35 protein-coding genes (2 of these 35 only partly in view) are annotated in these 57,671 nt (G+C 68.8%); 11 read left to right on the plus strand and 24 right to left on the minus strand.

The genetic code is table 11. From position 1 onward, the window contains the following. Positions 1–63 carry the end of a VOC family protein gene (locus ABQJ54_RS16440; protein ID WP_367855407.1) on the plus strand. Its footprint begins 315 nt before the window's first position, so the window shows 63 of its 378 coding nt (coding positions 316–378); the start codon falls outside the window, past its left edge; it ends in the stop codon at positions 61–63. 168 nt (positions 64–231) lie between these two features. On the opposite strand, the gene ilvD is transcribed toward ABQJ54_RS16440, so the two are convergent. The 11 genes from ilvD to ABQJ54_RS16495 all read right to left on the minus strand — a co-directional run bounded on the left by ilvD (position 232) and on the right by ABQJ54_RS16495 (position 13,645). Continuing rightward, the gene (gene ilvD / locus ABQJ54_RS16445) at positions 232–2,106 is read right to left on the minus strand and encodes a dihydroxy-acid dehydratase (protein WP_367855408.1); all 1,875 of its coding nucleotides are present in this window, start codon (positions 2,104–2,106) and stop codon (positions 232–234) included. 43 nt (positions 2,107–2,149) lie between these two features. After that, positions 2,150–3,718, minus strand: coding sequence for a threonine ammonia-lyase, biosynthetic (ilvA, locus tag ABQJ54_RS16450; RefSeq protein ID WP_367855409.1), 1,569 nt, complete (start codon positions 3,716–3,718; stop codon positions 2,150–2,152). Next, the gene (ilvN, locus tag ABQJ54_RS16455; protein WP_367855410.1) at positions 3,715–3,993 is read right to left on the minus strand and encodes an acetolactate synthase small subunit; all 279 of its coding nucleotides are present in this window, start codon (positions 3,991–3,993) and stop codon (positions 3,715–3,717) included. Before ilvN ends, ilvA begins: the two co-directional genes overlap by 4 nt. 143 nt (positions 3,994–4,136) lie before the next feature. Then, a complete protein-coding gene (gene ilvB, locus ABQJ54_RS16460) occupies positions 4,137–5,936 on the minus strand; it encodes a biosynthetic-type acetolactate synthase large subunit (RefSeq protein WP_367855674.1) in 1,800 nt (599 codons plus the stop codon). 148 nt (positions 5,937–6,084) lie between these two features. Next, a complete protein-coding gene (locus tag ABQJ54_RS16465; protein ID WP_367855411.1) occupies positions 6,085–6,426 on the minus strand; it encodes a VOC family protein in 342 nt (113 codons plus the stop codon). Between the two features lie 74 nt (positions 6,427–6,500). Next, positions 6,501–7,535: a ketol-acid reductoisomerase gene (gene ilvC, locus ABQJ54_RS16470; protein WP_367855412.1), complete on the minus strand. Its 1,035-nt coding sequence runs from the start codon at positions 7,533–7,535 to the stop codon at positions 6,501–6,503. A gap of 229 nt (positions 7,536–7,764) precedes the next feature. Next, positions 7,765–8,862: a 3-isopropylmalate dehydrogenase gene (leuB, locus tag ABQJ54_RS16475; protein WP_367855413.1), complete on the minus strand. Its 1,098-nt coding sequence runs from the start codon at positions 8,860–8,862 to the stop codon at positions 7,765–7,767. After that, positions 8,859–9,440 (minus strand): 3-isopropylmalate dehydratase small subunit, encoded by a 582-nt coding sequence (gene leuD, locus ABQJ54_RS16480; protein WP_367855414.1) that lies wholly within the window; start codon positions 9,438–9,440, stop codon positions 8,859–8,861. Before leuD ends, leuB begins: the two co-directional genes overlap by 4 nt. Positions 9,441–9,624: 184 nt before the next feature. Further along, a complete protein-coding gene (gene leuC / locus ABQJ54_RS16485; protein WP_367855415.1) occupies positions 9,625–11,040 on the minus strand; it encodes a 3-isopropylmalate dehydratase large subunit in 1,416 nt (471 codons plus the stop codon). Next, complete coding sequence (locus tag ABQJ54_RS16490; protein ID WP_367855416.1) at positions 11,037–12,041, minus strand: branched-chain amino acid transaminase; 1,005 nt, start codon at positions 12,039–12,041, stop codon at positions 11,037–11,039. The genes leuC and ABQJ54_RS16490 overlap by 4 nt, the downstream gene beginning before the upstream one ends. Before the next feature lie 14 nt (positions 12,042–12,055). Next, entirely contained in the window at positions 12,056–13,645 is a 1,590-nt protein-coding gene (locus tag ABQJ54_RS16495) for a 2-isopropylmalate synthase (protein ID WP_367855417.1), read from the minus strand. Positions 13,646–14,442: 797 nt separating this feature from the next. Here ABQJ54_RS16495 and ABQJ54_RS16500 point away from each other — a divergent pair. From ABQJ54_RS16500 to ABQJ54_RS16545, 10 genes are all read left to right on the plus strand, one after another. Then, complete coding sequence (locus ABQJ54_RS16500) at positions 14,443–17,487, plus strand: TonB-dependent receptor (protein WP_367855418.1); 3,045 nt, start codon at positions 14,443–14,445, stop codon at positions 17,485–17,487. A gap of 78 nt (positions 17,488–17,565) precedes the next feature. Continuing rightward, on the plus strand, positions 17,566–19,074 hold the full coding sequence (locus ABQJ54_RS16505; RefSeq protein WP_367855419.1) for a glucoamylase family protein: 1,509 nt from the start codon (positions 17,566–17,568) through the stop codon (positions 19,072–19,074). Between the two features lie 4 nt (positions 19,075–19,078). After that, positions 19,079–20,680 (plus strand): GH39 family glycosyl hydrolase, encoded by a 1,602-nt coding sequence (locus tag ABQJ54_RS16510; RefSeq protein ID WP_367855420.1) that lies wholly within the window; start codon positions 19,079–19,081, stop codon positions 20,678–20,680. A gap of 105 nt (positions 20,681–20,785) precedes the next feature. After that, positions 20,786–21,484: a GNAT family N-acetyltransferase gene (locus ABQJ54_RS16515; RefSeq protein WP_367855421.1), complete on the plus strand. Its 699-nt coding sequence runs from the start codon at positions 20,786–20,788 to the stop codon at positions 21,482–21,484. A gap of 277 nt (positions 21,485–21,761) precedes the next feature. Beyond that, positions 21,762–22,385 carry an XrtA/PEP-CTERM system exopolysaccharide export protein gene (locus ABQJ54_RS16520; protein WP_367855422.1) on the plus strand — a complete coding sequence of 208 codons (624 nt, stop codon included), beginning with the start codon at positions 21,762–21,764 and terminating at the stop codon, positions 22,383–22,385. 38 nt (positions 22,386–22,423) lie between these two features. Next, positions 22,424–23,968: an XrtA system polysaccharide chain length determinant gene (locus ABQJ54_RS16525; RefSeq protein WP_367855423.1), complete on the plus strand. Its 1,545-nt coding sequence runs from the start codon at positions 22,424–22,426 to the stop codon at positions 23,966–23,968. Beyond that, entirely contained in the window at positions 23,965–24,741 is a 777-nt protein-coding gene (locus tag ABQJ54_RS16530; RefSeq protein WP_367855424.1) for a P-loop NTPase family protein, read from the plus strand. The genes ABQJ54_RS16525 and ABQJ54_RS16530 overlap by 4 nt, the downstream gene beginning before the upstream one ends. A gap of 66 nt (positions 24,742–24,807) precedes the next feature. Next, positions 24,808–26,121: an outer membrane beta-barrel protein gene (locus ABQJ54_RS16535; RefSeq protein WP_367855425.1), complete on the plus strand. Its 1,314-nt coding sequence runs from the start codon at positions 24,808–24,810 to the stop codon at positions 26,119–26,121. 44 nt (positions 26,122–26,165) lie between these two features. After that, the gene (locus ABQJ54_RS16540; RefSeq protein ID WP_367855426.1) at positions 26,166–26,891 is read left to right on the plus strand and encodes an alpha/beta fold hydrolase; all 726 of its coding nucleotides are present in this window, start codon (positions 26,166–26,168) and stop codon (positions 26,889–26,891) included. Then, complete coding sequence (locus ABQJ54_RS16545) at positions 26,888–27,721, plus strand: alpha/beta fold hydrolase (protein WP_367855427.1); 834 nt, start codon at positions 26,888–26,890, stop codon at positions 27,719–27,721. Before ABQJ54_RS16540 ends, ABQJ54_RS16545 begins: the two co-directional genes overlap by 4 nt. 1 nt (position 27,722) lies before the next feature. On the opposite strand, the gene ABQJ54_RS16550 is transcribed toward ABQJ54_RS16545, so the two are convergent. From ABQJ54_RS16550 to ABQJ54_RS16610, 13 genes are all read right to left on the minus strand, one after another. Beyond that, positions 27,723–28,925, minus strand: a complete 1,203-nt coding sequence (locus ABQJ54_RS16550; RefSeq protein WP_367855428.1) for a hypothetical protein — start codon at positions 28,923–28,925, stop codon at positions 27,723–27,725. Continuing rightward, a complete protein-coding gene (locus ABQJ54_RS16555; protein WP_367855429.1) occupies positions 28,922–30,091 on the minus strand; it encodes a glycosyltransferase family 4 protein in 1,170 nt (389 codons plus the stop codon). The genes ABQJ54_RS16550 and ABQJ54_RS16555 overlap by 4 nt, the downstream gene beginning before the upstream one ends. Further along, a complete protein-coding gene (locus ABQJ54_RS16560; RefSeq protein ID WP_367855430.1) occupies positions 30,088–30,729 on the minus strand; it encodes a polysaccharide deacetylase family protein in 642 nt (213 codons plus the stop codon). Before ABQJ54_RS16560 ends, ABQJ54_RS16555 begins: the two co-directional genes overlap by 4 nt. Further along, positions 30,726–31,898 carry a glycosyltransferase family 4 protein gene (locus tag ABQJ54_RS16565; RefSeq protein WP_367855431.1) on the minus strand — a complete coding sequence of 391 codons (1,173 nt, stop codon included), beginning with the start codon at positions 31,896–31,898 and terminating at the stop codon, positions 30,726–30,728. The genes ABQJ54_RS16560 and ABQJ54_RS16565 overlap by 4 nt, the downstream gene beginning before the upstream one ends. Next, a complete protein-coding gene (locus ABQJ54_RS16570; RefSeq protein WP_367855432.1) occupies positions 31,895–33,010 on the minus strand; it encodes a glycosyltransferase in 1,116 nt (371 codons plus the stop codon). The genes ABQJ54_RS16565 and ABQJ54_RS16570 overlap by 4 nt, the downstream gene beginning before the upstream one ends. A gap of 8 nt (positions 33,011–33,018) precedes the next feature. Continuing rightward, on the minus strand, positions 33,019–34,374 hold the full coding sequence (locus tag ABQJ54_RS16575; protein WP_367855433.1) for a phenylacetate--CoA ligase family protein: 1,356 nt from the start codon (positions 34,372–34,374) through the stop codon (positions 33,019–33,021). Next, positions 34,371–35,921 carry an oligosaccharide flippase family protein gene (locus ABQJ54_RS16580; RefSeq protein WP_367855434.1) on the minus strand — a complete coding sequence of 517 codons (1,551 nt, stop codon included), beginning with the start codon at positions 35,919–35,921 and terminating at the stop codon, positions 34,371–34,373. The genes ABQJ54_RS16575 and ABQJ54_RS16580 overlap by 4 nt, the downstream gene beginning before the upstream one ends. Beyond that, positions 35,918–37,351 (minus strand): O-antigen ligase family protein, encoded by a 1,434-nt coding sequence (locus ABQJ54_RS16585; RefSeq protein ID WP_367855435.1) that lies wholly within the window; start codon positions 37,349–37,351, stop codon positions 35,918–35,920. The genes ABQJ54_RS16580 and ABQJ54_RS16585 overlap by 4 nt, the downstream gene beginning before the upstream one ends. Positions 37,352–37,427: 76 nt before the next feature. After that, positions 37,428–38,546, minus strand: coding sequence for a glycosyltransferase family 2 protein (locus tag ABQJ54_RS16590; RefSeq protein WP_367855675.1), 1,119 nt, complete (start codon positions 38,544–38,546; stop codon positions 37,428–37,430). Between the two features lie 42 nt (positions 38,547–38,588). Next, the gene (locus ABQJ54_RS16595) at positions 38,589–43,643 is read right to left on the minus strand and encodes a non-ribosomal peptide synthetase (protein ID WP_367855436.1); all 5,055 of its coding nucleotides are present in this window, start codon (positions 43,641–43,643) and stop codon (positions 38,589–38,591) included. Positions 43,644–43,920: 277 nt separating this feature from the next. After that, the gene (locus ABQJ54_RS16600) at positions 43,921–50,328 is read right to left on the minus strand and encodes a non-ribosomal peptide synthetase (protein WP_367855437.1); all 6,408 of its coding nucleotides are present in this window, start codon (positions 50,326–50,328) and stop codon (positions 43,921–43,923) included. Further along, positions 50,325–57,518 (minus strand): hybrid non-ribosomal peptide synthetase/type I polyketide synthase, encoded by a 7,194-nt coding sequence (locus ABQJ54_RS16605; RefSeq protein ID WP_367855438.1) that lies wholly within the window; start codon positions 57,516–57,518, stop codon positions 50,325–50,327. Before ABQJ54_RS16605 ends, ABQJ54_RS16600 begins: the two co-directional genes overlap by 4 nt. 64 nt (positions 57,519–57,582) lie before the next feature. Beyond that, positions 57,583–57,671: the end of a cupin-like domain-containing protein gene (locus ABQJ54_RS16610; protein ID WP_367855439.1), read on the minus strand. Its footprint extends 985 nt past the window's final position; only the last 89 of its 1,074 coding nucleotides appear in the window; its start codon lies beyond the right edge, outside the window — the gene reads right to left on this strand; the stop codon is at positions 57,583–57,585.

The raw sequence follows: 57,671 nt of genomic DNA on the forward strand, positions 1-57,671 counted from the left end.
AACCATGTGTTCGAACTTGACGGCGGCGGCTCGATGGATGAGGGGTTGGCGGAGCGGACGTAAGGGGAAACCGGGGTCGGAGCGCACTTTCACGGCGGCCATGACCTGACGGGGTACCGGCATGCAGTATGCGGCAGGTAGTCGGCACCCCGGCTGCGGTAGTGGAGCAAGTGGGTACTCCACCCGTCGCGGCCCCGTCCAGTGGCAAGGGCCGCGACGACCGCAGGCCGCTCAGTCGGCCGTTGCGGCGGAATGCGCCGCACCGAGCCGGCCCAAGTCGCGCACCGCGCCGTTGGCAGCGTTCGAGGCCAATGCCGCATAGGCCTGCAGCGCGACTGAAACCGGGCGTACGCGGCCTTGCGGTTTCCACGCATCGCGGCCGCGCGCTTCCATCGCGTCGCGGCGTGCAGCAAGCAGCTCGTCGGGCAGGTCGAGCTGGATGCGGCGGTTCGGGATGTCGATGGCGATGGGGTCGCCGTCCTCGACCAGGGCGATCAGACCGCCTTCGGCCGCCTCGGGCGAGACGTGGCCGATGGACAGGCCTGCCGTGCCGCCGGAGAAACGGCCATCGGTGATCAGCGCGCAAACCTTGCCCAAGCCCTTCGACTTCAGGTAGCTGGTGGGGTAGAGCATCTCCTGCATGCCGGGGCCGCCGCGCGGGCCTTCGTAGCGGATCACCACCACGTCGCCGGGCTTCACCTTGTTGCCGAGGATGCCGCTCACCGCCGCTTCCTGGCTTTCGTAGACCTTGGCGGTGCCGTGGAAGACGAGGATGGAATCGTCCACGCCCGCGGTCTTCACGATGCAGCCTTCCGGCGCGAGGTTGCCGAACAGCACGGCGAGGCCGCCGTCGTGGCTGTAGGGCGTCTTGGCCGAGCGGATCACGCCGTGCTCGCGGTCGGTGTCCAGGCTCTTGAAGCGCGAGGACTGGCTGAAGGCGACCTGCGTGGGCACGCCGCCGGGCGCGGCGCGGTAGAAGGTGTGCACCGCCTCGTCGTTGCTGCGCCGGATGTCCCATTGCGCCAGCGCGTCGTCCAGCGTGGGCGCATGCACGGTGGGACGGCTGGCGTCGATCAGGCCGGCGCGGTCGAGCTCGCCGAGGATGGCCATGATGCCGCCGGCGCGGTGCACGTCCTCCAGGTGCACGTCGGCCTTCGACGGCGCCACCTTGCACAGGCAGGGCACGCGACGGGAGAGGCGGTCGATGTCGGCCATGGTGAAATCCACGCCGCCCTCGCGCGCCGCCGCCAGCAGGTGCAGCACGGTGTTGGTGGAGCCGCCCATCGAGATGTCCAGGCTCATCGCGTTCTCGAACGAGGCGCGGTTGGCGATGGTGCGCGGCAGCGCGCTGGCGTCGTCGCGTTCGTACCAGCGGCGGGCCAGCTCGACGATGCGGCAGCCGGCCTGGCGGAACAGCTGCTCGCGGTCGGCGTGCGTGGCCAGCACCGAGCCGTTGCCGGGCAGCGCCAGGCCCAGCGCCTCGGTGAGGCAGTTCATCGAATTGGCGGTGAACATGCCCGAGCAGGAGCCGCAGGTGGGGCAGGCCGAGCGTTCCAGCGTCGCCACCTCGGCATCGCTGTAGCTGTCGTCGGCGGCGGCCACCATGGCGTCGATCAGGTCCAGCGAGCGGTCCACGCCCTTCATCTGCGTCTTGCCGGATTCCATCGGACCGCCGGAGACGAACACGGCGGGGATGTTGAGGCGCATCGCCGCCATCAGCATGCCGGGGGTGATCTTGTCGCAGTTGGAGATGCACACCAGCGCGTCGGCGCAGTGCGCGTTGGCCATGTATTCCACGCTGTCGGCGATCAGCTCGCGCGAGGGCAGCGAATACAGCATGCCGCCGTGGCCCATCGCGATGCCGTCGTCCACCGCGATGGTGTTGAATTCCTTGGCCACGCCACCGGCGGCCTCGATCTCGCGCGCCACCAGCTGGCCGAGGTCCTTCAGGTGCACGTGGCCCGGCACGAACTGGGTGAAGCTGTTGGCCACCGCGATGATCGGCTTGCCGAAGTCGCCGTCCTTCATGCCGGTGGCGCGCCACAGGCTGCGGGCACCGGCCATGTTGCGGCCGTGGGTGCTGGTGCGGGAACGATAGGCAGGCATGTGTTTCAGGCTCCGGGGACAGGGGTGTGGATGGTCGTCGGGGTCAGCTGCGCAGCAGCAGCCGGTAGGCGGCGTTGTCGCTCTCGTCGCAGTGCGGGTAGCCCAGCGTGGCGAGGAAGCGGCGCAGCGTGGGATGCTCGTCGGCCGGCGCCTGGATGCCGACCAGGATGCGGCCGTGGTCGGCGCCGTGGTTGCGGTAGTGGAACAGGCTGATGTTCCAGTCCGGGTGCAGGCGGGCGAGGAAGTCGGGCAGCGCGCCGGGGCGCTCGGGGAAGTCGAAGCGGTACAGCCGCTCGTCCTGCGCCAGCGGCGAGCGGCCGCCCACCATGTGGCGCAGGTGCAGCTTGGCCAGCTCGTCGTCGGTGAGGTCGAGCACGGCGAAGCCTTGCGCACGGAATGCCGCAGCCAGCGCCGCGCGCTCGTCGCGGCTGGCGGTCTGCACGCCGACGAAGATGTGCGCCTGGCGCGCGTCGCCGATGCGGTAGTTGAACTCGGTGATGTTGTGCCGGCCCAGCGCGGCGCAGAAGCGGCGGAAGCTGCCGCGTTCTTCGGGAATGGTCACCGCGAACAGCGCTTCGCGCTGCTCGCCGGCCTCGGCGCGCTCGGCCACGAAGCGCAGGCGTTCGAAGTTCATGTTCGCGCCGGAAATGATCGCGGCGAGCGTCTTGCCCTGCAGCTTGTGGGTGGCGGCGTACTGCTTCAGCCCCGCCAGCGCCAGCGCGCCGGAGGGCTCGGGCACGCTGCGGGTTTCCTGGTAGACGTCGCGGATCGCGGCGCACAGCGCGTCGCCGTCCACGCGCAGCATCTCGTCCACGTGGCGGCGGCACAGCGCGTAGGTGAGTGCACCCACCTGCTTCACCGCGGTGCCGTCGGCGAACAGGCCCACCTCGTCGAGTGCCACGCGCGTACCGTCTTCCAGCGAGCGCGCCATCGCGTCAGAATCGTCCGCCTGCACGCCGATCACCCTGGTCTGCGGCGACAGCGTCTTGATGCAGCTGGCGACGCCGGCAAGCAGGCCGCCGCCGCCCACCGGCACGAACACCGCGTCCAGCGGCGTGGACGACTGGCGCAGCAGTTCCATACCCACGGTGGCCTGGCCGGCGATCACGTCGAGATCGTCGAAGGGATGCACGAACACCAGGTCGCGCTCGGCCTGCAGGCGCGCGGCGGCGGCCTGGGCGTCGCTGTAGGAGTCGCCGGCCAGCAACACTTCCACGAAATCGCCGCCGAAGCGGCGCACCGCGTCCACCTTCACCTGCGGCGCGGTCACTGGCATCACGATCACCGCGCGGATGCCGAGCTTCGCCGCCGCCAGCGCCACGCCCTGCGCGTGGTTGCCGGCCGAGGCGGCGATCACGCCGTTCGCCCGTTCGGCAGTGCCCAGCGCGGCCATGCGGTTATAGGCGCCGCGCAGCTTGAACGAGAACACCGGCTGCAGATCCTCGCGCTTCAGCAGCACGCGGTTGCCGAGGCGCGTGGACAGCAGCCCGGCGGGTTCCAGCGGCGTCTCGCGCGCCACCTCGTACACGCGCGCGGCCAGCGTGCGGCGCAGCAGGTCCAGGTCGGACGGTGCTTCGTCTACTTCCGCATGTGCGGCGAGCCGTGCGTTCATGCCGGCGTGGCGGCGAGCCGGCTGCCGTCGCGGCTGCCCACCAGCGACAGGCTGCTCGCATCCAGCACGTCCACCAGCTTGCGCAGCTGGCGCAGGATCTGTTCCAGCGTGCCCTCGTCGCCGTGCATCACCAGGGTGAGCTGCGACATCGCCGGGTCGTGGGTGGTCGCCACGGTGAGCGCGTCGATGTTGACGTGGCGCGCGGCGAACAGCCCGGCCACGCGCACCAGCGCGCCGGATTCGTTCTGCAGCAGGATGGACAGGGTGTGTCTCATGGCATGGCTCCGCAAACCTTTCATGGTTGGAACTTGCCGTTCGCCCTGAGCGTAGGCCCGGAGGGCCGAAGTCGAAGGGCCGCCGCGGGCGGCGCTTCGACTTCGCTTGCTGGCGCAAGCTACGCTCAGCGCGAACGGAGTTTTCAGAACATCGAGGTGGGTGGAACCTCGTTCATTTCGGTGGGCGTGGCATGGCGCGAGGCGATGAACTCCCCGGTGATCATCTGCGCGTAGGTCGCGCCCGGCCCCACCATCGGATACACGCCGGCGTCGGGGTCGATCACCACTTCCAGGAAAGCCGGGCCGTCGAAAGCGAGGAAATCGGCGATGGCGGATTCCAGTTGCGCCTTGTCGTCCAGCCGCCGTGCCCATTCGAAGCCGTCGGCCTGCGCGGCAAGCACGAAGTCCTTCTTGTGCAGGCTCTTGTCGGAGGCGGCGAAGCGCCGGCCGAAGTACAGCTTCTGCCATTGCCGCACCATGCCGTCGCCGCTGTTGTTGAGCACGACGACCTTCAGCGGCAGGCCGTAGGTGGTGACGGTTTCCAGCTCGCCGAGGTTCATGCGGATGCTGGCGTCGCCGTCGATGTCGATCACCAGCGCGTCGGGCCGCGCGAATTGCGCGCCGACCGCCGCGGGCAGGCCGAAGCCCATCGTGCCCATCGAGCCGGAGGTGAGCCATTGCCGCGGCGCGCGGAAGTCGAAGTACTGCGCCGCCCACATCTGGTGCTGGCCCACGCCGGTGCTGACGACGGCGCGGCCCTTGGCGTGGCGGTTGATCGCCTCGATCACCGCCTGTGGCTGGATCAGCGCGTTCGCGCGGTCGTAGCCCATCGCGTGCCTGTGCTTCAGGGCGGTGACATGGGCGTGCCAGTCGTCCAGCGCGGGGCGGATGCCGTGGCCCTGGCCGTAGCGGGTCAGGCGTTCCAGCGCGAGACGCAGTGGGCCCACGTGGTGCCAGTCCACCGGCTTCACCTTGCCGATCTCGGCGGGGTCGATGTCGATCTGCGCGATGAACTTCGCGCGCGGCGCGAACTTGCCGGGCACGCCGGCCACGCGGTCGTCGAAGCGCGCGCCCAGCGCGAACACGAAGTCGCAGTCCTCCACCGCGTAGTTCGCGTAGGCGGTGCCGTGCATGCCCAGCATGTGCAGCGCCAGCGGGTCGGTGCTGTCGTACGCGCCCAGGCCCATCAGGGTGGTGGTGACCGGCAGGCCGAACGCGTCGGCGAACACGCGCAGCGCCACCGCCGCCTCCGCCGCGATCACGCCGCCGCCGGCGTAGATCAGCGGACGCCTGGCCTGCGCCAGCGCGGCGAAGAACGCGGCGCAAGCCTCGTCGTCCAGCCGCGCGTCCTCCACGGCGCGCAGGCGCGCGCGGTAGCCGGGGATGGCCAGGCGGCAGGCGCCGTCGAAACGCAGCGTGGCGTTCTGCACGTCCTTCGGCACGTCCACCACCACCGGGCCGGGGCGGCCGCTGCGCGCGATCTCGAACGCGGTGCGCAGCGTGGCCTCCAGTTGCGCGGCGTCGGTGACGAGGAACACATGCTTGGCGCAGGCCCCCATGATGTTGCTGACCGGCGCCTCCTGGAACGCGTCGCTGCCCAGCGACGAGGTGGGCACCTGGCCGCAGATCACCACCAGCGGAATCGAATCGGCCATCGCGTCGCGCACCGGCGTCACCATGTTGGTGGCCCCGGGGCCGGAGGTGACGATGGCCACGCCCACCTGGCCCGAGGCGCGCGCGTAGCCCGCGGCCATGAAGCCCGCGCCCTGCTCGTTGGCGGGCACCACCAGCGGCATCGGTTCGCGGCCTTCGGCCGATGCGTGATCCGCGTTGTAGCGGAACACGGCGTCGTACACCGGCAGGATCGCGCCGCCGGAATAGCCGAACAGCACGCTGCTGCCCTCGTCGGCCAGTACCTGCACGATCGCCTCGGCGCCGGTCATCGCGTGGCCGGCAAGCGGGTGCAGGTGGGTGGCGGGGGCGGGCTGTGCCGTCTGCGCTGAAGTCGTCACGTTGGGTTCCTGGTGGATGGGGTGCGTGATGTTCTTTGTCGTCATTCCGGCCTGCGCCGGGATGACGGGCTGGCGCCCGTCAGTTGCGGATCAGGTCGCGTTCGACGGCCGGGTGCACCGGCACGCCGAAGGTGGCGATGATCTGCAGGTCCTGCTCCAGCGTGGAGAAGCGCTCCCACGCGATGCCGTTCACGTCGGTGGCGCTGGTGAAACCCTGCGCGTCGTCGTCCTCGAAGCCGAGCTGGCAGACCCGGCCGGCCTTTTCGGGTTGCTGGCGGATCGAGAAGTTGAGGCTGTCGGTACGCCACATCGCGTAGATGCCGTAGACCAGGGCCTGCGGCGGCTGGCCCAGGCGCTTGCTGTAGTCGGCGATGGAAGCGTCCAGGTCGGCGACGGCCAGGGCGATATGGAAGCGTTTCATGGCTTACCTCGTTCTGCTCTCGATGCGTGGTGGAACGGGCCGCGCGACACCTTGCGCGCGGCCCGGCGTCGGCCTCAGCCGACCTTCTTCAGCGGTTCGGCGGCCGGCTTGGGCGCATTGGCCTGCAGCCACGGCATGCGGGCGCGCAGCTTCGCGCCCACCTGCTCGATCGGATGCTCCAGGTCCGCCTGCTTGAACTTCTTGTAGTTCGGCAGGCCGGCGTTGTACTCGGCGGTCCAGTTGCGCGCGAAGGTGCCGTCCTGGATGTCCTTCAGCACGCCTTGCATGCGCTGCTTCACCCCGGCGTCGATCACGCGCGGGCCGCTGACGTAGTCGCCGTACTGCGCCGTCTCGGAGACGAACTCCAGCATCCGGGTGATGCCGCCCTCGTAGAACAGGTCGACGATCAGCTTCAGCTCGTGCAGCACTTCGTAGTAGGCGATCTCCGGCTGGTAGCCGGCTTCCACCAGGGTCTCGAAGCCGGCCTGCACCAGCGAGCTGGCGCCGCCGCACAGCACGGCCTGTTCGCCGAACAGGTCGGTCTCGGTCTCTTCCTTGAAGTCGGTCTTGATCAGCATGGCGCGGCCGCCGCCGATGCCGTCGGCATAGGCGTGCGCCTTCGCCTCGGCGTGGCCCGACACGTCCTGGTGCACTGCCCAGATGCAGGGCACGCCGCGGCCGCGCTCGTATTCGGTGCGCACCAGCGCACCGGGACCCTTGGGCGCCACCAGGATCACGTCGATGTCCTTGCGCGGATCGATCTGCTGGAAGTGCACGTTGAAGCCGTGCGCGAACAGCAGCGCCGCGCCGGGCTTGATGTTCGGCTCGATGCTTTCCTTGTACAGCCTGGGCTGGACCATGTCCGGCGTGAGCACGGCGACCAGGTCGGCACCCTTCACCGCCTCGCCCGGCTCGGCCACGGCGAAGCCTTCGGCGCGCGCCTTCTCCCACGAGGGACCACCCTTGCGCAGGCCGACCACGACGTCGAGACCGGAGTCGCGCAGGTTGAGGGCGTGGGCGCGGCCCTGGCTGCCGAAGCCGAGGACGGCGATGCGGGCCTTGGCCAGCGTGTCGTTGGTGGTGTGCGTGCTGTTTGAGGTCGGGCTCATGCGGTGACTCCTTCGTTGACGGTGACGTGGGTGCGTGTGGTGGTGTGCGATCGGGTGCGATGGGTGCGGGTTGCCTCCCCTGCGCGCGCCAGGACGCCGGACAGGGGGCAGCGACGGAACCACGCTGGGGAGTGGACGTGCGTCGCCGAAGGCGCCGCGAGCGGCGCGCAGGGGAGGGCAGCAGTGGCGAAGGCGCGGTCGCCTTCGCCGTGACGGTGCGGGCGCGTGCTCAACCGCATGAGCGTGCCCCGCTGAAGAAGGCGTGCTCGTTGCCGGCGTGCTCTTCCAGCGCCGCCAGCACGGCATCGCGCACGTCGGCGGTGCTGGCGTGGCCGCCGAGGTCGCGGGTGCGCGGGCCGTGCTGCAGCACGTGGTCGACGGCCGCCTCCACGGCCTGCGCCTCGGCCTCCAGCTGCAGCGAGTGGCGCAGCAGCAGCGCGGTCGACAGCATCGCGCCGACGGGATTGGCCACGCCCTTGCCGGCGATGTCGGGTGCCGAGCCGTGGATCGGCTCGTACAGGCCGTTGCTGCCTTCGCCCAGGGAGGCGGAGGGCAGCAGGCCCAGCGATCCGGCCAGCGCGGCGGCTTCATCGGTGAGGATGTCGCCAAACAGGTTCTCGGTGACCACCACGTCGTAGCTGCCGGGGCGGGTCAGCAGCAGCATCGCCATCGAATCGACCAGCTGGTGCTCCAGCGTGACGTCGGGATAGTCGGCCGCCACGCGCGCGACGGTGCGGTGCCACAGTCGCGAGGTCTCCAGCACGTTGGCCTTGTCCACCGAGGTGACGTGCCGGCGGCGGCCGCGCGCCAGCTCGAAGGCGCGGCGGGTGACGCGCTCGATCTCGGCCTCGGTGTACCTGCACTCGTCGGTGGCGTAGTCGACGCCCCTGGTCTTCGCGCCGAAGTACGCACCGCCGGTCAGCTCGCGCACGAACAGCACGTCGACGTCCTTCAGCTTCTCGTCCTTCAGCGGCGACAGCGCGGCCAGCGCGGGATGCACGGTGAGCGGACGCAGGTTGGCGTACACGCCCAGGCCGGCGCGCAGGGCCAGCAGGCCCTGCTCGGGGCGCACCTTCGCGTTCGGGTCGGACCACTTCGGGCCACCCACCGCGCCCAGCAGCACCGCGTCGGCGGCCTGGCACGCAGTCAGCGTGGCGGCGGGCAGCGGCTCGCCGGTGGCGTCGATCGCGGCGCCGCCAGCCAGGTGCTGGTCGAACGAAAACGCATGTTCGTAGTGCGTGGCCACGGCCTGCAGCACGGCAACCGCCGCTGCAGTGACCTCGGGACCGACGCCGTCGCCGGGCAGGGTGACGATGCGTGCCTTCATGCGGCTTGCTCCTGTTGTTCGTAATGGGCGATCGACTTCTCGTTCTGCAGCAGGTAGCCCAGCTGGTCGACGCCGTGCAGCAGGCAATGGCGTGCGAACGGTTCCAGTTCGAAACCGATGCGGCCGCCGTCGGGCAGCGCGATGTACTGGCCCTGCAAGTCGATACTCAGCTCGACGCCCGGGTTCGCCAGCAGCCAGCGGTGCTCGGCGGGCGAGATCACGATGGCGAGCAGGCCGTTCTTCAGCGCGTTGTTGCGGAAGATGTCCGCGATCTCGCTGCACAGCACCGCGCGGATGCCGTAGTCCAGCAGCGCCCACGGCGCGTGCTCGCGCGAGGAGCCGCAGCCGAAGTTGCGACCGGCCACCACGATGGCGCAGCCCTTCGCTTCCGGCCGGTTGAGCGGAAAGGCCGGGTTGTCGCCGCCGTCCGGCAGGTAACGCCAGTCGTTGAAGCACAGCCTGCCCAGGCCTTCGCGCGTGGTGGTGGTGAGGAAGCGCGCCGGGATGATGCGGTCGGTGTCGATGTTCTCGTCCGGCAGCACGGCGGTGCGGGAGTGGATGCGGGTGACGGGCTGCATCAGAAAACCTCCGAAGGACAGATTCCCTTCTCCCCGCCGGGGAGAAGGTGCCCCGAAGGGGCGGATGAGGGGCGGGTGCTCGCGACGACGTCGATCGAAGCGCGCTTCGATGCCGGTTTTTCGCAAGAGCGGCCCCTCACCCCGGCCCTCTCCCCGGAGGGGAGAGGGAGAAAGTCCCAGGCGTTCATGCGGCCACCTCCGTCAGGTACTCGCGCGGATCGGCGATGGCGCCCGCCACGGCGGAAGCCGCGGCGGTGGCGGGGCTGGCCAGCACGGTGCGCGCGCCCTTGCCCTGGCGGCCCTCGAAGTTGCGGTTGGAGGTGGAGACGACGAGCTGGCCCGGCTGGGCCAGGTCGCCGTTCATCGCGATGCACATCGAGCAGCCGGGCACGCGCCACTCGGCGCCGGCGGCGCGGAACACCTCATGCAGGCCTTCCGCTTCGGCATCGCGGCGCACCGCCTCGGAACCGGGCACCACCAGCATGCGCACGCCGGCGGCGACGCGGCGGCCGCGCAGCACGTGCGCAGCCTCGCGCAGGTCGGACAGGCGCGAGTTGGTGCAGCTGCCCACGAACACCACGTCCACCCGGGTGCCCTGCATGGGCTGGCCGGCGCGGCTCTGCATGTAGTCCAGCGCGCGCTGCTCCATCGCATTGCGCGCGGCGGGTACCGGCGCGTCCATCGCGATCGCCATGCCGGGATGGGTGCCGTAGGTGACGGTGGGCTTCACCGCGCCGGCGTCGATGCGCACCTCGCGGTCGTACCGCGCGCCCGCGTCGGTCTTCAGCGTGCGCCAGTGCGCCACCGCGCGCTCCCATGCTTCACCCTGCGGCACGCGCGGGCGACCCTTCAACCATGCGAACGTGGTTTCGTCCGGTGCGATCAGGCCCGCGCGCGCGCCGGCTTCGATCGACATGTTGCACACGGTCATGCGCTCTTCGATCGACAGCTTCTCTATGGCCGCGCCGCGGTATTCGATGACGTGGCCGGTGCCGTCGTCCACGCCGATGTGGCCGATGATGTGCAGGATCAGGTCCTTCGCACCCACGCCTTGCGGCAGTTCGCCGTCGACGTGGATCGCCAGCGTCTTCGGCTTGCGCTGCAGCAGGCACTGCGTGGCCATCACGTGGCCCACTTCGGTGGTGCCGATGCCGAAGGCCAATGCGCCGAATGCACCGTGGGTGGAGGTGTGGCTGTCGCCGCAGACGATGGTGTTGCCCGGCTGTGTGGCGCCCAGCTCGGGGCCGATCACGTGCACGATGCCGCGCTCGGCGCTGTCCCAGCCGTGCAGTTCGACGCCGAACTCGCGGCAGTTGGTCTCCAGCTGCGCCACCTGCGCCTGCGCCTCGGCATTCGCGTAGGGGCGCGTGCCGTCGGCGTTCGCCGGCAGGGTGGGCGTGGAGTGGTCCAGCGTGGCCAGTGTACGCTCGGGGCGGCGCAGCTTCAGGCCGCGCGCACGCAGCTCGTCGAAGGCCTGCGGCGAGGTGACCTCGTGCACCAGGTGCAGGTCGATGTACAGGATCGCCGGGGTGTCGGCGGTCTCGGCCGCGACGACGTGCGCGTCCCAGATCTTTTCGAACAGTGTGCGTGCAGCCGTCATGCCGGGATCTCCATGGAAGCAGGCCTTTCTTGGTGAGTGCAGGCATGGATGCCCGCTTTTTGACTTTCGCGGTCAGGGACGGCCGTATTGACCATGCCCAACCACCCCCATTTATCCTCGGTGCGGCCGTCGAACAGGCCGAAGAAGGTGTCGCGCAGCGCGCGCGTCACCGGGCCGGGCTTGCCACTGCCGATCGGCTTGCGGTCCACCGAGCGCACCGGGGTGATCTCGGCGGCGGTGCCGGTCATGAACATCTCGTCCGCCGTGTAGAGGGCCTCGCGTGGCAGGTCGCGTTCTTCCACCTGGATGCCCAGCTCGGCGGCCAGCGTGAGCACGCTGTCGCGGGTGATGCCGGCGAGGATGCCGGCGCTGGATGGCGGGGTGAGCAGCTTGCCGCGCTTCACCAGGAACAGGTTCTCGCCCGCGCCCTCGCTGAGCAGGCCGTTGTGGCCCAGCGCGATGCCCTCGTCGTAGCCGCCGCGGCGCGCCTCCAGGCCGATCAGCTGGCTGGACAGGTAATTGCCGCCGGCCTTGGCCCAGCTGGGGATGGTGTTCGGCGCGGGACGGTGCCACGAGGACACGCAGACGTCGGCGCCGCGTTCGGCGGCGTCGCCCAGGTAGGCGCCCCATTCCAGCGCCATGATCGCCACGTCCACCGGCGAGCCGCTCCTGGGCAGCACGCCCAGGCCGCCGGCGCCGCGGAACACGATGGGGCGCACGTAGGCGGATTTCATTCCGTTGGCGCGGATCAGCTCGTGGCAGGCGGCGTCGATCTCGGCCTCGCTGTAGCCGATCTCGATCTCGTACACCTTGGCCGATTCGAACAGGCGCCGCGTGTGGTCGGCGAGGCGGAAGTAGGCGGGGCCGCCCGGCGTGGCATACACGCGTTCGCCCTCGAACACCGAGGAACCGTAGTGCAGCGCGTGCGCGCTGACGTGGGCGTTGGCTTCGGCCCAGGGCTTGATGCGTCCGTTGTGCCAGAGGAAGGGTGTGTGGCTCATGGGGGTTTCCGTGGTTACAGGCGGGCGGTCGCTGCCGGCGCGGTCGCCGGTGCCTGCCGTTCGATGCGGTTGACGATGGCCAGCGCGGCCTGCGCGGTGGCTTCGACGATGTCGGTGCTGACGCCGTGGCCGCGCCAGTCGCGTGCGGCATGGCGCGCCACCAGCTGGGCCTGGCCCTGGGCGTCGCCGCCCTCGCTGACCGCACGCACCTGGAATTCGGTGACGTCCAGCGTGCTGCCGGTCGCGCGTTCGATCGCACGCAACACCGCGTCCACCGGGCCGTCGCCGATCGCCGCTTCGCCGGCCTCGCGGCCGTCGTCGTGGCGCAGCTTCACCGAGGCCGAGGCGCTGCCGCCCAGGTGCGTGCTGGTGTTCAGTTGCACCAGCCGCCACGGGCCCAGCGCCTCGGGGTCCTGGCCCAGCGCGAGCGCCTCCAGATCCTCGTCGTGAACCTCACGCTTCTTGTCGGCCAGTGCCTTGAAGCGCGCGAAGATGTCGTCCATCGCGGCCTCGTCCGGCACGTGGCCCAGCGCCTGCAGGCGCTGGCGCAGCGCGGCGCGGCCCGAATGCTTGCCCAGCACCAGCTTCGTCTCGGCGATGCCCACGTCCTGCGGTCGCATGATTTCGTAGGTGCCGCGGTGCTTCAGCATGCCGTGCTGGTGGATGCCCGACTCGTGCGCGAACGCGTTGTCGCCCACGATCGCCTTGTTGCGCTGCACCGGCTGGCCGGTGAGCTGGGAGAGCAGGCGCGAGGCCGGGTGCAGCTTGCGCGTGTCGATGCGGGTGTCCGTGCCGAAGTAGGCGCCGCGTACCTTCAGCGCCATCACGATCTCTTCCAGCGCGGCGTTGCCGGCGCGTTCACCGATGCCGTTGATCGTGCATTCCACCTGGCGCGCGCCTGCACCCACGGCGGCCAGGCTGTTCGCCACCGCCAGGCCCAGATCGTTGTGGCAGTGGCTGGAGAACACCACGCGCTCGGCATCCTTCACGTTGGCGCGCAGCCAGGTGAAGCGCTCGGCGATCTCGGCGGGTGTCATGTAGCCCACCGTGTCTGGCGCATTCAGTGTGCCGGCGCCGGCGGCCAGCGCAGCGCTGAACACCTCGGCCAGGAACTCCGGCTCGGTGCGCATCGCGTCCTCGGCGGAGAACTCCACTTCGTGGCACAGGCCGCGCGCGCGTTCCACCGCGGCCACCGCGGCGTCCAGCACCTGCTGCCTGCTCATGCCCAGCTTGTGCTCGCGGTGCAGCGGGCTGGTGGAGATGAACACATGGATGCGCGAGCGCCGGGCCTGCTCCAGTGCGCGACCAGCGCTGTCGATGTCGCCGTTCTGGCAGCGCGCCAGCGCGCAGACGGTGGCGTCGCGCAGCGTGGAGGCGATCTGTGCGACTGCAGCAAAGTCGTCGGGCGAGGCCTGCGGGAAGCCGGCCTCGAGCACGTCCACACCCAGTGTTTCGAGCATCTGCGCCATGCGCAGCTTGGCGCGCCGGTCCATCGAGAAGCCGGGCGTCTGCTCGCCGTCGCGCAAGGTGGTGTCGAAGATGCGCACGCGTTCGGCGGCTACGTCGCCGATGTCGCTCTGCTGGTCGTTCTGCTGGGTTTCCATCGCTGGCTCCGCTGTGTGGATGCGGTGCCGAGGGCAACAAAAAACCCCGCGCCATTTCTGGTGCGGGGTTCTTCGGGTGTTTTCAGGTTCGTTTTCTAGCTACCTGGACACATGCCCTCAGCCCGCACCTCCGTTGGTAATAAGGAGTACGAGTACAAGGGCAAGAAGGAGCGTGCCGCGAAGCTGCAGCAGGCCGGCGACCGTCGTGAGACGGGTCGTTCCGGCGATGCGGCGGTGGCTGTTGCGCTGCGGCATGTCGTCGACCCTACGGCAACCGGTCGGGGCATGTCAACCGTTTTCTTATGAAAATTTTTTCGTCCTTTCGAAAGCGCGATACGGACGGCTGGACGTCCGAACGGGAGACCGGTTCCTTCACGCGGTTCGCGGCCTCGGCCGGCAGGCCGTGGATTGTCGTGCGTGACGCGGCTCTGACTGCGGTCCGGGCAAGACATGCGGCGATGTGCGGGCCTTCCGGCATCACCCGTCATTCGAATTCGGCAAGTCGGGCCGTGGCGCTGCGCCGGGGCAGTCGGGTACCTCGAGGCCTGGCGACCGGCCTGGCGCCGCGTGCACATCGCCTGCACGCGGCGGATAGCACCCTGATCGACGCCGCGCGGACCGGAAGCCTGTCCGTGCGACGACAGGGGCGCGCAACGCTACATCGGGAGCAGAAGGTCCTGGACGACGTGAGGAGGCCAGGTGACCGCGGCTGTCTCCCTGCACCGGAGACCATGCGGCGACGGCATGGATTCCGGCCTGGTACCTCACGGTAGCGAGGTACTCAGGGAGCCCGTCCCATGAACACGATACTGAACCGGAAGCCGCGCCGGCGCCTGCTTTCCGGGCTGGTCTATGCATCGATCATCGCCATGGCAGCGATGCCGGAACTGCTCATGGCGCAGACCGCGGACGCCACCCTGCGGGGTCATGGCCCGGCCAACGCGATCGTCACCGCGCGCCAGCTGTCCACCGGTGCCGTGCGTCGCACCCGCACCGACAAGAACGGCAGTTATGCGCTGGTCGGCCTGCCGCCAGGTACCTACCAGGTGGATGCCGGCCCCGGCACGGGAAGAACCGTCACCTTGTCGGTGGCCTCGGTCGGCACGCTCGACCTGGGTGCCACTGCACCGGCTGTCTCGGCTGCTGCCGCCCCGTCCAACGCCAAGGCGCTGGGTGGCGTGACGGTATCCGCCACGACCTTGCCTGACGTGACAACTTCCGAGGTCGGCAACATCGTCTCGCTGCGGGACATCGACGCCCTGCCGGCAGCCTCGCGCAACTTCCTGGAATTCGCCGACATCGTGCCGGGCATGGTGTTCACCCGCAGCGCCAACGGCGACACCAGTCTGCGCGCCGGCGCCCAGGCCAGCAGCAACATCAACGTGTACATCGACGGCGTCGGCCAGAAGAACTATGTGCTGCCAGGCGGCGTCACCGGCCAGAACAACAGCCAGGGCAATCCCTTTCCGCAGCTGGCAATCGGCGAATACAAGGTCATCACTTCCAACTACAAGGCGGAGTACGACCAGATCTCCAGCGCCGCGGTGACCGCCGAGACCAAGTCCGGCACCAACGAATTCCACGGCGACGTGTTCGGCAGCTTCACCAACACCCGCATGCGCGCGATGACGCCAGCGGAGGAGGCGTCGCACGACAAGACCCAGTCGCACGAGAAGGACTACGGCTTCGACTTCGGCGGCCCGATCGTAAAGGACATGGCGCACTTCTACGTCGCCTACGAAGGCAAGGAATTCGACAGCCCGACCACCGTCGTGCCCGGCGCCACCGGTTACACCGGCTACCTGCCCGCAGGCGTGCAGTCGCAGCTGGGGCCGGCGAGCCTGCCGTTCAGGGAGAACGACTGGTTCGGCAAGATCGACTTCGAGCCGACCGATCACGACCGCTTCGAGGTGAGCGGCAAGTACCGCGACGAAACCGCCATCAGCGGTTTGGGCGGCGTCGATACCACCACGGCGGGACTCAACACGCTCAACACCGACAAGCGCTTCGACATACGCTGGGATCACAGCGCCTACAGCTGGTTCAACCGCCTGCAGATGACCTACGAGGACGCGTTCTACACGCCCACGCCGATCGTGCTCGGTGATGGCGATGCGTACACGCTCACCGGCGCGCAACTGCATACCACCATCGTGCAGACCGGCAACTCGCCGCTGGCCCAGCAGAACAAGGGGCAGAAGGGGCCGGCGATCCAGGACGACCTGACCTTCAACGACCTGGAGTGGAACGGCGACCATGTCATCAAGATGGGCTTCAAGTACAAGGCCGTGAAACTCACCGCGCAGGATGCGGGTGATTCCAACGCGCTCTACAACTATGCGGTGACGAGCGCAGGCACGGAAGCGATTCCGTATCAGGTGCAATTCGGCTCGCCCACGCCCGGCATGAACCCGGTGGCCACCAGTTCGGACAAGCAGTTCGGCGTCTACGTCCAGGACGATTGGGCGGTGGACGACCACCTGACGCTGAACATCGGCGTGCGCTGGGATTACGAGAAGACGCCCTCCTACCTCAACTACGTGACCCCCGCGGACGTGGTGGCGGCATTCGGCATGCAGGACCCGAACGCACCGGCCGGGCAGACCTACGCGCAGACGCTGGCGCTGGGCGGCGTGAACGTCAACGACTACATCAGCACCGGCCACAACCGCCACGCGCAGACGAACGAGTGGCAGCCGCGCTTCGGCTTCTCCTACGACATCAATGGCGACCAGAAGCACGTGGTCTTCGGCGGCATCGGCCGCTCCTACGACCGCGACCTGTACGAGTCGCTGCAGGTGGAGCAGACCAAGCAGTCGCTGTCGCAGCCCACGCTGCTCTTCAACACGCCCGACGTGCCCTGCACGGTCGGCGTGAACAACTGCTATGCCTGGAATCCGGCCTACCTCAACATCGCGACCCTGCAAGGCCTGGTGGCCGGCAGCAATGCCGGCAAGGAAGTCGACCTGGTCACCGACAACCTCAAGGCGCCGTATTCCGACCAGCTCAGCGTCGGCATGCGCAACCAGGTAGGTGACTGGAACACCAGCGCGACACTGGCCTACATCGCCAGCCACAACGGCCTGGTGTACACGCTGGGCAACCGCTACCCCGACGGCTCGTTCTGGCAGAACGGCGACCAGCCCTGGAACAACGGCATCCCCGGCTTCGGCAACCTGATCATCGGCAACAACGGGCTGGAGACGCGCACCACGCAATTCCTGCTGTCGGCGGACAAGCCGTACACGAAGGAATCGCACTGGGGCGCGACGATCGCCTACACCTATTCGCACACCCGGCAGAACAACGACAACAACGACCCGACCGACCAGTACGCGTTCGACTATGAGTCGATTGGCGACTATCCGTTCACTTCGTCCGGCGTGGCCAAGCATCGCCTGGTGATGACTGGCACGATGGATGGTCCATGGGGCTTCGTGCTCGGCGCCAAGCTGACCCTGTCCACGCCGATCCCCGATCTCAATCTCGCGTGCTTCGGGGCGACGCCCACCAATGTGGACAGCGGCGGCATCGCCGGCAGCGGCTGCCGTTCGGTGGCGATCGTGCCGCCGGGCAATGGGCGCTTCCTGATCGGCGGCAAGATCTTCGGTTACCGCGACCTGGATTTCCAGGCCACGAAGAACTTCAAGATCTACGGCAACTTGAACGCCTACGTGCGCTTCGACCTGATCAATGCGTTCAACTGGAACAACTACATCGATTACCTGGAAACCTGGGGATCGAACGGCGTGATGAGCAGCCGGCCGGTGATCTACAACCCCACCGGCGACATCACGGGCTATCCGCGCACGGTCAAGCTCACGATGGGCGTGAGCTTCTGATGCTCGTTCACGTCGAAACGCGGGGCGCGAGCGGCTCCGCGTCCCACTTCGCTCATGCGCACACGAGCTCCTGACCGCATGACTTCGGGCTGGCGGCGCGGCTTGCGCGTCGTCGCGGCCATTGCCCTGCTGGCGCTGTTCGCCGGTGGGCCGCTGCCAGCCGGCGCGAAGCAGGCGGCCGGGAGTTACGCCGGCCTGACGCCCGCGCAGAAGGCGATGGTCGACGATCTCGAACGCCGCACCTTCGACTGGTTCTGGCAGGGTACGGATCCGCGCACGGGACTGGTGCCGGACTCCTGGCCCAACCATTCCTTCTCCTCGATCGCCGCGACCGGCTTCGGACTGACCGCCTACGGCATCGGTGTCGAGCGGGGCTACATCACCCGGACACAGGCCGTGCAGCGCACGCTGGTCACGCTGCGCTTCTTCGCGGATGCGCCGCAGAACGACAGCGAGGATGATGCCAGCGGCTATCACGGATTCTTCTATCACTTCCTCGACATGCGCACCGGCCGGCGCGCGGCGCGCTACGTGGAAGTGTCCAGCGTGGACACCACGCTGTTGCTGGGCGGCGTGCTGTTCGCGCAGTCCTACTACGACCGTGACACCGCGCCGGAGCGCGAGATCCGCCGGCTCGCCGACCTGATCTACCGCCGCGTGGACTGGCCGTGGATGCAGCCCCGCAAGCCGCTGATAGGCATGGGCTGGACGCCGGGCGGCAAGTTCATCCCGTCCGACTGGAAGGGCTACAACGAAGGCATGCTGGTCTACATCCTCGCGCTGGGCTCGCCAACCCATCCGGTGGCTCCCGCGGCGTGGCGGGCCTGGTTGTCCACCAATCACCTCGAATGGGGTACGTTCGAGGGCCTGACCTTCCTCAATTTCGCACCCCTGTTCGGCCACCAGTACAGCGAGAGCTGGGTCGACTTCCGCGGTATCCGCGACGCATGGAGCCGCCAGCACGGACTGGACTACTTCGAGAACAGCCGGCTCGCGACCGATGCGCAGCGCCGCTATGCGATGGCCAACCCCGGCGGCTGGACCGGCTATGGCGCCGACGTGTGGGGGCTTACCGCCTGCGACGGCCCCGGCGACTACGTGGTGGGCGCGCGCCACTATCACGGCTACACCGCACGCGGTGCGGGCCTTGCGGATACCGTCGACGACGGCACCATCGCGCCGACCGCTGCGGGAGGTTCGATCGCATTCGCACCGCGGATCGTGGTGCCTGCACTGGCGGCGATGAAGCAGCGCTACGGCAAGTACATCTACGATCGCTACGGCTTCGTCGACGCGTTCAATCCGAGTTTCCACGACCAGCAGGCCAGGTTGCACAACGGCCGGCTGGTGTCCGGACTGGGCTGGGTCGACACCGTGCACCTGGGTATCGACCAGGGGCCGATCCTGCTGATGATCGAGAATTGGCGCAGTGGTCTGGTATGGCGGGTAATGCGCCGGAACGCCTACATCCGCACCGGGCTGCAGCGGGCAGGTTTCCGTGGTGGTTGGCTGGATACGAAGGCGGCCAGGCCTGAGCGTGGTGCGCTTGGCGCCGGGCGATTCCCGGCCAAGGCTCTTGCAAGGTGACCGCATGAACGACGAATCCGCGAAGCATCGCTTCATCCGTGGCCTGCTGCTGTGCGCTGCCCTGCTGCTGGTGCCGTGCGCAGCCATGTCCGCATCCACCGGCGACATCGTGCGCATCCGGGTCGACGCCAGGGCCAGGGGCACCCCGTTCCCGCACTTCTGGGAGCAGATGTTCGGCTCCGGCCGCGCCACGCTGGCGCTGCGCGACGACTATCGCAAGGACCTCGTGACGGTGAAGCAGGCCACCGGCTTCGGCTACGTGCGTTTCCACGGCATCCTCGACGACGACGTGGGCCTGTTCCAGCTGGGCAGGAACGGCCAGCCGTTCTACAACGCCGCCGACAAACCGGACAAGGGCGGCCAGCCGGTCTACAACTTCTCCTACGTGGACCAGATCTACGATGGCCTGCTGGCGCGCGGCGTGCGCCCGTTCGTGGAGCTGGGCTTCATGCCGAAGGACCTGTCGTCCGATCCCGCGGCGCTGCAGGATTTCTGGTACCACCCCAACGTCGCGCCGCCGAAGGACTACGCGCTGTGGGACGGCATGATCCGCGCCTTCGCGCGGCACCTGGTCGCGCGCTACGGCATCGACGAAGTGTCGAAGTGGTACTTCGAGGTGTGGAACGAGCCGAACATCGGGTTCTGGGCCGGCAACCCCAAGATGCCGACCTACTACACGCTGTATGACCATACCGCGCGTGCGCTGAAGTCGGTCAGCCCGCGCCTGCGTGTGGGCGGCCCGGCCACGGCGCAGGCCGCGCAGGTCGCCGGATTCCTCAAGCACGTGCACGATGCCAGCGTGCCGGTGGATTTCGTCAGCACCCACGTCTACGGCGACGACACCGCGGACAACGTGTTCCACACCAGCGGGAACATCCCGCGCAAGGACATGGTATGCCGTGCGGTGGACAAGGTGCACAAGGAGGTCCTGGCCTCGCCGTACCCGAAACTGCCGTTCATCATGAGCGAGTTCAACGCTTCCTACGCCAACCTGCCCAACGTCACCGACACGGTGTACATGGGCCCGTGGCTCGCCAACACCATCCGCGCCTGCACGGGCAAGGTGGAAGCGATGAGCTACTGGACGTTCTCCGACGTGTTCGAGGAAGGCGGCGTGGTGCGCTCGCCGTTCTACGGCGGCTTCGGCCTGATCGCCGAGGACGACATCCCCAAGCCGGCCTTCAATGCCTTCGCGATGCTGCACCGGCTGGGCGATGTGCAGCTGCCGGTGTCCTCCGATTCCGCGCTCGTCACCCGTCGCGCCGACGGGACGCTGGTGCTGGCCCTGTGGAATTACGCGCCCCCGGTGGGCGATACCGCCAGCTACACCGTCGGCAAGCCGAAGGGCGACATCAAGCACTTCGATGTCGATCTGTCCTCGCTGCCGGCGAGCGCCGCGGCGACGGTGTGGCGCCTGGACGAAACGCACGGCAACGTCATTGCCACGTTCGACCGGATGGGGCGCCCGGCCTTCCCTTCGCGCGAGCAGATCCAGCAACTGCGCTCCGCCGGCCGGATGGCCGCTCCCGAGCAACTGGCACTGCATGACGGCAAGCTCGTCCTCGACATTCCGCCACAGGGCCTGGCGGTGGTCGAGGTGCATTGAGTGTTCATGCTTCGAGCACCTCTCCCGCTTGCGGGCACGCGGGGAGGTGCCATGGATGGCGCCGGCCTTGAGGAGCGGGGAGGGGTTGGGGAGAGGGCAGAACGCATGGGAGAACATGTGGAACCACTGGACCGTCCCGTCTGGGCCAGTCTGACCAGCCTGCATGCAGCGCTGGCGCAAGGCGATGCGCTGGCGAAGCGCTACCTGCCGGAGATCAACCGCTTCGCCTCCGCGCGCGACGACAGCGATGAGGCGCTCGCGGCGCTGGCCGCGCTGGTGCAGCCGGCTGATCCGGTGTTCGTACTGCAGGTGCCGGAGATACGCATTCCGCCGGGGTTGGTGGCGAGCAAGACCGCCAAGGGCGTGCAGATGGTTGCCGCCGCACTGATCAATGCGGAGACCGGCCCGGACGAGGTGATCCCGCTGGGCGATGCGGATGCGCAGGAGATGCTGGCGCTGGCCACGCTCACCGAGCCCGGGCCGTTCCTGCGGCGGACCCATCGCATGGGCCGCTTCGTCGGCATCCGCATCGGTGGACGGCTTGCCGCCATGGCCGGCGAACGCTTCAGCTTTCCCGGCTGCACCGAAGTCAGCGGCGTGTGCACGCATCCCGATTTCCGCGGACGCGGGTTGGCGCGGCGCCTGTCCCGGCATGTCGCCGCCGGCATCGCCGAACATGGCGACATGGCCTTCCTGCATGCGTGGAGGACCAACGCGGCGGCCATTCGCCTCTACGAGTCGCTGGGCTTCCGCTTGCGCTGCGAGGTGAACGTGGCGGTGCTCGAGCGGCAGGCGCGTCCGTAGGCCCGGTACCCGGGGCTGGACATGGCACGACAGGGTGTCGCCATGCCGGCGGGACTTCCGGCCATGCGTGAGATGGTGCCTGCATTGTTTAGAGGGGGCACTCGGGTACCTTGGGCCTGCACGTCAGGGCTTTCCGGGCACGCGAGTCATCCCAGGGCGATGCGTACTGTCGGTTTGTACCGATGGCGACCAGCGGAAATGGGTGATTTCACACTGATTTACGTCTTGCTGGTTTACAATATGCTAACGTCAAGGTCACAGATTCAGGGGGATGACCATGAAGTGCTTCATCGTGTCCGTTGTACTGCTGCTGACGCTTGTAGTAAGCGGCTGCGCCGCAGTGACACCATCGACCCAGCCACCGAAAGTGAACGCCGACGCCATGGCGGTCAGCGATTACCGCATTGGCGTGGACGACCAACTGCAAGTCACCGTGTGGCACAACCCCGATCTCAGCGTGTCCGTGCCGGTGCGGCCGGACGGCAAGATCACCGTGCCGCTGATCGGCGACGTGCAGGCCGGCGGCCAGACGCCGGAGGACGTGGCCGCCGTCATCCGCGACAAGCTCAAGGCCTACGTGCGCGACCCGCAGGTGGCGGTGATCCTGACCCAGCTGCGCAGCCACGAATACCTTGCCCGCGTGCGCGTCACCGGTGCCGTGCGCACGCCCGTCTCGCTGCCCTATCGCCCGGGCATGACCGTGCTCGATGTGGTGCTCGCCGCCGGCGGCGTCACCGAGTTCGCCTCGCCGGACCGTACCGAGCTCTACCGCCATGCCGGCAAGGGGGACAGCCAGGCCTATGCCGTGCGCCTGGGCAAGATCCTCAACGACGGTGACCTGGGCACCAACTATCCGCTGCAGCCAGGTGACGTGGTCACGGTGCCGCAGCGCACTTTCTGAAAAGACGCCAAGGGGGGCCTCAGGAAGAGGCGAGCGCCATGAACGAACAACCGATATCGCTCCAGGCACTGCTGCCTGTGCTGCTGGAGGAGGGCCGTCGCCGCCGCGTCGTGCTGGGGCTGGTCTTCGCCGCGATCACGCTGGCGGCGCTGGTCGTCGGCATGCTGTGGCCGAAGAAGTACGAAGCCTCCACCACCATCCTGGTGCAGGAGAGCAGCATCATCGCGCCGCTGATGAAGGGGGCCGCCACGCCCACCGCCAACGTCAACCGCGCCGACATCGCGCGTGCGGTGATCCTGAGCCACAAGGTGCTGGACAAGGTGCTGGCCGATGGCGGCTGGCTGGCCAGCCACCCCAGTCCGGTGGAGCTGGACCGCATCACCAATGGCATCAAGACGCGCACCTCGGTGAAGTTCTCGCGCGACAACCTGCTGACCATCAGCTACTACGATTCCGATCCGGTGCGCACCTACAAGGTCACGCGCCTGTTCGGCCAGCTGTTCATCAGCGAAAGCCTGGCCTCCAAGCAGCGCGAGAGCCGCGATGCGTTCGACTTCATCAACGGCCAGGTCGAGGCCTACCGGAGCAAGCTCACCAGCGCCGAGGACAAGCTCAAGACCTACCGCGAGAGCAATGTCGATGCGCGCCCGGGCAGCGAGGACGCCACCGCCGCGCGTATCAACGACCTGCGCACGCAGGTGGAGAACGCGCGCATGGACCTGATGGAGAAGCGCTCGCAGGAAGCCTCGCTGGTGGCGCAGCTGTCCGGCGAATCGGAAGTCTCCGCCGTGCAGACCACGGCGGGCCTGTACCAGGCCCAGCTGGCCGACCTGCAGGCGCAGCTGGACAAGCTGCTGCTCACCTACACCGACGACTACCCCGACGTGGTGCGCGTGCGCCACCAGATGCAGGATCTGCGGCAGCAGCTGGCGCAGGCCGAGCGGAGCAGGCAGGATCCGAACGGCAAGCCGACGGCGCTGGGGGGCAATGCGCAGTTCAATCCGCTGTACCAGCAGATCAAGAGCCAGCTGACCGATCTGCGCGGCCAGATCGCCGCGACCACGGCGCGGATGAATGCCAGCCAGGCGATGCTGGATTCCGAACTCGACCGCAGCAAGCGCATCGCCGGCTCCGAAAACGCCACCGCCGAACTCACGCGCGACTACGACGTCAATCGCGATGTCTACCAGGACCTGCTGAAGCGGCGCGAGAACGCGCGCGTGTCGATGGATCTGGATGACACGCAGCAGGGCCTGACCTTCGCCGTGCAGAACCCGGCGATCATGCCGCTGATCCCCACCGGCCTGCGCTTCATGCACTTCGCCATGGCCGGCATCCTGCTGGGCCTGGCGCTGCCGCTGGGCCTGCTGTTCGGCATCGCGCGTTTCGACCCGCGCGTGCGTTCGGTCGAGCAGCTGGAGCTGCTCACCGGATTGCCCGTGCTGGCCACGGTGCCCTTCTATGCCACGCCGCGGGACCGCCGCCGCGAGCACCTGCGGAATCTGGTGCTGGTGCTGATCCTGGCGGTGGTGGCCGTGTCCTACCTCACCTTGTTCCTGCTCAAGCTCAAGGGGGCGGCATGAAACCCGACAAATCGATTTCCGGCACCGTGCTGCAGGCCGGCGAGACCGGGATGGCGGAGATCGACCACCTGCCGCAGCCGGCGTCCGAGCATTCCATCGCCCTCATGGCCGAGCCACGTGCGCTGGCGCCGCACCAGCTGGAGGAGCGCCGGCTGATCCACCGCGAGGCTTCGTCGCGGGCGGAGTCGGACATTTTCCGCGAGATCCGCACGCGCCTGCTCGGCATGGCCGGCACCAGCAATTTCATCACCCTGGTGGTTGCGGTCAGCCCGCGCTCGGGGGCCAGCTTCGTGGCGCGCAACCTGGCCGCCGCGTTCGCTTTCGACGAGGCGCGCACCAGCCTGCTGATCGACTGCAATCTGCGCTACCCCGAGCAGCATCGTGCGCTGGGCGTCGATCCGGCCAACGGCGGCCTGATCGATTTCCTCGAGCATCCCGCGCAGGGCATCGCGTCGAGGATCTATGCCACCGGCGTGCCGCGCCTGCGCCTGATACCGGTGGGCGAGGCGCGCGAGGACAGCGGCGAGTATTTCTCCTCGTTCCGGATGCATGCGCTGCTCGACTCGATGCGTCATCGCTATCCGGACCGCTACCTGTTCCTGGACGGCCCCACCATCAAGGGCTCGCCGGACGCGCGCATCCTTTCCGACCTTGCCGACTTCGTGGTGGTGGTGGCCGGCTACGGCCGCGACACGCCCGCCGCGATCAGCCAGGCGGTAGCCCATTTCGAGCCGGAGAAGGTAGCCGGCGTGGTGTTCAACCAGGCGCCTTGAGGCCCCGCGGCGGCCTGCCGTTGCAGTCAGGGGCCATGGCCGCGCAACAGATTGCTGGAGGCATCCATGTCCTCATCCACCCGGCTCGCCCGCGCCGTCTCGCTGGCGCTCGCGCTTGTAGCCACCCCGGTAGTCGCCGGCCAGTTCGACTACTCGTTGTACGGCGGCGTCGAGCACAGCAACAACATCGGCCTCAGCGATACGGGGGCGGTGAGCCAGTGGCTGCTGATCCCCGGCTTCGGCTTCGACTACGCCCAGCAGGGCGCCACGCTGCAGGCGCACGTGACCGGCGGGGCGGAATATCGCGACTATCTGGGCGGCAGCTATGCAAACCAGAAGTTCGGCGAACTGGCCGGTCTGGTGAACTGGAGCGTGCTGCCGCAGCGGCTGGATTTCGTGGCGCAGGACTACGCCAGCGTGCAACCGATTTCCACGCTGTCCAGCAACGGACCCGACAACCAGCAGCAGACCAACGTGCTCGAGGTGGGCCCCACCCTGTACTTCAACCTGGGCAGCGCGCTGCACGGACAGGCGGAGCTGCGCTACATCAACAGCCGCGCCTCGCGTACCACCGAATTCGATTCCTCGCGCGGCGACGGCGCGCTGCGGCTGATCCGCGACGTCTCGCCGACCAGCCAGCTTTCGTTCAACGTGGAAACCCAGCAGGTCGACTTCGACGACAGCGACGAGGTGAACTACAGCCGTGACGGGGCGTTTGTCCGTTACGTGGACAAGCTGGCGCACATGGACCTGGACGTGGCGGCGGGCTGGTCGCACATCAGCTTCGACAGCGGCGGCTACGGTACGGCCTCCACGCCGCTGGTGAACGCCAGCATCAAGTGGCATGCGAGCGCCCGCAACACCTTCGGGGTCTCCTACACGCGCGATTATTCGGATGCCGCGCAGGATCTCATCAACCTGACCGAGTCGACGGAAGACGCCACGCCGATGACTCCTCCGCTGAGCATCCAGACCGGCGGTGCGGTGATCGGCAGCGGGGTCTATCTGGAGCAGCTTCTGCAGGGTCATTACGACTACGCCGGCGACCGCCTCACCGTCAGCCTGTCGCCGTGGTACCGCAAGCTGCATTACCTCGAGGGCCTCCAGCCCGACGAGACCGGACGCGGCGGCGAACTCGGCGTGGATTACCGTCTCAACCCGCGACTGACGCTCTCGGGGTTCGCCAACATCGAGCGGGAGGATTACACGACACTGCTGCGCCGCGACACCACGACCAACGTCGGCGTCGCCCTGCGCCAGTTCATGAACAGCCATTGGAGCTGGCGTGTGTCAGTGATCGATCAACATCGCACCAGCACCGCTCCGGGCCAGGGTTATCAAGAGACGGAAGTCTATTTCGGGGTTGTCTACCAGCGATGACGCCGGCATCGGAGCCCTGCCAGTTCGGTCGCGACGGAGCGCTGATGGGGGTGTACCACGGTGTTGCCGGCCATGCGCCGCTGGGCATGCTGCTGTGCCCGCCGCTGGGCCAGGCGCTGATGCGCACGCACCGGATCTATCGCCAGCTGGCCACCAGCCTGGCCGCGCGCGGCATCTGCGTGTTGCGCTTCGATTACCGCGGCAGCGGTGACTCGGCCGGCGACAGCCGGGCGCTGGACTGGCAGCACTGCCTGGCCGACATCCGCAGTGCGGCGGCCGAGCTGCGCGTGCGCAGCGGATGCGCGGCGGTGATCGGCTTCGGCGCGCAGCTGGGCGGAGGCCTCGCGCTGGCGGCGGCCCCGGCGGTGGGTTTCGCGCAGCTGATCCTGTGGGATCCGGTGCTGGATGGTGCGCAACACGTGGCCGAGCTCGACGCCTGGCAGGAGGGATTGCGCCACGACCCGCAGCACTATGTCCGTCCGCGTACCGCGCAGGAGGCGGCCGGGCAATGGCTGGGTTTCCCGGTCAGCCCGCACTGGCGTGCGCAGGTGGCTGCCTGGCGCGCCGAGCCGGCGCGGGTACCGACCCTGGTCGTCGATTCGCTGCTCCAGCCGGCGGCAAGCGGTTGGTCGCCGCTGGTCGAGGCCGGCGCGCGGGTGGTTGCCATGCGGCCGGGCGTCCACTGGGGCGATCTGCATCGGCTGGAACACGCCATCCTCGCGCCGGACCTGCTGCGCCTGGTGAACGAGGCCGTGGAGCAGGCCGCATGATGCCCGAGCGCGCCTTCCGCTTCGGCCGTGCCCGGCACCTGGTGGGCACGGCCGGGCTGCCGTCCGGCGTGCACGGCACGGTCGGCGTGATCGTGCTCAACACAGGCCTGATGCACCGCGTCGGCCCGTTCCGCCTGCACGTGGATCTGACCCGCCGGCTCAACGCGCTTGGTTACCCCACCTTGCGCTTCGACCTGTCCACCATGGGCGACAGTGGCGCCAGCGCGGAAGCCGGTTCCCGCGAACAGCAGATCCGCGCCGACGTGGGCGATGCCATTGCACTGCTCGGGAGCCAGGCCGGCTGCACGCGCTTCGTGCTCGTCGGCCTGTGCCGCGGTGCGCAGAGCGCGCACACCGCCGCCTGCACCGAGGCGGGCGTGGCCGGCGCGATCTTCCTGGACGGCTACATCTACCGTACGACCGGCTTCAAGCTGCGTCACTACCTGCCGCGGCTGCTCAGTCCCTCGCGCTGGCAGGGCTTCTTCGCGCGCAAGCTGCGCCGGGTGACGGCAGCGGAGGAAACCTCCTTCGGCAGCGTCTATCCGCCGCGGGGACAGGTGCGCGGCGAGCTGGTCGCGATGCTGGCGCGCGGGTTGAAGCTCTACTTCGTCTACAGCGGCGGCATCGGCGAGCAGTTCAACCACCCGCGCCAGTTCCGCGAATGCTACGGCCGCGAGGTGGCGGAACATCCGGCGCTGCGCATGGACCTGCTCGACGGCACCGACCATACCTACACCCTGATCTGCGACCGCGAGCGCCTGTTCGACCATGTCGAAGGCTGGCTGCAGGAGCATTTCCCGCCGGCACCGAAGGCGGCGCCGGCAGGCTGAGCTACTCCGGCGCCTCGCGTGCGACGGTTGCCGATCCGCTGTGCGAGCGGTGCGGCGGTGGCGGCAGCTCGAAGTCGCGCCAGTCGTCCGGGTTGCCCGCCTTGCCGGCCTCGGCCGCCTTGATGATGTTGTACATCTCGCGCGCGGTGACGTAGTGCAGCACGTGGTTCGTGCCGTCGTTGTACGCGCGCTCCAGGTGTGCATGCATGCGCTCGGCCGCCTCACCCAGCAAGGTATCCATGTCGCGCTCCTGGGTGCCGTGCGTATGCACCTTGACGAAGATCCACTCGGGCCGGCCTTCGACATGGATGCCGGTGCGCACCCAGTGGTCCACCCGCGCCGGCGTGGGCGGGCAGCCGCGGCGAACGTCGGAGTTCTCGATGCGCGGCACCAGGCCAAGCCGGCGCTCGCGCCAGTTCAGGCCCAGCGGTCCCTGCACGATCATCAGATCGCCGCTGGGCATGCCGCCCGTGCGCACCGGCACGCCGGTGTCGTGCGATTTCGGGCGATCCGGGTCGTCGGTGGCGTAGTAGATGCTGTTGACCATCCGCGTCTGCGTGTCGCTGGGCGCGGAAGGCAGGGTGAAGTCGGCGTAGCAGCCCAGTTCGCGCAGCAGGATCAGCTCGTTGTTGAGGCCGCACCAGCGGCCGTCGGCACGCGAATTGTCCAGGCACCAGTTGCCGTGGATGAAACCGAAGCGCAGCTGGCCGGTCTGCGGATCGCGCGGCAACGCACCGTGGCGCTCGTGCAGCAGCTGGTTGAAGCGGGCCATGGTGGCGATGAAGTTCGCCGGTGTGTCGTTGTCGTGGTGCAGGTGGATCTCGATCTCGCCGTAGCCCTCGGCGCAGAGCGCGGCGAGCTTGTCCAGATGCTCCTCGACGTATTCCTCCTCCGGGTAGAAGAAGCTGTGCTGTGGCGGGCGGCCGTCGGCATCGCGGTGGCGATCGGCGAGGGCACGGTAGTCGCGGCACCAGCGGTCGACGCGGGCGCGCTGGGTGGCCAGGTCGACGCGGCCCCAGTTCGGTTCGAAGTGGTCGACGAAGCAGAACATCACGTGCACCGGCCCGTGGGCCGGGCGCGGCGGCGGCCGCCGGCGCAGGTAGCTGCCCAGCCAGATCTGCATGTTGCGCGAGCGGATCGCCAGCGCCACCGCAACGACGGCGAGCAGCACCAGCACGGCGAGAACGGTAAGCACGGCGATCATGGCTGCGCCTCCGGCAGCAGGCCGAGCAGTTGCTCGGCGTTGTTGCGCCACTGGCGCTCGCGCACGATGTACTCGCGCGCAGCCGTGCCGACACGCCCGCGTTCCGCAGGTTGCGCGGCCAGTTCCAGCACACGCTGCACGCAGGCCTGCAGCTGGCGCTGCGGAAACAGCCAGCCGGTGCGGCCGTCGTCGACCACCTCGGCCACCGGTGCGTAGTCGGGCGCGACCATGGCCACGCCCATCGCCATGAACTCGAACAGCTTCACCGGCGAGCCGTAGTGGTTGGAGTCGGGCAGCACCGCGTAATCCATGCAGGCGATCCAGGAAGGTATCTCCGAGTGTGGCACGCGTCCGGGCAGCAGGATGCGGTCGGTCAGACCGCGCGTCTGCACCAGTGCGCGCACCTCGGGCAGGCTGCGGCCGTCGCCGACCAGCAGCAGCACCAGCCCAGGCGCCTCGGCCAGCCGCGCGGCGATCGCCTCGACGAAGCCGTTGACGCCGTGCCAGTGCACGAACGCGCCGACGTAGCCGCACACCACGCGCCCCGCCACGCCGCGTTCAGCGCGCAGCCGCTCGCGATCGTGCCGCACCGGATCGAAGCGGGCGAGGTCGGCCGCATTGGGCGAGACCACCGAAGGGGCGATGTCGCCGTAGGCCGCCGTGGCCTGTTGCTGGAAGTAGCTGGAAATGAACACCAGCCCGGTCGCGCGGCGCAGGCACCAGCGCTCGATGCGCCGCGCCAGCGACTTCAGCCACAGCGGGCGCACCCGCTCGACCAGCGCCGAGTCGTTGATTTCCAGGATCACCGGAATGCCGCGTCGCCGCGCCAGCCACACGGTGGCGAACAGGAACAGCGAATAGCGCTCGTAGACCAGTTGCGGTTCGAATCGCGCGAATGCGCGGCGCATGCGCACCAGGGTGACCAGGTTGTAGCTCAGCTCCAGCGCCTCGAACAGCACGCCCGGCATGCGCGAAACCAGTGCGCCGATACGGCCGCGGCCCCTGGACCGCGCCACGCCGTGGACCTGCTCCTGTTCCGGGTCCGCGCCCGGGAAGGACATCACGCTGACCTCATGGCCCAGCGCGCGCAAGGCGCCGACCACGCCACGGATGTGCACGCCCTCGACGTCGCGCCCGCGCGTGCGGTGGTGGTAGAGGATCCTCATGCCGTCACCGCCGGCAGCGCCCGCAGCTGCCGCCCGGCGGCGCGCCAGCCGGGCAGCATCCGCGCCAGCACCTGCGCCGCGCAGCCGCTGTCGTCGTGCATCAGCAGCACGTCGCCATCGGCAGGCGGCCGTTGCTCCAGTCGTGCGGCCAGTTCCGCGGGAGGGTGCGGCTGGTAATCCAGGCTGTCATAGGACCAGTAGGCCAGGTTGCGGCCGCGTCGCGCAAAGGCCAGCAGCAGCAGCAGCGACACGTCGCCGCGCGGCGGGCGGAAGCGGTGCGGGCCGGCGTGATCGAAGCCTTCCAGCAGGCGATCGGTGCGTTCCACCTCGTCCAACTGTTCGCGCAGGCCGAGCCGGTGGAACAGCGGGTGACTGTACGAATGATTGCCCAGGGCATGGCCCTCCGCCACGATGCGCTCGACCAGCGCGGGATGCTGCTCGATCCGCTGGCCGACCAGGAAGAAACTGGCCCGCGCACCATGCCTGGCCAGCAGGTCCAGCAGCCGGGGCGTGTGCTCCGGATGCGGGCCGTCATCGAAGCTGAGATAGAGTGCCCCCGGCTCGCGCGGGCCGTGCACCAGCACCAGGCGCTCGGGCAGCAGGCCCAGCAACTGCTGCCGCGTGGGTCTGATCCTCATCGCAGCACCTCCGCGCCGGCCCCGGCACGCGCCGCCTGCTGCAGGATGGCGTCGAGTTGGTCGATGTTGGCCTCCCAGCTGAAGCCGCGCGCGTGTTCCGCGATGGCTGCATGATCCCATGCCTGTGCCGATGCCTCGGTCAGCGCGCCGGCCAGCGCGGCCCGGTTGCCCAGCGGCACCAGTCGGCCGGCGTGCGCTGGCACCACCTCGGGAATGCCGCCCACTCGCGTGGCCACTACCGGCGTGCCGCAGGCCATCGCTTCCAGTACCACGTTGGGCACGCCTTCGTTGTGGCTGGGCAGGCACAGCAGGTCGGCGGCGCGGAACCAGTCGGGCAGCGATTCGTGCGGCATCGCGCCGGCCAGGCGCACGCGCGCCTCGATGCCAAGCGCGCGGGCGCGCGCCATCAGTGCCCCGCGACACGCACCTTCGCCCACGTAGACCAGGCGTGCCTGCGGCTGCGCAGCGGCCATCACCGCGAAGGCCTCCAGCAGGTCGAGGCAGCCCTTGCTCTCCTTGAGATTGCCCACGTAGAGCAGCAGCGGTCCAGTGGCGTCCTGCAGACCGAGCCGTGCGCGCGCCGCGGCCTGGTCGCCGGGGGCGAATCGTTTGCCGTCGACGCCGTTGTAGAGCGTATGCACGCGCGATGCGTCGACGCCCAGCGCGACGGCCTTGGTGGCCAGCGCCCGACTCACCGCCACCACCGCGGTGGCGGCGCGCAGGCTCGCCCCGATCTGCGGCCGGCGCAGGACGTGGGTGGCCTGCACGTTGAGGTCGCTGCCGTGCACCTTCACCACGTACGGGATGCCGAGCAGGCGCGCCAGCCAGCCGGCCGCCACGGCGTCGGGATAGGCCCAGCTGGCCAGGATGCAGTCGTAACCGGCCGCGCGCAGCCGCCGGCCGCGCTGCAGCAGCAGCGACAGCAACCAGCATGCCGCATGCAGCGCGCGCCCCAGTCGAGGCGGATAGACGAACACGAAATGATCGATGCCGAGTCCCGGCACTTGCACCTCGCCACGCCGGCCGCGCAGTCGCTCGCGGAAATCCACCGCGGTCAGCACGTCCAGCGCATGACGCCGGCCCAGCCGCTCGAACTGCTGCCGGTTGAACGCGCCACGCAGCGGATCCCAGGGCGTGGGGAACAGGTTGGTCAGCACCAGCACTTTCATGCGCCTGGCTTCCGCGGGTCGTAGAGCGCGGCATAACGCACCGCCATCGCCTCCAGCGAGCCGCCGGCCTCCATCATCGCGCGGGCAGCCGCGCCGTACCTGGCGGCGCGATTCGGCTCGCGCAGCAGGAGCAGGATCGCCTCCGCCAGTGCATCGGCATCGCGTGCCGGCACCATGTAGCCGGTGCTGCCGTCGCGCACGATCTCGCGATTGCCGCCGACGTCGGTGGCCACGATCGGCAATGCGGTGGCGGAGGCTTCCAGCAGGGCCATCGAATAACCCTCGCTCACCGAGGACAGCACAAACACATCCAGCCCCTGCAGCAGATCGCGCGCATCGCTGCGGTCGCCGAGGAAATGCACCGCGCCGGCCACGCCCTCGTCGCGTGCGCAGGCCTCCAGTTCGGGCCGCAGGTTGCCGTCGCCGATCAGCACCAGGGCACTGTCCGGCAACTGCCCGTGCACGCGGCGGAAGGCGCGGATCAGGCCGGCCTGGTCCTTGGCCCAGTTGAGTCGTCCCACCGTGCCGACCAGGCGTGTCTGCGGCGACAGCCCAAGCGCCTGGCGCAGGTGTTCGCGTGCGGCCGGCGAAGCGACGGTGAACTCCTGCACGCGCAGGCCGTTGGGCACCACCCGCAGCTTGCGGCGTGGCACCAGGCCATGCTCGATGGCGCCATCGCATGCCGCTTCGCAGACCATCGCCACCGCATCGGTACGCACGAGGCTGGCGCGATAAAGCATCTCGGCGCGGTTCCAGCGCTGCATGCCGCCCATGCCGTGGCGGGTGTTGATGACCCTGCCCACGCCCAGCCCGAGGCTGGCCAGCACCGCCAGGTAATGTGCCACCGCGTTGTGGCTGTGCAGCACCTCGGTGCGGTGGGCGCGGATCAGTTGGCGCACGCGCGACAGTGCCTTGAAATCGAAGCCCTTGCGCTTCTCGCAGGCATGTACCGGGATGCCTGCGGCATCCAGTTCGTACGCCAGCGCGCCACGCTCGAACAGGCATATCACCTGGCAATGGTGGCCTTGTTGCTGCTGCAGCTTGACCAGATCGAGCACGACACGCTCCAGCCCTCCGCGATTGAGGTTTTCCACGACGTGGGTGATGTTCATCGATGCGTTCAGGCTGGCGGTGTGGTGAGGGCGGAAACGGTGACGCGCAGCTTGCCGCTGGACGTCAGGGGAATGTCGTCGACGATGCGGCAGTCGAGCGCGACGCTGTCGCCAAGCACCTTGGCCAGTTCGCGGCGGATGTATGTCATCGAAGCGTCATCGAAGCGCCCGTCGCAGACCAGCGCCAGTTCGAGCCGGTCGAGCTGGCGCTGGACGAGCTGGAAACGGCGCAGGCCCGGCACATCCTTGAGCATGTGCGGGAAGAACTCGCCGGGCAGCAGGTGGCCGGCAGGCGTGCGGATCGCGTCCAGCTTGCGGCCGTCCACGTGCGCCAGCAGCGGCAGGCCGCGCCCGCACGGGCAGGTTCCGGCGCTGGCGGTGGCCAGGTCGCCGTTGGCGTAGCGCAACAGCGGCATGCCGTAGTTGGAGAGGTCGGTGAGCAGCACCTCGCCGCTGGCGCCGCTCGTCGCCGCGCCGTGCAGTTCCACCACCAGATGGTCGGCGTTGACGTGCAGGCCGTGCCGCTGTTCGCACTCGGACGCGATCAGCATGACCTCGCGGCAGCCGTAGGTGTTGTAGGCCGGACAGCCGAAGGCGCGCTCGATCAGCTCGCGCTGGAAATCAGGCAGTGCCTCGGCTGCGCCGAGCACCGAGACGGGCCGCGCCACCTGCCGTCGGTGCTCCAGCAGCCATTGCGCGAGGCGCACCAGCGGGCCGACGTAGCCCACGATCACCTCCGGCCGGTACGCGTCGATGGCATCGGCATACTCGCCGAGGTTGGCGTCGGTCATGTGGAAGCTGTTGAGCATGCGGCGTGCGAACGCGGCGTGGTAGAGCCGTTCCTTCAGCTGCTGCAGCGGGCGCGGCTGGCCTACCGCGCCGCCCCATACGAACAGGGTGCGCCGGCCCATGCGCGCGCCGGCCCAGTCGTAGCCGCGCCACATCACGGCGGTGCGCCGCTCGTTGCTCTCGCGGGTGTAGCCGAAGCGCATCGGCTGGCCGGTGGAGCCGCCGGTGGCCTTGTACAGCAGGCGGTCGTGCCAGCCGTCGGCCTTGAACTCGTCGAAGTGCGCGCGGATCTCGTCCTTGCCCAGCACCGGCAGGCGCGCGTAGTCGTCCAGGCTGCGGATGTCCGCTGCGGCGATACCCAGCTCGCGCCAGCGCCGGCGGTACCAGGGCACGTGTTGTTCGCAGTGCTGCAGCAGGCGCTGCAGCCGTTCCCACTGCAGGACGCGGATCTGCTCGGGTGCCAGCCACTGGTCGCGCTCGTAGCCGGCGAGCCAACCCAGGGTGCGGCGCCGGCGCAGGCCGGTTTCGTAGGCCGGGTAGAGCACGTGGCGGAACAACCGCTCATAGGCACTCATGGCTGCTGTCCCGCACGCGCGCCCGACCAGTCCAGCAGTCGCCCCAGCAGCAGCGGGCGTCCCGCCGCGAAGCGCCGGTGCAGTTCCTTCAGTTGCTCGATGTCCGCGAGTGTCCAGCAGCGCAGCCACAGGGTGAGCAGCGCATAGGCGCCGACCAGCAGCGGCCCGCCCAGCACCAGCGTCGCCAGTGGCGGCAGGTGCAGCAGCAGCACCAGCGAGGCGGCCGCGCCGGCCAGCACGGCGGCCAGCACGATGCGCGCGAGCCGGCGCCACTCCAGTGGCAGGCCGCCGACACGCATGCCCAGCAGCAGATAGGCGGAGGAGCTGACCAGCGCGGCGATGACGATCGCCGCCATCGCACCGTGCAGTCCGAAGTGGCGGATCAGGGTCACGTCCATGGCGATCTTGAACACGCCGAACAGCAGGGTCAGGGACAGGATCACGTGCTGGCGGTCGGCGCTCACCAGCAGGCTGGTCGCGCCCTGCGCCGAGGTGTTCAGCGCGCTGGCCAGCATGCACAGCGCGAATACCGGCGCAGCGGCGGCATAGGCCGTGCCGTACAGCAGCCCGATCACCGCGGCGGCGAAGCAGGTGCCGAACGCCACCACCGGCGCGCCGAGCAGGGCCAGGTAAGAGGTCACCGCCACGAAACGGCGACCACCCTCCGTACGTCCCTCGCTCAGTGCCTTCGCCATCATCGGCAGCAGCACCGCGCTGAACACGCCGGGCACCAGCAGCATGATGCCGCTGGCCAGCTGGTAGGCCACCTTGAAGTAGCCCGCGGCGGTGGCGCTGGCGAACATGTTGAGGAACAGGATCTCCACGTCGCTGGCGATCAGGAAGCTCACGATGATGGTCAGCGAGACGATGCGCAGGTGCCGGCGAATGCGTTGCAGCAGCTCCGCCGGCAGGCTGCCGATGCGCGGCAGCGGCGCCAGCAGCCGGTGCACCTGGTACTGCGAGGCAAGCAGGAATACCGCACTGGAAATCGCGTACATCACCACGAACCAGAGGATGTCGCCATGCAGCAGCATCGCGGTGACCACCAGAACCAGGTTGGTCGGTGCGGCCACCAGGGTGATCCGGGCGGTCGCGTCGAAGGCCTCGAAACCCTTGGCGATCGCCACGTTGAACATGTACGGCGCGCGCATGCCCACCGCGGCCGCGAGCAGCACGAATTCCAGCGTGTCCAGCTCGGCGGCGTAGCGGTGCCCGAGCAGTACGAACAGGCCCAGGCCGATGCCCAGCACCACCAGCAGGTGCCAGCGCTGCACCCGGCGCATATAGGCGAGCATCGGCCGGATCAGTTCCGGCTGCCGGCTGCCGCGCAGCTCCGCGACGAACTTGATCACGCCGGTGGTGATGCCCGAATTGGTCACCACGATGCCGATCGCCGCGAACCAGATGAACAGGCCGTAGATACCGTAGTGACGCGGCCCCAGATGGCGCGCGATCAGCACTGCGCAGACCATGCCGAGGAAGTACTCGACATAGATCCCCAGCGAGGAGAACAGCGTGTTGCGCAGGGTGAGGGAGCGCGGGGTCATGACATTCGCAACAAGACGGCCACCAGCACATAGAGCGCTGCCACGACCACCAGCGCGATCGGCAGCCAGCGCCAGCCGCTGACCGAGAGGGTGAAACGCGGCAGCACGTCGTGGCGTTTACGCATGCTGGAATAGTGGCCCACCACGATCGCGGCCAGCGTGTAGAGCATGATGTTGTAGCTGCGGCTGAGGAAGAACGCGGCCATGAAGAAACCGCACAGCGCGCAGAACAGGGTCAGCGACAGCGCTTGCTCGGCCCGGGCCTGGCGATCCTCCGCCGCGGCGGTCGCGCGGTCCGCCACGGTTCCCGAACCACTCGCCGCGGCGATCTGCCCGCGCGCCACAACAGGCCGGCGTTCCTCCACGCCGGCACCGGCGGGCAGTGCCGGCAGCAGCGCCAGGCGTGCCGTCGGCCGCGCCGTCGCCACTGCCCGCGCCGATGCCTGCACTGCCCTGGCCAGTCCGGACTGCAGGCGCAGCAGGCGCCACATCATCCAGAAGCAGTAGCCGACGAAGGCCAGCCAGATCACGAAACCCAGGAAACCTGTCTCGGCCAGCACCAGCACGAAGGAATTGTGCGCGGTCAGCTCGTTGTAGTCGGTGAAATTGCCGAAGCCCACGCCGAACAGCGGATGCGTCTTGAACATGTCCAGTCCCTCGTACCACGCGTCCACGCGGCCGAAGGCGGACGCTTCGTCGGGGTCCAGATCGTTCATGCGCGTGGATGGCATCAGCATCAGTCCGACCAGGCCGACGAAGCCGAGCGATCCGGCGGTCAGCAGACCCCGCTTCTGCCACAGCCAGACGCCGCCCATCAGCAGCACCGCCAGCTGGGTGCCGCGCGACTTGGTCAGGTAGACGCCGGCCAGCAACAGCAGCGCGCCGGCACGCCAGAACCAGCGGCCGAGGAAGCTGGCGCGCGAGGCGAGGCAGAGCACCATCGGCAGGGCCATCACGAACAGCAGGCCGAGATCGTTGGGGTCGTTGAAGATGCCCACGTAGCGGATGCGCCCATCCTCGCCCAGGGTCATGCCGGTCCAGCCCACGCCGTGCTCGGCCTGTTGCACGCTGTGCAAGGCCAGCACCATTGCGCACAGCCCGATCACCGCGAACGTGGTGGCGGTGCGGCGCGGGTCGTCGATGGCGCTGGCCAGCACGAAGAACACGATCAGCGACGGCCCCATCTGTTCGAGCACGTATTCCATGCCGCCGGACCAGCCAGTGACCACTTCCGAGGCCATCGCGATCAGGATGAACACCGGCAGAAGCAGGAACTGCGGCGCGCCGGGCGTGCGTGCGCCGCGCAGCAGCCAGCCGACGAAGGCCAGCAGCAGGGTGACCGACATCACCGGCAGGCCCGCCATGCCCGGCAGGAAGTCCTGCGGACGGACGATCGCGAAACCCAGGTACACGAGGATCAGCAGGAACATGAGTACCACCTGCAGGATGCCCCTGCCGCCGGACTGCGGCCCGGCGCCACCGGATCGATCCGGCTGCATCGATTGTTCACCACAGGTGCAGCCTCCGATTGCGCGCGAACGCCAGCAGCGCCTGTGCGGCGAACAGGTTGAGATAGCAGAAGGCGGTCAGCAGCCGTACCGGCAGGCGTCCGCCCAGCGCCGGCAGCAGGCGTCCCGCCACCACCGCGGCCAGCCCCGCGGCCAGCCCCAGCGCGGTTACCGCGAACAGCGCATGGCGCGTCGCCAGCAGCGCCGCCGAGAGTCCGAGCGCCAGCAGCAGCCACGGCGCCAGCAGGCGCAGCAGCTTGTGGCTGATGAAGCGGAACCATAGCGGATTGCGCCATGGCAGCAGCAACCAAGGCGCCAGTTGGACCAGCTGGTAGTTGCCGGCCAGTGTGCGGATCTTGCGCCGTTGCTCCTCGCACGGCTGTTGGGACGGACGATCCCACGCCAGCGCCAACGGCTCGAACACCACGCGTTGCCCTTGCGCCGCAACGCACATGGGCACTAGCAAGTCATCGAGCACGGTGGCCACCGGCAGTGGCTGAAACAGGCCGCGGCGCATGGCATACAACGCACCACTGACGCCAATGGTCGAGCCAGAGCCGCTTTCGTTTTGGCGGATCAATTTCTCGTAACGCCAGTACGCATCCACACCACGTGCAAAACCCGTGTATACGTCCTCGAACAACAGCTCGCCACTGACCGCGCCCACAGTGTCATCGGCGAGATTCGCCACCAGTTCGCGTAATGCCTCCGGCGCCAGCCGCTGGCGCACGTCGGTCAGCAGCAACACTTCACCCTTGGCCACGGCAATACCGTCATTGAGGCAGGCAGCCTTGCCGCGACGTTCAGCAAATTCCAGTATCTGCACCCGCGGGTCGCCAAATTGCCGGCACTGTTCGGCGCTGTCATCCCGACAGCCATCGCAGACGATGACGATATCGACAAGCTGGCGTGGGTAATCGAGTGTCTCGATGTTGGCCAGTTTGGCTGCTATCTGCGCCGCACCATCGTGCACGGCAATCACCACGCTCACCGTTGGCGCTATTGCCTTCTTGCATATCGGCCGCGGCATCCAGCGCGCCAGCAGCCACACGCTCGCCGGATAGCCGGCAAACACATGCACCAGCAGCAAAGCGCTGGCCCAGAACACGATCTCCATCACACCTGTCACGACATCCGCCCCCTTGCAGTCGTGTGTACCTCAACCAAGTCCGAAGAACCTGCGCAGGCGTGCTCCCAGCGAGACGTTCTGCCGGCTTGGTGCGGCCCCCATTTCGGGCAACTCCAACGCCAGCGAAGCAAGTGTGCTGGCAGCCACGTCAAGCAGATTGATCCGTACCCCGGTCTCGCGCTGCACACGGGTGACAAACTCCACCGCAAGCAGGGAATGCCCACCGACATCGAAGAAATTGTCGCTGCTGCGAACGTCCCTGGCGCCAACGAGGTCACGCCAGATTTCCGCTAGATAAGCTTCGCGCTGGTTGGAAAATGGCGATGCCGGCGTTTCCACTTGGCCGGCATGCGCCATGAAATCGACTGCGGACGGCTCAGGCAATGCCTTGCGATCGATCTTGCCATTGGGCGTCTTGGGCAAGGCATCCAGCAGCTCGATGTGCTGGGGCAGCATGTAGGCGGGCAAGCGCGTGCGCAAATGCTCGCGCAGAGACCGCGCCATATTCGCCCGATCGCCGCCGACCACGGCATACAGCACCAGGCGCAAGTCATTGTCGCCAAAGCGATGTGCTATCACGACGCATTCGCGCACGGAAGGGTAGCCGTCCGTGGCGGCCTCGATGTCGCCCGGCTCGATGCGGTAGCCGCGGATCTTGATCTGATTGTCGGCACGCCCGTGGAAATGCAGTACGCCATCGCGCCAGGTGCCCAGGTCGCCGGTGCGATACATGCGCGCAGCGCCACCGACGAACGGGTCAGGAAGAAAACGCTCGGCGGTCAGGTCGGGGCGATGCAGGTAGCCGTCGGCCACGCCATCGCCGCCGATCCAGATCTCGCCGATCAGACCCGGCAGTACCGGTTGGCCATGCGGGTCGAGCACGTAGATGCGGGTATTGGCGATCGGCTTGCCCAGTGGCGCTACCGTTATCCCGGGTTCGATGCGCGCCACTGTCGACCAGATCGTGGTTTCGGTGGGACCGTACAGATTCCAGAATTCGCGGCAGCGTCCGGCGAGACTGTTCGCCACTTCCAGCGGCAGGGCCTCGCCACCCACGAAGAGGCGCAGGTCGCGCACCGCATCGTCGCGCCCGGTATCCATCAGCAGTCGTAGTAGCGAGGGGGTCGTCTGCAGCACGTTGCAGCCGCCGCGCTCCATCAGATCCCACAACAACTGCGGTTCGTGGCGCTCTTCCTCGGTGGCAATCACCAGTCGCGCGCCCACGACCAGGGGCAGGTACAGCTCCATCCCGGCAATGTCGAACGACAGCGTAGTCACCGCGCACAGCACGTCGTCGGGGCCAAAGCCCGGCTCTCGACTCATGCCGAGCAGGAAGTTAACCAGGTTGCGATGGGTGATGCCCACGCCCTTGGGCTGGCCGGTGGAGCCGGAGGTGTACAGCACATAGGCCAGGTCATCGCCCCGCACCAGCGGCAACTCCACCCCATCCGCAGGCTCGGCGACCAGCGTATTCACGTCCAGCAGGGTGCGACCCATGGCCACCGCCGGCAGCAGCAGCTCGGCGCTGGTCACCAGCACATGCCGCAGGCCCGAATGTTCGGCCATATGCTGCAAGCGCTCGGCCGGAAACTCCGGGTCCAGCGGTACGTAGGCCGCGCCGCTGCGCAGTACGCCAAGCACGGCAATCAACATCTCCAGGCTGCGCGGCACGCACACGCCGACCAGCTCGCCACGACCGATGCCGCGTCGGCCCAGCGCTGCGGCCAGCGCATGCGTGGCCTGATCCAGCGCGGCGCAATCCATTGCCCTCCCGCCACATTCGACGGCAATGCGTTGTGGTGCTCGTCGCATTTGCGCCTCGATCAGTGCCGTTACGCCCTGCTCGCGGTCGTACGGCATGGCGGTCGCGTTCCATGCTTGCAGCACCTCGGCGCGCCCGCTGGCACCCAACAGATCGATGTCAGCCACCGTGCCACTGATCGCGGCAGGGGTGTCGCCCAGCCCGGTGATATCGTGGAGCAGAGCTTCGTAGAACCCGATCCAGCGGCGCACGGTCGACGCGTCATAGCGCGCAGTGGCGTAATGCAGGGACAGCGCAAGCGTCTCGCCGGTATCGCTGAAGTTGAAAGACATATCCCAATCCAATGCGGCGCGCGGGCACTCGCGCAACGCATGGGTCAGCCCCTCAAAGGCAACGGAAGCTGCCCGCGGCAACAGGGTGAACTCCACTCCAGTCAAGGCTGCCTCACCACTCGTGGCGCGCAAGCCCAGCATCCGCTGGATAGCTGTCAGCGTCGTATCCTGGTGCGCGGCCGCGTCGAGCAGTGCCGCATGGGTTCGGCTGACCAGTTCGCCAAGCGGCCATTCTGGTTCGACCCGCAGGCGCAGTGGCAACCCACTCACACCATCGCCCATCAATGCCTCGTCGCCAGCGAGCGCCAGACCGGCAAACGGCACGGCAACTGCAAAATCGTGCTGACCGGACAGCCGCGCCAGCAACACGCCAAGGCCACTCAACAGCAGACTGTACAGGCTCACCCCGCGTTGGCGCGCTGTGGTTCTCAATGCGTCGCTCAGGGCCGGCGCGAATTCATGCCGCGCGGTGGCGGCGGCATAATCCGGCTGTTTCGGTGCCGGTCGATCGGCGGGCAACCGCAATGCTGCGACTGGCGCGGCGTATACCTGCCGCCAGTAATCGAGGCAGGTCGCAGTGGCGCCACCCATGCGACGTGCACGCGCATCGATCACGTAGCGTCGGAACGACGCTGCCGGAGCAAGCTCCGGCTCGCGGCCGGAGGCAAGGGCGTTATAGCAAGCCGCCAGTTCACCGACGAATACCGCCAGCGACCAGCCATCCATGACCAGATGATGCGTGATCACGTGCAACGCATGCCGGCACTCGTCCAGCCGCACCAGGGTGAAGCGCACCAGCGGCGGCTTGGTCAGGTCGAACGGCTGGCGAATCTGTTGCTCGCAGAAAGCATCGAACCGCGCCTCCGCAGTCGCCGATGGCTCGGCATGATCCAGCTCGGCAAATGGCAATGGCACTTCCGCGTTGAAACGCTGGCTGCTTCCATCGGCCGCGAAGCTGAAACGAAGCGATTCATGCCGTTGCCATACCCTCTCCAGAGCCTGCCTGAAGGCAACCGGATTCAATACGCCGTCGAGGCGTAGCACCGACGACTCGTTGAACGCCAGCGACGCCATCCCGCCAAACTGGCTGGCAAACCATTTCTCCATCTGACCGTCACTGAGCGGTACGTCCAGAGGCAGTCCGGTTCGCTCCAGATCCGCGTCTGCCGTCATCCCCTCGACACTGGCCGCAGGTGTCGTCGGCGAGGAGGACACAGACAGCGACAGCTGTGCCTGCTGGCGCGATGTCGGATATGCATAGACCGCCGCCGCACTCAACGCAGACCCGGCAAGCGCACGCCATCGCGTGATGAAAACCATCACCAGCAGCGAATCGGCGCCGCGGTCGAACACATTGTCGTCGACGCCCAGGTCAGGCGCCGCCAGCAGTTCGCGCCACAACGCCACAACGCGGTCTTCCGGCGCTGCGCCGAACGGCATCGGGACGACACCGACCTCGGCAGCAGTGGCGGATTCGGCTTCCAGCTGACGCCGATCAATTTTTCCGTTCGGCGTCAGCGGCAGCCCGTCGCGAAAAATGATGCCCTGTGGACAGGCGTAAGCCGGCAACCGCGCAGCAAGATGCCGGTCAAACTCACCACGCAAATCTGCCGCCGGCGGCGCATCTCTGGTCAACAAGACATGGGCAACCAGACGTCGCCCCGTCGGCCCGGACGGCGCAACCACCGCGACGTCACGCACGGCGGGATGCGAAGCCAGCGCCGCCTCCACCTCGCCGAGCTCAATGCGGTAGCCCGCCACTTTGACCTGTTCGTCGAGCCGGCCGAGGAACACGATGCGGCCATCCGTTTCTTGACGTACCCGATCGCCGCTGCGATAGACCCGTTCCTCCACGCCATCGATACCGCGGATCCGCACAAAATGCTCGGCATTGAGTTCCGGCCGGTTGATATAACCATCGGCAAGCGTCTCGCCGCCAATCAGCAGCTCGCCTTCAATCCCGTCAGCCACCAACTGCAAATGCTCGTCGGCTACATGCAGGCGTACATGCGAAAGCGGGCGGCCAATGTCGGGCAGCTCGGGCCAGAGCATCGGATCGCCATCCAGCGGATTGCTGGTGACGAAGACGCAGGACTCCGTGGGACCGTATTCGTTGTAAAGGGCGGCGCCAGGCAGGGCAGCAAACAATTGGCGGATCGCCGGGGTGATCGCCAGCGCTTCGCCACCCGTTACCACCTCGCGCAGCGACTCGGGCAGCACGCCACCGTCGACATAGGCCTGCGCCATGGCCCGCAGTGCCACGTATGGCAGGGCGGTGCGTTCAACGCGTTGCTCGCGCAACATCTCCAGCAACCGGAACGGGTCACGCCGCTGCGGTTCGGCCGCCAGCAACAACGTTCCCTCCGTAGCGAAGGTGGCAAAGATGTCACGCACCGAAGGGTCGAAGCCAAGCGTGAAGAATTGCAGCATCCGCACGGGCTGGCCCAGGCGCGGATGATGCAGATGCCACGCCACCAGATGTTGCAGCGCGCGTCGCGACAGCACCGCGCCCTTGGGTCGGCCGGTCGAGCCGGAAGTGAACAGCACATAGGCCGGCAAGTCGGCATCTGCCACCACGGGCTCGGCCAGCGCTTCGGCGGGGCCCGTCATGGTCGATTCAACGACAGCTAGATCGAGTGAGCGCAGTACCTCGCTGGGCGCACCCGGCACGATCACGGCCAGCCGTGGCCGCGCGTCCTCCAGCATCTGGGCGAGGCGCACCGGCGGATAGGACAGGTCCAGCGGCAGGTACGCCGCACCCGCGGCATACACAGCGATAATGCTTACCACACTCTCAACGGAGCGGTCGCAAGCCACCGCCACCACGTCTCCGGGAACCACGCCAGCAGCCACCAGTTGCCCGGCCAGAGTCAGCACGCGTGAGCGTAACTCGGCGTATTTCAGCGCGTACGTGTCATCCGCCAATGCCACGTGCCCGGGAACCACATGAGCCTGGTACAGAAAGCCCAGCGTCAAACCATCAGCATCCATCATTTTCCCCTGTCTGCAGGCATATCCGGCGCCACCGGCCGAACTGCTCGCCAATACAACCCCGACTGCTGCGGCGCACAGATGCGGCCTGCAGGAATACGGTCTATCCATTACGTCACGTATTACCGGCGCCTTGTGAACCTCCGCAGCAGATGTCGAAAGCGTGATGCCGTTCTCACAACTTCGCATTGACGGTATGCTGACACACCAAGGCCACCCGGCAAATCACGCTATCCCCCGGGTACCCCTCGTTGACACGGGATCGCCAGCGCCCGCATCAGTGCAACCTCAGCCATCGGGACAGGCGACTGCCGAGATGATCGCCTTGCCCGGCCGCCGCCCCGGCCTCAGGTAACTGGACGGCCAGCGAGGCCAAGGTTCCGCTGGCAATGTCCAGCAGGTTCAAACGCACGCCGGTTTCACGCAGCACACGCGTGGCCAGTTCCACCGCCAGCAGCGAGTGGCCGCCGATATCGAAGAAGTTGTCGTGTGGCGCCACGCTGTCCAGGCCGATCAGCTCGCACCACACGCCGCGCAGGTACTTGCGGCGCGAGTCGCCATCTGCGTCAGTCGCCGCTGAATCGTGGTCGGTTACAGGCGGCAATGGCAACGGCAGTGCCTTGCGGTCGAGCTTGCCGTTGGGCGTCTGCGGAAACACCTCCAGCCGCACGATGTGCTGTGGTCGCATGTAGCCGGGCAACTGTGCTTCCAGCGCGCCGCGCAGGCGCGGCAGCAGCGTGGCCTCCGCTTCGGTGGCAACCACGTAGAGCACCAGGCGCTGGTCGCTGGCGGAAAACTCGCGGACCATGACGGCAGCGTCGGTCACCCCGGCATCCTCGCGGGCGATGGCCTCGATCTCGCCGGGTTCGATGCGGAAGCCGCGGAGCTTGATCTGGAAGTCGGCGCGGCCGAGGTGTTCGAGCGTGCCGTCGGCATGCCAGCGGCCGCGGTCGCCGGTGCGGTAGAGCCGTGCGTCCGGTTCGTCGCTGAACGGATCGGCGACGAAGCGCTCGGCGGTCAGCTCGGGCCGGTGCAGGTAACCGGTGGCCACGCCGGCGCCGCCGATCCACAGCTCGCCCGGCACGCCCAGGGGGCAGGGCTGGCGCCGCTCGTCCAGCACCCACACCGTGGTGTTGGCGATCGGCGTGCCGATGGTGACCGGCTGATCCTGTTCCAGCTTCGCGCAGGTCGACCACACCGTGGTCTCGGTGGGGCCGTACATGTTCCACACCTCGCCGCAGCGCTGCAGCAGCGCCATGGCCAGGTCCGGCGCCAGCGCCTCGCCACCGCACAGCGCGCGGAATGAGCTGCCGCCCGGCCAGCCGGCCTGCAGCAGCAGGCGCCAGGTGGCCGGCGTGGCCTGCATCAGCGTGATGTCCCGCTCGGCCAGGAGTGCCTTCAAGGTTTCCCCATCCATCGCCTGCTCGCGGGAGGCCAATACCACCTCGGCGCCCACGCCGAGCGGGCCGAGCAGCTCCAGCACCGCGATGTCGAAGGACAGCGTGGTGACCGCCAGCAGGCGGTCGTCGGCCCGCAAGCCGGGACGTCCGGCCATGCTGGCGAGGAAGTTGGCGACGGCACGATGCGGGATCGCCACGCCCTTGGGCCGTCCGGTGGAGCCGGAGGTGTAGATGACGTAGGCGGTCGACGACGGATTGATCGACCGTGCAGGCGGCGTGGTCGGCAGCGTCTCCCAGCCGGCCGGTGGCGCATCCAGCGTAATCACCCGGCAAGCGTCGAGGTGGAAGCGCGAAGCCTGCGAGGACTGGGTGAGCAGCGCCGCCAGCTTCGCATCGGACACCATGTAGGCCAGCCGTTCGGCGGGAAAGCCGGGATCGAGCGGGACGTAGCCGGCACCGGCCTTGAGCGTGCCGAGCAGGGCCGCGAGCATGTCGGGGCCACGCTCCAGCGCGATGCCGACCAGCGCGCCGGGGCCGACGCCCTGCGCGATCAGCCCGTGCGCAATGCGGTTGGCGCGTTCGTCCAGTGCGCGGTAGCTCAGTGTTTCGGTGCCGCAACGCAATGCCGTGCGCTCCGGCGTGGCCGAGGCCTGGTGCTCGAAGGCGCCGTGCATGGTCGGCGTGGGAATCGCCGCAGCGGTGGCGTTCCAGCGCCGTAGCTGCGCCAGATCATCCGCCGGCAGCAGCGGCAGTTGCGCGATCGGCTGCCGCGGATCGGCCAGCGCGCCTTCCAGCAGGGTTTCGTAGCCGCGGCGGAAGCGTGCGGCGGTGGACGGTTCGAAGATGTCGGTGTTGAAGCTCAGGCCGCCGAGCAGTTGCTGTTCCTGTTCGATAAACCACAGGCCGAGGTCGTACGCGCTGCCGCGCTGGAACACCGGCAAGTGTTCGTGGCGCAACTCGCCCCACGCCAGTGGACGGCCGCGCACGTCCTGATAGGAGAACATCGCCTGCGCCAGCAGCGGACGGCTTTCGTCGCGTGGCAGGCGCAGCGCCTTGACCAGGTGCTCGAACGGCACATCCGGGCAGGCAAAAGCGTCGAGTACCACGGTGCGCACCGCGCGCAGGATGTCGAGGAAGCCGGCCTGCGGATCGACTGCCAGGCGCAGCGGCAGCGCGTTGACGAAAAAGCCCATCACCGTTTCCAGTTCCACCGTGTCGCGGCCGCGCACGGGCGTGGCCACGACCAGGTCGCGCTGGCCACCGAGCCGGTGCAGCAACGCGTAGTACGCCGCGAGCAGCACCATGAACGGCGTCGCGCCAGCCTGGTGTGCGAGTGCGCGTACGGCGTCGAGGCGCCCGTTCGACAGCACGATCCATTCGGTGGCGCCGGCGCCGGACATGCGTACCGGCCGCGCGCGGTCGGCCGGCAGTTCCAGTGGCTCGGGCGGATTGCGCAGGCGGGTCAGCCAATGGTCGAGTTGGCGCGCGAGTTCCCCGCCCTGCATCCACTGCCGCTGCCAAGCGGCGAAGTCGCCGTACTCGATCATCAGCGGTGGCAGCGGATCGGGCTGGCCGGCGCAGAACGCGGCATACAGCGTGGCCATCTCGTGATAAAGCAGGTCGAACGACCAGCCGTCCCAGATGATGTGGTGGGTCATGAAGAAGAACACGTGTTCCTCGTCGGCCAGCCGGAACATCTGGGCGTGGAACAGCGGCGCCGTGGACAGGTCGAAAGGTTCGGCGATCAGCGCGTCGAGCCGGCGCATCAGCCACGTTTCACGTTCGCTCGCCGGCAAGCTGGTTAGATCTTCCAGCGGAAGTTCCGCCTCGAGCCTGGCGTGGATGTGCTGCAGCGTGCCCGCTTCTCCGCTCTCGATGGCGGTGCGCAACACCGGCTGGCGCTGCACCACCGTGCGCAATGCCTGCTCGAAGGCCTCAAGATTCAGCGGCCCGCGCAGGCGGTGCGCCGAAGGCGTGTGGTAGTTCACACCGCCGGGCTGCAGTTGTTCGAGGTACCACACCCGCTGCTGCATCAGCGACAGCGGGGCGTGCTCGCGGTCGGCCAGGCGCGCGATCTGGCGCGGCGCCTGTTTGCCGGCCGCGCCCGCCTCGCGTATCGCCGCCGCCAGCCGGGCCACGGTCGGCGCTTCGAACAGGGTGCGCAGCGGCAACGCGAGGCCCAGTTCGCGGTTGAGCCGCGCGGTGAGTTGCGCGGCAAGCAGGGAATGCCCGCCGCGTTCGAAGAAGTCGTCGTCCGGACCCGGCTCCAGGCCGCCCAGCACGGCGGCCATCGCCTGCGCGATCTGGCGTTCCAGTTCGTCGCGCGGTGCGGCGCGCGTGCCGGCCGGCACGCTGGCGGCGAGCGGAGCCGGCAGGCGGGCACGGTCGATCTTGCCGTTGGGCAGCAGCGGCAACGCGGCCAGCACCACGAAGTGCTGCGGCAGCATGTATTCGGGCAGGCGTTCGCGCAGGCGATTGCGCAGGGCGGCTTCGTCCACCGGCGCCGCGCTCGCCAGATAGGCGACCAGGCGCACATCGCCAGGCCGATCCTCGCGCGTGACAACCAGCGCCTGCGTCACCGGTGGATGGCCGGCGAGTTGCGCCTCGATCTCGCCGGGTTCGATGCGGAAGCCGCGGAGCTTGATCTGGAAGTCGGCGCGGCCGAGGTGTTCGAGCGTGCCGTCGGCATGCCAGCGGCCGCGGTCGCCGGTGCGGTAGAGCCGTGCGTCCGGTTCGTCGCTGAACGGATCGGCGACGAAGCGCTCGGCGGTCAGCTCGGGGCGGTGCAGGTAACCGGTGGCCACGCCGGCGCCGCCGATCCACAGCTCGCCCGGCACGCCCAGCGGGCAGGGCTGGCGCCGCTCGTCCAGCACCCACACCGTGGTGTTGGCGATCGGCGTACCGATGGTGACCGGCTGATCCTGTTCCAGCTTCGCGCAGGTCGACCACACCGTGGTCTCGGTGGGGCCGTACATGTTCCACACCTCGCCGCAGCGCTGCAGCAGCGCCATGGCCAGGTCCGGCGCCAGCGCCTCGCCACCGCACAGCGCGCGGAATGAGCTGCCGCCCGGCCAGCCGGCCTGCAGCAGCAGGCGCCAGGTGGCCGGCGTGGCCTGCATCAGCGTGATGTCCCGCTCGGCCAGCAGTGCCTTCAAGGTTTCCCCATCCATCGCCTGCTCGCGGGAGGCCAATACCACCTCGGCGCCCACGCCGAGCGGGCCGAGCAGCTCCAGCACCGCGATGTCGAAGGACAGCGTGGTGACCGCCAGCAGGCGGTCGTCGGCCCGCAGGCCGGGACGTCCGGTCATGCTGGCGAGGAAGTTGGCGACGGCGCGATGCGGGATGGCCACGCCCTTGGGCCGGCCGGTGGAGCCGGAGGTGTAGATGACGTAGGCGGTCGACGACGGATCGATCGACCGTGCCGGCGCCGTGGTCGGCAACGCCTCCCAGCCGGCCGGTGGCGCATCCAGTGTAATCACCCGGCAAGCGTCGAGGTGGAAGCGCGAAGCCTGCGAGGACTGGGTGAGCAGCGCCGCCAGTTGCGCGTCGTCGGCCATGTAGGCCAGCCGTTCGGCGGGGAAGCCGGGATCGAGCGGGACGTAGCCGGCACCGGCCTTGAGCGTGCCGAGCAGGGCCGCGAGCATGTCGGGGCCGCGCTCCAGCGCGATGCCGACCAGCGCGCCCGGCGGCACGCCTTGCGCGATCAGCGCATGGGCGATGCGGTTGGCGCGTTCGTCCAGCGCGCGGTAGCTCAGTGTTTCGGTGCCGCAGCGCAAAGCCGTGCGCTCTGGCGTGGCCGAGGCCTGGTGCTCGAAGGCACCGTGCATGGTGACCGGCCGGTCGCTCCAGCCGTGCGCGACTGGCTGCAGTTCGGCCAGCTCGCGGCGCGCCGTTGCATCGACCAGCGGCAGGTTGCCCAGTGCGCAGTCCGGTTGTGCCACGGCGGCGCGCAGCAGGGTTTCGTAGGTGCGCAGCCAGCGGCGCACGGTGGCGTTGTCGAACAGGCCGGCGTTGTACTGGCATTCCAGGCGCAGGCCGCCATGTTCCTGCACCGCGTTGACGAACAGCTCGAAGTTCTCGTAGCGCCGCGGCACGCTGGCGAGATCCATTTGCAAACCGGCAAAGGACTCGCTTCCCTGCTCCAGTGCCTGGTCGATGTTGAACAGCACGCTGACCAGCGGCAGGCGGGCGGGGTCGCGCGCGACGTCCAACTGTTGCAGCAGGCTGCCGAAGGTGCAGCGCTGGTGCTCCAGCGCATCGAGCAGCTCGCCGCTCGCCGCGCCGAGCAGTTGCGCGAACGGCAGCGCCGGATCGGCCGTGCAGCGCAGCGGCAGCAGGTTGACGCCGTGGCCCACCAGATCGCCCAGGCCCTCGTTCGCCTGCGCCGCGGCGGGGATGCCGAGCACGACTTCGTCCTGTCCGGCCAGCCGGCCGAGCAGGCCCGCGAAACTGCCCAGCAGGGTGGCAAACAGGCTCGCGCCGTGGCGCGCACCCAGGTGGCGCAACGCGCCGACCAGGTCGGCGCCGAGCACGTGGTCCTCGCGGCCGGAAGCGAAACCGCGCCGTGGCGGCCGTGGACGGTCGCCCGGCAGGTCCAGGGCGGGCGGACGGTGTGCGTGATGCGCCACCCACCAGGCTTCATCGGCGGAACGGGCATGGTGGTCTGCCTGCCCGGCGCATTGCAAGGCATAGTCGGCGAACGAGGGCGCCGGCGGCAGGCTTGTGCTGCCGGCGCCGCTGCGCAGTGCGTACAGTGCGCCCAGCTCGCGCACGACCACCCACCACGACCAGCCGTCGCAGACCAGGTGATGCGCGCTCAGCAGCAGCACGTGCTCGCTCTCGCCCAGGCACACCAGCTCGGCGCGGAACAGCGGGCCGGTTTCCAGATCGAACGGCAGCAGCACGGTCTGCGTGCGACGTTCTTCCAGCGCCGCGTCGCGCGCTGACGCCTCCAGCGTGGCCAATCCGGTCTGCCGCACGTCGAGCGCCACGCCGGCGGCCACGCAGAAGGTCTCGCCATCCGGGCCGAAGCTGGCGCGCAGCGCATCGTGGCGATCGACCAGCGCCTGCAGCGCGTCCAGCAGGGCGGCGCGGTCGAGCACGCCATGCAAGTGCAGCGCGACTGCCTCGTTGTAGGCCAGCGAGGCTTCCTCGCCCAGCTTGGCGGCCAGCCAGATCTCGCGCTGCGCCTCGGTGCTGGGCACCACGCGCTCCAGCACGGGACTGGCGAACGGGTCGTAGTCGACGGCCGCGAGGCCGGCATGCGCATCCATGGGCGTGTTCATGATTCCACCTTGAGGTACTTGCCGGGCTGTTCGGGGTTCGGCACGAACCAGCAGGGCCGGCCGTCGGGTTCGCGGCCCAGCCGCGCGCCGGGCACGGGCGGCTTGGCGGCATCCATCACCGTCTGCGCCGCGGGCACGTTGCGCGGCAGGAAGCCGGCCTCCTGCAGTTCGAGTACCGATGCCTTGTAGGCCTCGGTGATCTGGCGGAAGTCCGCCTCGCTGTGCGCGGTGGTGAAGAAGCAGGGGAAGTTGTCCAGGATGTGCACGCCGCGGCTGCGCATCATCGCGAACAGCAGATCCTGCAGCGGGTGCTCCTCCAGGAACTGGGTCTTCCACACCGAGGCGAACTGCTTGACCGCGATCGGCGCGCCCACTTCCACGAAGAAGCCGTTGAGTTCGTCGGCCATCGCCGCCGTGCGCGCATTGAGCCGTTCCTGCAGCGCGGGGCCTTCGTGCCTGAGGTGTTCGAGCGCGGCCTTCGCCGCGGCCAGCGCCAGCGGGTGGCGCACGAAGGTGCCGGCGAAATAGGTGACGCCGACGGTGGGGACCGAGTCGTCGCCGTACTGCCACTGGCCGCCGTCCAGCGCGTCCATGTATTCGCGCCTGCCCGCGATCACGCCGATCGGGTAGCCGCCGCCCACCACCTTGCCGTAGGTGGCGAGGTCGGCACGGATGCCGAACAGCGCCTGGGTGCCGCCGGGATGGCTGCGGAAGCCGGTGACGATCTCGTCGAAGATGCACAGCGTGCCGCTTGCTTCGGTGATCGCACGCACTTCGCGCAGGAACTCGACCGGACGGAAATCCGGGCGGCGGCTCTGCACCGGCTCGATCAGCACGGCGGCCAGCTCGTGCGCCCGCGTGCGGATGATTTCCAGCGATTCCGGCGTGCCGTAGTCGAGCACCAGCACGTGCTCGGCGGTGTTGCGCAGGATGCCCGGTGCGGCCGGTACCGCGCGCAGCTTCTTGGTGCCGCGCACGATCACCTCGTCCACGATGCCGTGGTAGGAACCGGTGAACAGCACCACGGTTTCGCGCCCGGTCACCGTGCGCGCGATGCGCAACGCACCCAGCACCGCCTCCGAGCCGGTGTTGCACAGCGCGGCGCGCTCGTGCCCGGTGACTTCGCAGACCAGCTGCGCCACCTCGCCGGCCAGCGGATGCTGCGGGCCGATCTCGTAGCCGAGCTCAAGCTGCCTGCGCACGGCATCCAGCACGAAGTCCGGCTGCCAGCCGAACAGGCTCATGCCGAAGCCGTTCAGCGCGTCGACGTATTCGTTGCCGTCCAGGTCCCACAGGTGGGCGCCCTTGGAGCGCTCGATCACGATCTGGTAGACGATCTCCTTGAGCAGCGGGCGGAAGCCGTTGACCACGCGCGGGTCGGCCATGTGCGGGCGATGCGCCTGGGTGTACTCCTTCGACTTGCGCGTGCGCGCCACGTAGCGTTCGACGAAGCGGTCCAGCCGGCCCTGCTGGCGCGGCGTGAGCTCGAACTTGCCGGTGTCGATGCGCGCGATCGCGCCGAAGGCCTTCTTCACGTCGTAGCGGGTATGGGCCAGCGCGGCTTCCTCATCTACGGCCCGGGCCGCAGCGGCAATCGGGGCAGCCGGTGCAGGCGACGCGGCCGCTGGCGCCGGCACGGCGACTGGTGCCAGCGGCGCACCGCCGAGCAGGGCCAGCTGCTGGGCCATCAGTTGCATCTGCTGCGCGATCACCTGCTGCACGTAGCCGTCCGGCGCCGCGCCGGTGATGGCCGGCAGCGCCGGCATGGCCAGCTGTGCCGCTTGCGTCGGGACGGGTGTCGCTGCCGCGGCGGGCGCCTCGGCTGGAAGCTGCGCGTCGAGCAGCGCGGCCAGCTGCGCGAAGCTGGAGCAGTCGCCCATCAGCTGGCGGAAGCTCACCTGCACCGCGAAGGTCTTGGATACCTGCAGCGCCACCTGGGTCAGCATCAGGCTGTCCAGGCCCAGCTCGATGAAGTGGCTGGCGGGATCGGCGTCGGCCAGGTCGATGCCGGCGATGTCCTCGAACGTGGCCTTGAGCTGGTCGATCAGGCGCGGTTGGCGATCCATGGACGACACGGTTGGCGCAGGCATGGGCGTTCCTTCGTGGTGTTCGGGCGTTGTGGCAGGCGGCAGCGGTTCGTGGGCGTTCGCTGCCGCCGGCGCGTCGATCCAGTGGCGTTGGCGTTCGAAGGGATAACTGGGCAGACACACGCGGCGGCGCTGCACGCGCCGGTCCAGCCGTGCGGTGTCGATGGCCACGCCCTGGCGCCACAGTTCGCCGGCGGCCTGACGCAGCTGCATCGGCTCCGCCTGGGGTGCGTCGCCCAGCGAGGGCAGGGCGGGGATGTGTTGTTGGCGCAACAGCGGCTGCTGGCGCGCCAGCGAACACAGCGTGGCGTGCGGGCCCACTTCCAGCAGCACGCGGGAAGGCTTGTCGAGCACGCGTTCGAGCGCGCTGGAGAAGCGCACCGGCTCGCGCAGGTGGCGCGTCCAGTAGTCGATCGACTGCGCCGCGTCGTCGCCCAGCCAGTCGCCGGTCGCGGTGGACACCAGCGGGATGCGTGGCGCCTGCCGCGGCACGCGCGCCACTTCGGCGCGGAACGGCGCCAGCGCCGGCTCCATCATCGCCGAGTGGAAGGCGTGCGAGGTGCGCAGCGGGCGGCAGGCGACGCCATCCTGCTCCAGCACGGCCTGGAACGCGGCGACATCCGCGTGCGGGCCGGCCACCACGCAGGCGGCCGGCGCGTTCTCCACCGCCAGCGACAGTGTCGCCGGCAGGCACGCGAGCACGTTCTCGCGCGACAGCCGCACCGACAGCATCGCGCCCTCCGGCTGCGCCTGCATCAGCGCGCCGCGGCGGGTGACGAGGCGCATCGCATCGCGCAGTTCGAACACGCCGGCCAGGGTGGCCGCGACGAACTCGCCCACGCTGTGGCCGAGCATCGCCGCCGGACGCACGCCGAGGCTCAACCACCATTGCGCCAGCGCGTATTCCATCGCGAAGATCGCCGGCTGCATCACCGCGGTGGGCAGCAGCGCTGCGGGATCGTCGCTCCACACGCGCTCGCGCAGGTCGAAGTCCGCCACCTCGGCGGCATGCGCCACACAGGCGTCGAAGGCCTCGCGGAACGCCGGCTCGGCGGCATGCAGCGCGCGGCCCATGCCGGGATAGGGTGAGCCCTGCCCCGGGAACAGGAACACCACGTCGGCCGGCTGGGCGGCCTGGCTGCGCACACTGGCGGCAGCGACTTCGGCGAGGCGCAGGGCCGCCTCGGCCGCGTCGCCGACCACCACCGCCGCGCGATGGGCAAAGGCCTTGCGGCCCACCGCCAGTGTCCAGGCCACGTCGGCGAGGTTCTCGCCGGGGTGCGTGCCCAGGTGCGCAGCCAGCCGCTCCGCCGTCGCGGCGAGCGCCGTCGGCGTGCGTGCCGACAACAGCAGCAGCTGCGAGCCGTCCGCGGCATCGGAAGGTTCCCGTGCGGGAGCCTGCTCCATCACCACGTGCGCATTGGTGCCGCCGACGCCGAACGAGCTGACGCCTGCGCGCAGCGGCCCGCTGCCGGACCGCCACTCCAGCAACTGCTGGTTGACCACGAACGGCGAGTTGGCGAAATCGATGCCCGGGTTGGGCGCGCGGAAATGCAGGGTCGGCGGAATCCGCTGCTCGGCCAGCGCGAACGCTGTCTTGATCACGCCTGCCACCCCGGCGGCGATCACCATGTGGCCGACATTGCTCTTGAGCGAGCCGACATGGCAGAAGCCGGTGTCGCTCGTGCCGCGCCGGAACGCACTGGTCAGGCCCTCGATCTCGATCGGATCGCCGATCGGGGTGGCCGTGCCATGCGCCTCCACGTAGGAAATGCTGCGCGCGTCGACGCCGGCATCCGCCTGCGCCATGGCGATCACCGCAGCCTGCCCCGCGCTGCTCGGCGCCATGAAACTGGCCTTGCCGCCGCCGTCGTTGTTCACCGCGCCGCCGCGGATCAGCGCATAAATCGGATCGCCGTCGGCGATCGCATCGGACAGCCGCTTGAGCAGGACCACCGCGGCGCCGTCGCTGAACACGGTGCCGCGCGCCTCCGCGTCGAAACTGCGCGTGTGCCCGTCCGGCGAAAGCATGGTGCCTTCCTGGGCGAGATAGCCGCTGCGCGGCGGACAGGTAATCGACGCGCCGCCGGCCAGCGCCATCGTGCAACGGCCCGCGCGCAAGGCGTCGAAGGCCTGACAGATCGCCACCAGCGAGGTCGAGCATGCGGTGTTCACGCTGACCGCCGGGCCGGTCAGGTCGAGCTTGTGCGCGACGCGGGTGGCCACGAAGTCCTTTTCGTTGGCCAGCATCACCTGGAACGCGCCGAGCTTGTCGACCAGGTCCGGCCGCGCACTCAGGTGACGCTGGAAATAAGTGGCGTGGTACATGCCGCCGAACACGCCGACCGGCCCGGCATGCGTACCCGGCGCATGGCCGGCGCGCTCCAGGCATTCCCAGCACAGTTCGAGGAAGATCCGCTGCTGCGGGTCCATCAGCTCCGCCTCGCGCGGCGGGATGCCGAAGAACGCGGCATCGAAGTTCTCCACGCCGTCGACGATGCCGCGCGCGGCGACATAGGACGGGTCGTCGCGCTCCGCGCGCGCGATGCCCGGGTCGAGCTCGTCGGCGCCGAAGTACGTGATCGATTCCCGGCCCGCGCACAAATTGCGCCAGAACGCCTCGACGTCGTCCGCGCCCGGGAAGCGCCCGGCCATCGCGATGATCGCGACCGGCTCGGAGTCGGCGCCGCGTCTATCGTGCGGCGTGCCGGATGCGGCGGGCGTGCCCTCGGAGTTCCCTGCCATCGCCTGCGCCAGCGCCGCCGGCGTGGGGCCCTGGAAGAACATCGGTATGGTCAGCTCGTGCGACACCAGCTTGCCGAGCTGGTTGACCGCACGCACGGCGGCCAGCGAATCGCCGCCCAGCTCGAAGAAATTGTCGTCGCGACCCACGCGATCCAGCCCGAGCAGCTCGCCGAACACGGCGCACGCCTGCTGCTCCAGCAGGCCGACGGGTTCCACGTACGGCACGGCGAGTTCGGGCCGGCTGGAATCCGGCGCGGGCAGCGCGCGGCGGTCGAGCTTGCCGTTGGTGGTCAGCGGCAGCGCATCGAGCTGCACGTAGCATGCCGGCACCATGAACTCCGGCAGGCTGGTGCCGAGGTAGCCGCGCAGCGCCTGCGCGGTCGCCCCGGCACCGGTGCACACGTAATAGGCGACCAGGCGCTTGCGGCCGGGCTGGTCCTCACGCGCCAGCACGGCGCACGCGCCGATCGCGCGATGCCGTGCCAGCACCGCCTCGATCTCGCCGGTCTCGATGCGGAAGCCGCGGATCTTGACCTGGCCGTCCATGCGGCCGACGAATTCGATGGCGCCATCCGGCAGGTAGCGCACCAGGTCGCCGGTGCGGTACAGGCGTTCGCCCGCGCCGCCGAACGGATCGGGCACGAAGCGTTCGGCGCTCAGTCCGGGGCGCCGCAGGTAGCCGCGCGCGACGCCGGCCCCGCCCACGAACAATTCGCCGACGACGCCGATCGGCAGCAGTTCCATGCGCCGGTTCAGCACGTAGAGCCGCGTGTCGGCGATGGGGCGCCCGATCGGGATCGTGCGCGCGTCGGGAGCAAGATCGCGCGGTATGCGATGCGTGGTGGTGAACGTCGTGCATTCGGTCGGGCCGTACGGATGGACGATGGCCGTGCCGGGCAACGCATCCAGGGCCCGGCGCACATGCCGGACCGAGACCTTCTCGCCGCCGGTGAACAGTTCGCGCAGTCCGGTCAGGTGACGCGGATCGACATCCACGATGGCGTTGAACAGCGCCGTGGTGAGGAAAGCCGTGCTGACCTTGTGCCGCGTGATGCTGCGGGCGAGGCCGCCGCCGGTCGGAATGCCCTCGTCGTGCACGATGACGCAACCGCCGTTGAGCAGCGCCCCCCAGATCTCCAGCGTGGAAGCGTCGAAGCCCAGCGGCGCCGCATGCAGCAGCCGCGTGTCGGGCCCCAGCGCGATGTAATCGACATCGCGTACCAGGCGGATGATGGAACGGTGCCGGATCTCCACGCCCTTCGGCGTGCCGGTCGATCCGGAGGTGTACATCACGTAGGCCAGCGCCTCGCCGTCCAGTTCGGTGGCGATGGGATCGCCGGGCTGCTCCCCGGCGGCAACGGAGACGCGCACGATCGCATCGGCCAGCGGCAGCGCCCGTTCGATGCGCGGCGTCACCACGATGCGCACCTCGGCGTCGTCCAGCATGAAGGCCACGCGTTCCGTCGGATAGGCCATATCGAGCGGCAGATAGGCCGCGCCTGCTTTCAGCACGCCGAGAATGGCGACTACCGCGTCGACCGAGCGGTCCAGCATCACGCCGACGATCGCGCCGCGCGCGACGCCGGCGCCGCGCAGGCGCGCCGCCAGTCCCGCCGCGAGCCGGTCCAGCTGCGCATAGGTCAGGCTGCACCGGTCGTCGATGACCGCGACCCGATCCGCATGCTCCCTGGCGACGGCGGCGAACAGGCCGTGCACCGTATCCGCGGCGCGGCGCGGCACGTCCGTCGCGTTCCATTCGACCAGCAGCTGCTGGCGCTCGGCCGGGTCGAGGACGTCGATCGATTCCAGCGGGCAGTCCGCCGCCGCTCCGAATGCCGCGAGCGTGCGTTTCACGCAGCCTGCAAGCAGGTCGACGGACGCCCCGTCCAGCGATCCGCGAAAATCGGCGTGCAACTGGGCGTCGTCCGACAGGCGCAGTCGCCAGGCCAGCCGTGCCGATACGTCGCCGCAAGCCAGCGCCGCCTCGTCGTCGTGGGCGAGCCATACGCTGTGCGCTGGTGCGCCCGCCGGTGCGTCGAATGCGTGCACGCAGGTTTCGAGCCAGGCATTGCGTGATCCCGTGCGCGGCACCTCGATGGAACCCTGCGTGACGCCGAGTGCCCCCCACGCCGTGGCAAGCACGGCGTCTGCCCCGGTCAGGCGCGATTCGACCAGCGCCAGGGCTGCGCTCAACCATTGCGCCGGACCGTGCGGCCATCGGCGCATGGCATCGGCAAGCGCGGTGGCGAGCGCGGGAGCGAGCGGATATTGCCGATGCTGCCACACGTCGCCCGTGCCATCGGCCTGGCCAGGCAGCACGTCGAGCAAGTCCATGTTTTGCGTATCACCGGGCGTCATGATCTGCATACTCGTCGAACGTGCCTGTGCGCCTGCCGGCGATCGAGGTGGCCAGTCGGCCAGCTCAATCGTCCGAAGCGTAGGGTGCTCCATCGAAATGGGCAGGCCGGCCGAGCCGGTGGCGCACGTACCTGCGCGTGCCATCCGCGGCAT

The sequence above is a fragment of the Rhodanobacter lycopersici genome (genome assembly GCF_040812335.1).
GTDB lineage: Bacteria > Pseudomonadota > Gammaproteobacteria > Xanthomonadales > Rhodanobacteraceae > Rhodanobacter_A > Rhodanobacter_A lycopersici.

What these genes read in the sequence shown, in the direction of transcription:
- ilvD (WP_367855408.1), bottom strand. Translation starts at nt 2,106, where the DNA reads ATGCCTGCCTATCGTTCCCGCACCAGCACCCACGGCCGCAACATGGCC.
- ABQJ54_RS16495 (WP_367855417.1), bottom strand. Translation starts at nt 13,645, where the DNA reads ATGGAAACCCAGCAGAACGACCAGCAGAGCGACATCGGCGACGTAGCC.
- ilvA (WP_367855409.1), bottom strand. Translation starts at nt 3,718, where the DNA reads ATGAACGCACGGCTCGCCGCACATGCGGAAGTAGACGAAGCACCGTCC.
- ilvN (WP_367855410.1), bottom strand. Translation starts at nt 3,993, where the DNA reads ATGAGACACACCCTGTCCATCCTGCTGCAGAACGAATCCGGCGCGCTG.
- ilvC (WP_367855412.1), bottom strand. Translation starts at nt 7,535, where the DNA reads ATGAGCCCGACCTCAAACAGCACGCACACCACCAACGACACGCTGGCC.
- ABQJ54_RS16555 (WP_367855429.1), bottom strand. Translation starts at nt 30,091, where the DNA reads ATGAGGATCCTCTACCACCACCGCACGCGCGGGCGCGACGTCGAGGGC.
- ABQJ54_RS16585 (WP_367855435.1), bottom strand. Translation starts at nt 37,351, where the DNA reads ATGTTCCTGCTGATCCTCGTGTACCTGGGTTTCGCGATCGTCCGTCCG.
- ABQJ54_RS16570 (WP_367855432.1), bottom strand. Translation starts at nt 33,010, where the DNA reads ATGAACATCACCCACGTCGTGGAAAACCTCAATCGCGGAGGGCTGGAG.
- ABQJ54_RS16605 (WP_367855438.1), bottom strand. Translation starts at nt 57,518, where the DNA reads ATGACGCCCGGTGATACGCAAAACATGGACTTGCTCGACGTGCTGCCT.
- ABQJ54_RS16525 (WP_367855423.1), top strand. Translation starts at nt 22,424, where the DNA reads ATGAACGAACAACCGATATCGCTCCAGGCACTGCTGCCTGTGCTGCTG.
- ABQJ54_RS16545 (WP_367855427.1), top strand. Translation starts at nt 26,888, where the DNA reads ATGATGCCCGAGCGCGCCTTCCGCTTCGGCCGTGCCCGGCACCTGGTG.
- ABQJ54_RS16550 (WP_367855428.1), bottom strand. Translation starts at nt 28,925, where the DNA reads ATGATCGCCGTGCTTACCGTTCTCGCCGTGCTGGTGCTGCTCGCCGTC.
- ABQJ54_RS16575 (WP_367855433.1), bottom strand. Translation starts at nt 34,374, where the DNA reads ATGAGTGCCTATGAGCGGTTGTTCCGCCACGTGCTCTACCCGGCCTAC.
- ABQJ54_RS16595 (WP_367855436.1), bottom strand. Translation starts at nt 43,643, where the DNA reads ATGGATGCTGATGGTTTGACGCTGGGCTTTCTGTACCAGGCTCATGTG.
- ABQJ54_RS16510 (WP_367855420.1), top strand. Translation starts at nt 19,079, where the DNA reads ATGAACGACGAATCCGCGAAGCATCGCTTCATCCGTGGCCTGCTGCTG.
- ABQJ54_RS16535 (WP_367855425.1), top strand. Translation starts at nt 24,808, where the DNA reads ATGTCCTCATCCACCCGGCTCGCCCGCGCCGTCTCGCTGGCGCTCGCG.
- leuC (WP_367855415.1), bottom strand. Translation starts at nt 11,040, where the DNA reads ATGACGGCTGCACGCACACTGTTCGAAAAGATCTGGGACGCGCACGTC.
- ABQJ54_RS16465 (WP_367855411.1), bottom strand. Translation starts at nt 6,426, where the DNA reads ATGAAACGCTTCCATATCGCCCTGGCCGTCGCCGACCTGGACGCTTCC.
- ABQJ54_RS16565 (WP_367855431.1), bottom strand. Translation starts at nt 31,898, where the DNA reads ATGAAAGTGCTGGTGCTGACCAACCTGTTCCCCACGCCCTGGGATCCG.
- ABQJ54_RS16590 (WP_367855675.1), bottom strand. Translation starts at nt 38,546, where the DNA reads ATGGAGATCGTGTTCTGGGCCAGCGCTTTGCTGCTGGTGCATGTGTTT.
- ABQJ54_RS16500 (WP_367855418.1), top strand. Translation starts at nt 14,443, where the DNA reads ATGAACACGATACTGAACCGGAAGCCGCGCCGGCGCCTGCTTTCCGGG.
- ABQJ54_RS16515 (WP_367855421.1), top strand. Translation starts at nt 20,786, where the DNA reads ATGGGAGAACATGTGGAACCACTGGACCGTCCCGTCTGGGCCAGTCTG.
- leuB (WP_367855413.1), bottom strand. Translation starts at nt 8,862, where the DNA reads ATGAAGGCACGCATCGTCACCCTGCCCGGCGACGGCGTCGGTCCCGAG.
- ABQJ54_RS16505 (WP_367855419.1), top strand. Translation starts at nt 17,566, where the DNA reads ATGACTTCGGGCTGGCGGCGCGGCTTGCGCGTCGTCGCGGCCATTGCC.
- ABQJ54_RS16580 (WP_367855434.1), bottom strand. Translation starts at nt 35,921, where the DNA reads ATGACCCCGCGCTCCCTCACCCTGCGCAACACGCTGTTCTCCTCGCTG.
- ilvB (WP_367855674.1), bottom strand. Translation starts at nt 5,936, where the DNA reads ATGACCGGCGCCGAGGCGATCGTGCAGGTACTGGCCGACGAGGGCAGC.
- ABQJ54_RS16530 (WP_367855424.1), top strand. Translation starts at nt 23,965, where the DNA reads ATGAAACCCGACAAATCGATTTCCGGCACCGTGCTGCAGGCCGGCGAG.
- leuD (WP_367855414.1), bottom strand. Translation starts at nt 9,440, where the DNA reads ATGCAGCCCGTCACCCGCATCCACTCCCGCACCGCCGTGCTGCCGGAC.
- ABQJ54_RS16490 (WP_367855416.1), bottom strand. Translation starts at nt 12,041, where the DNA reads ATGAGCCACACACCCTTCCTCTGGCACAACGGACGCATCAAGCCCTGG.
- ABQJ54_RS16600 (WP_367855437.1), bottom strand. Translation starts at nt 50,328, where the DNA reads ATGAACACGCCCATGGATGCGCATGCCGGCCTCGCGGCCGTCGACTAC.
- ABQJ54_RS16540 (WP_367855426.1), top strand. Translation starts at nt 26,166, where the DNA reads ATGGGGGTGTACCACGGTGTTGCCGGCCATGCGCCGCTGGGCATGCTG.
- ABQJ54_RS16560 (WP_367855430.1), bottom strand. Translation starts at nt 30,729, where the DNA reads ATGAGGATCAGACCCACGCGGCAGCAGTTGCTGGGCCTGCTGCCCGAG.
- ABQJ54_RS16520 (WP_367855422.1), top strand. Translation starts at nt 21,762, where the DNA reads ATGAAGTGCTTCATCGTGTCCGTTGTACTGCTGCTGACGCTTGTAGTA.